Annotated in this window: 54 protein-coding genes (1 of these 54 cut by a window edge); 23 read left to right on the top strand and 31 right to left on the bottom strand. The window is 70.7% G+C overall.

Annotation, left to right across the window (positions count from 1 at the left end; genetic code table 11):
• The 3 genes from ACIQ7M_RS22075 to ACIQ7M_RS22065 form a co-directional block, all read left to right on the top strand.
• Positions 1-1,623, top strand: partial view of a sodium:solute symporter family protein gene (locus tag ACIQ7M_RS22075; RefSeq protein WP_403646809.1) — the 3' portion only. It extends 78 nt beyond the left edge of the window; only the last 1,623 of its 1,701 coding nucleotides appear in the window; its start codon lies beyond the left edge, outside the window; the stop codon is at positions 1,621-1,623.
• A 51-nt stretch (positions 1,624-1,674) separates the two neighbouring features.
• The gene (locus ACIQ7M_RS22070; protein ID WP_403646806.1) at positions 1,675-1,992 is read left to right on the top strand and encodes a hypothetical protein; all 318 of its coding nucleotides are present in this window, start codon (positions 1,675-1,677) and stop codon (positions 1,990-1,992) included.
• Between the two features lie 188 nt (positions 1,993-2,180).
• Positions 2,181-3,476 (top strand): M48 family metallopeptidase, encoded by a 1,296-nt coding sequence (locus ACIQ7M_RS22065; RefSeq protein WP_403646803.1) that lies wholly within the window; start codon positions 2,181-2,183, stop codon positions 3,474-3,476.
• Here ACIQ7M_RS22065 and ACIQ7M_RS22060 read toward each other — a convergent pair.
• Positions 3,457-3,882, bottom strand: a complete 426-nt coding sequence (locus tag ACIQ7M_RS22060) for an ATP-binding protein (protein ID WP_403646800.1) — start codon at positions 3,880-3,882, stop codon at positions 3,457-3,459. The genes ACIQ7M_RS22065 and ACIQ7M_RS22060 overlap by 20 nt on opposite strands.
• Before the next feature lie 247 nt (positions 3,883-4,129).
• Here ACIQ7M_RS22060 and ACIQ7M_RS22055 point away from each other — a divergent pair, with 247 nt between their 5' ends.
• Genes ACIQ7M_RS22055 through ACIQ7M_RS22045 form a run of 3 tightly spaced genes read left to right on the top strand, consistent with a single transcriptional unit; the run spans position 4,130 to position 6,089 of the window.
• On the top strand, positions 4,130-4,981 hold the full coding sequence (locus tag ACIQ7M_RS22055; RefSeq protein ID WP_403646797.1) for a helix-turn-helix domain-containing protein: 852 nt from the start codon (positions 4,130-4,132) through the stop codon (positions 4,979-4,981).
• A gap of 9 nt (positions 4,982-4,990) precedes the next feature.
• Positions 4,991-5,188: a DUF397 domain-containing protein gene (locus ACIQ7M_RS22050; RefSeq protein ID WP_403646794.1), complete on the top strand. Its 198-nt coding sequence runs from the start codon at positions 4,991-4,993 to the stop codon at positions 5,186-5,188.
• 4 nt (positions 5,189-5,192) lie between these two features.
• On the top strand, positions 5,193-6,089 hold the full coding sequence (locus ACIQ7M_RS22045; protein WP_355761119.1) for an NAD(P)-dependent oxidoreductase: 897 nt from the start codon (positions 5,193-5,195) through the stop codon (positions 6,087-6,089).
• A gap of 36 nt (positions 6,090-6,125) precedes the next feature.
• On the opposite strand, the gene ACIQ7M_RS22040 is transcribed toward ACIQ7M_RS22045, so the two are convergent.
• From ACIQ7M_RS22040 to rsmI, 10 genes are all read right to left on the bottom strand, one after another.
• Positions 6,126-6,833, bottom strand: coding sequence for a response regulator transcription factor (locus ACIQ7M_RS22040; protein WP_355761122.1), 708 nt, complete (start codon positions 6,831-6,833; stop codon positions 6,126-6,128).
• Positions 6,834-7,133: 300 nt separating this feature from the next.
• Positions 7,134-9,044: a PQQ-binding-like beta-propeller repeat protein gene (locus tag ACIQ7M_RS22035; RefSeq protein ID WP_403646789.1), complete on the bottom strand. Its 1,911-nt coding sequence runs from the start codon at positions 9,042-9,044 to the stop codon at positions 7,134-7,136.
• 79 nt (positions 9,045-9,123) lie between these two features.
• A complete protein-coding gene (locus tag ACIQ7M_RS22030) occupies positions 9,124-10,974 on the bottom strand; it encodes a PQQ-binding-like beta-propeller repeat protein (RefSeq protein WP_403646786.1) in 1,851 nt (616 codons plus the stop codon).
• Positions 10,975-11,403: 429 nt separating this feature from the next.
• Positions 11,404-13,209 (bottom strand): ABC-F family ATP-binding cassette domain-containing protein, encoded by a 1,806-nt coding sequence (locus tag ACIQ7M_RS22025; RefSeq protein ID WP_386981888.1) that lies wholly within the window; start codon positions 13,207-13,209, stop codon positions 11,404-11,406.
• Positions 13,210-13,303: 94 nt separating this feature from the next.
• Positions 13,304-14,206: a 4-(cytidine 5'-diphospho)-2-C-methyl-D-erythritol kinase gene (locus tag ACIQ7M_RS22020; protein ID WP_403646782.1), complete on the bottom strand. Its 903-nt coding sequence runs from the start codon at positions 14,204-14,206 to the stop codon at positions 13,304-13,306.
• Positions 14,203-15,156 (bottom strand): 16S rRNA (adenine(1518)-N(6)/adenine(1519)-N(6))-dimethyltransferase RsmA, encoded by a 954-nt coding sequence (gene rsmA, locus ACIQ7M_RS22015; RefSeq protein ID WP_403646779.1) that lies wholly within the window; start codon positions 15,154-15,156, stop codon positions 14,203-14,205. Before rsmA ends, ACIQ7M_RS22020 begins: the two co-directional genes overlap by 4 nt.
• A 60-nt stretch (positions 15,157-15,216) precedes the next feature.
• Positions 15,217-16,500, bottom strand: coding sequence for a ubiquitin-like domain-containing protein (locus tag ACIQ7M_RS22010; RefSeq protein ID WP_403646984.1), 1,284 nt, complete (start codon positions 16,498-16,500; stop codon positions 15,217-15,219).
• Positions 16,501-17,364: 864 nt separating this feature from the next.
• On the bottom strand, positions 17,365-18,252 hold the full coding sequence (locus ACIQ7M_RS22005; RefSeq protein WP_403646776.1) for a TatD family hydrolase: 888 nt from the start codon (positions 18,250-18,252) through the stop codon (positions 17,365-17,367).
• Between the two features lie 117 nt (positions 18,253-18,369).
• Positions 18,370-18,849, bottom strand: a complete 480-nt coding sequence (locus tag ACIQ7M_RS22000) for a hypothetical protein (RefSeq protein WP_386981879.1) — start codon at positions 18,847-18,849, stop codon at positions 18,370-18,372.
• A 230-nt stretch (positions 18,850-19,079) separates the two neighbouring features.
• A complete protein-coding gene (gene rsmI, locus ACIQ7M_RS21995; RefSeq protein ID WP_355761145.1) occupies positions 19,080-19,937 on the bottom strand; it encodes a 16S rRNA (cytidine(1402)-2'-O)-methyltransferase in 858 nt (285 codons plus the stop codon).
• A 96-nt stretch (positions 19,938-20,033) separates the two neighbouring features.
• On the opposite strand from rsmI, the gene ACIQ7M_RS21990 reads away from it, so the two are divergent.
• Positions 20,034-21,782: a dolichyl-phosphate-mannose--protein mannosyltransferase gene (locus ACIQ7M_RS21990; protein ID WP_403646772.1), complete on the top strand. Its 1,749-nt coding sequence runs from the start codon at positions 20,034-20,036 to the stop codon at positions 21,780-21,782.
• Between the two features lie 216 nt (positions 21,783-21,998).
• Here the strand turns inward: ACIQ7M_RS21990 and ACIQ7M_RS21985 are convergent, their stop codons facing one another.
• Positions 21,999-22,196: a hypothetical protein gene (locus tag ACIQ7M_RS21985; protein WP_403646769.1), complete on the bottom strand. Its 198-nt coding sequence runs from the start codon at positions 22,194-22,196 to the stop codon at positions 21,999-22,001.
• Positions 22,197-22,257: 61 nt separating this feature from the next.
• On the opposite strand from ACIQ7M_RS21985, the gene ACIQ7M_RS21980 reads away from it, so the two are divergent.
• From ACIQ7M_RS21980 to ACIQ7M_RS21945, 8 genes are all read left to right on the top strand, one after another.
• Positions 22,258-22,617: a hypothetical protein gene (locus ACIQ7M_RS21980; protein ID WP_403646766.1), complete on the top strand. Its 360-nt coding sequence runs from the start codon at positions 22,258-22,260 to the stop codon at positions 22,615-22,617.
• The gene (locus tag ACIQ7M_RS21975) at positions 22,614-23,228 is read left to right on the top strand and encodes a hypothetical protein (RefSeq protein ID WP_403646763.1); all 615 of its coding nucleotides are present in this window, start codon (positions 22,614-22,616) and stop codon (positions 23,226-23,228) included. The genes ACIQ7M_RS21980 and ACIQ7M_RS21975 overlap by 4 nt, the downstream gene beginning before the upstream one ends.
• Before the next feature lie 232 nt (positions 23,229-23,460).
• On the top strand, positions 23,461-24,102 hold the full coding sequence (locus ACIQ7M_RS21970; protein ID WP_403646760.1) for a hypothetical protein: 642 nt from the start codon (positions 23,461-23,463) through the stop codon (positions 24,100-24,102).
• Positions 24,103-24,360: 258 nt separating this feature from the next.
• On the top strand, positions 24,361-25,992 hold the full coding sequence (locus tag ACIQ7M_RS21965) for a penicillin-binding transpeptidase domain-containing protein (RefSeq protein WP_403646757.1): 1,632 nt from the start codon (positions 24,361-24,363) through the stop codon (positions 25,990-25,992).
• 114 nt (positions 25,993-26,106) lie between these two features.
• Complete coding sequence (locus ACIQ7M_RS21960; RefSeq protein ID WP_403646755.1) at positions 26,107-27,783, top strand: penicillin-binding transpeptidase domain-containing protein; 1,677 nt, start codon at positions 26,107-26,109, stop codon at positions 27,781-27,783.
• 56 nt (positions 27,784-27,839) lie between these two features.
• The gene (locus ACIQ7M_RS21955) at positions 27,840-28,364 is read left to right on the top strand and encodes a YbaK/EbsC family protein (protein ID WP_403646752.1); all 525 of its coding nucleotides are present in this window, start codon (positions 27,840-27,842) and stop codon (positions 28,362-28,364) included.
• 248 nt (positions 28,365-28,612) lie between these two features.
• Positions 28,613-28,858, top strand: coding sequence for a hypothetical protein (locus ACIQ7M_RS21950; protein ID WP_355761162.1), 246 nt, complete (start codon positions 28,613-28,615; stop codon positions 28,856-28,858).
• Between the two features lie 260 nt (positions 28,859-29,118).
• Entirely contained in the window at positions 29,119-29,433 is a 315-nt protein-coding gene (locus tag ACIQ7M_RS21945) for a hypothetical protein (protein ID WP_355761165.1), read from the top strand.
• Between the two features lie 188 nt (positions 29,434-29,621).
• Here the strand turns inward: ACIQ7M_RS21945 and ACIQ7M_RS21940 are convergent, their stop codons facing one another.
• Positions 29,622-30,251 carry a hypothetical protein gene (locus ACIQ7M_RS21940; protein ID WP_403646749.1) on the bottom strand — a complete coding sequence of 210 codons (630 nt, stop codon included), beginning with the start codon at positions 30,249-30,251 and terminating at the stop codon, positions 29,622-29,624.
• Between the two features lie 344 nt (positions 30,252-30,595).
• Between ACIQ7M_RS21940 and ACIQ7M_RS21935 the strand changes: the two genes are divergently transcribed.
• Positions 30,596-30,808: a hypothetical protein gene (locus ACIQ7M_RS21935; RefSeq protein WP_403646746.1), complete on the top strand. Its 213-nt coding sequence runs from the start codon at positions 30,596-30,598 to the stop codon at positions 30,806-30,808.
• A gap of 247 nt (positions 30,809-31,055) precedes the next feature.
• Here ACIQ7M_RS21935 and ACIQ7M_RS21930 read toward each other — a convergent pair whose 3' ends face one another.
• From ACIQ7M_RS21930 to ACIQ7M_RS21920, 3 genes are all read right to left on the bottom strand, one after another.
• Positions 31,056-31,340, bottom strand: coding sequence for a hypothetical protein (locus tag ACIQ7M_RS21930; protein WP_355761174.1), 285 nt, complete (start codon positions 31,338-31,340; stop codon positions 31,056-31,058).
• Between the two features lie 220 nt (positions 31,341-31,560).
• On the bottom strand, positions 31,561-31,839 hold the full coding sequence (locus tag ACIQ7M_RS21925; protein ID WP_355761177.1) for a hypothetical protein: 279 nt from the start codon (positions 31,837-31,839) through the stop codon (positions 31,561-31,563).
• Positions 31,840-32,037: 198 nt separating this feature from the next.
• The gene (locus ACIQ7M_RS21920) at positions 32,038-32,514 is read right to left on the bottom strand and encodes a hypothetical protein (RefSeq protein ID WP_403646742.1); all 477 of its coding nucleotides are present in this window, start codon (positions 32,512-32,514) and stop codon (positions 32,038-32,040) included.
• Between the two features lie 455 nt (positions 32,515-32,969).
• On the opposite strand from ACIQ7M_RS21920, the gene ACIQ7M_RS21915 reads away from it, so the two are divergent.
• Positions 32,970-33,569, top strand: coding sequence for a hypothetical protein (locus tag ACIQ7M_RS21915; RefSeq protein ID WP_389844233.1), 600 nt, complete (start codon positions 32,970-32,972; stop codon positions 33,567-33,569).
• Positions 33,570-33,639: 70 nt separating this feature from the next.
• Positions 33,640-33,924, top strand: coding sequence for a hypothetical protein (locus ACIQ7M_RS21910; protein ID WP_355761185.1), 285 nt, complete (start codon positions 33,640-33,642; stop codon positions 33,922-33,924).
• 153 nt (positions 33,925-34,077) lie between these two features.
• Here the strand turns inward: ACIQ7M_RS21910 and ACIQ7M_RS21905 are convergent, their stop codons facing one another.
• A complete protein-coding gene (locus ACIQ7M_RS21905) occupies positions 34,078-34,779 on the bottom strand; it encodes a chaplin (protein WP_403646737.1) in 702 nt (233 codons plus the stop codon).
• A gap of 238 nt (positions 34,780-35,017) precedes the next feature.
• Here ACIQ7M_RS21905 and ACIQ7M_RS21900 point away from each other — a divergent pair, with 238 nt between their 5' ends.
• Positions 35,018-36,427 (top strand): condensation domain-containing protein, encoded by a 1,410-nt coding sequence (locus ACIQ7M_RS21900; protein ID WP_403646734.1) that lies wholly within the window; start codon positions 35,018-35,020, stop codon positions 36,425-36,427.
• Here ACIQ7M_RS21900 and ACIQ7M_RS21895 read toward each other — a convergent pair.
• The 6 genes from ACIQ7M_RS21895 to ACIQ7M_RS21870 form a co-directional block, all read right to left on the bottom strand.
• The gene (locus tag ACIQ7M_RS21895; RefSeq protein ID WP_403646731.1) at positions 36,417-37,577 is read right to left on the bottom strand and encodes a serine hydrolase domain-containing protein; all 1,161 of its coding nucleotides are present in this window, start codon (positions 37,575-37,577) and stop codon (positions 36,417-36,419) included. The genes ACIQ7M_RS21900 and ACIQ7M_RS21895 overlap by 11 nt on opposite strands.
• Positions 37,578-37,644: 67 nt before the next feature.
• Positions 37,645-38,049, bottom strand: coding sequence for an organic hydroperoxide resistance protein (locus ACIQ7M_RS21890; protein WP_355761262.1), 405 nt, complete (start codon positions 38,047-38,049; stop codon positions 37,645-37,647).
• 161 nt (positions 38,050-38,210) lie between these two features.
• Positions 38,211-38,684 (bottom strand): MarR family transcriptional regulator, encoded by a 474-nt coding sequence (locus ACIQ7M_RS21885; protein ID WP_355761196.1) that lies wholly within the window; start codon positions 38,682-38,684, stop codon positions 38,211-38,213.
• Entirely contained in the window at positions 38,681-39,448 is a 768-nt protein-coding gene (locus ACIQ7M_RS21880; protein ID WP_355761199.1) for an ABC transporter ATP-binding protein, read from the bottom strand. The genes ACIQ7M_RS21885 and ACIQ7M_RS21880 overlap by 4 nt, the downstream gene beginning before the upstream one ends.
• Complete coding sequence (gene cbiQ / locus ACIQ7M_RS21875; protein ID WP_403646727.1) at positions 39,436-40,197, bottom strand: cobalt ECF transporter T component CbiQ; 762 nt, start codon at positions 40,195-40,197, stop codon at positions 39,436-39,438. Before cbiQ ends, ACIQ7M_RS21880 begins: the two co-directional genes overlap by 13 nt.
• Position 40,198: 1 nt before the next feature.
• A complete protein-coding gene (locus tag ACIQ7M_RS21870) occupies positions 40,199-41,245 on the bottom strand; it encodes an energy-coupling factor ABC transporter permease (protein WP_403646724.1) in 1,047 nt (348 codons plus the stop codon).
• Positions 41,246-41,556: 311 nt separating this feature from the next.
• On the opposite strand from ACIQ7M_RS21870, the gene ACIQ7M_RS21865 reads away from it, so the two are divergent.
• The gene (locus ACIQ7M_RS21865; protein WP_355761208.1) at positions 41,557-41,913 is read left to right on the top strand and encodes an SsgA family sporulation/cell division regulator; all 357 of its coding nucleotides are present in this window, start codon (positions 41,557-41,559) and stop codon (positions 41,911-41,913) included.
• A 104-nt stretch (positions 41,914-42,017) separates the two neighbouring features.
• Here ACIQ7M_RS21865 and ACIQ7M_RS21860 read toward each other — a convergent pair whose 3' ends face one another.
• Both ACIQ7M_RS21860 and ACIQ7M_RS21855 read right to left on the bottom strand, forming a co-directional pair.
• Positions 42,018-44,234 carry an MMPL family transporter gene (locus tag ACIQ7M_RS21860; protein ID WP_403646720.1) on the bottom strand — a complete coding sequence of 739 codons (2,217 nt, stop codon included), beginning with the start codon at positions 44,232-44,234 and terminating at the stop codon, positions 42,018-42,020.
• 154 nt (positions 44,235-44,388) lie between these two features.
• Positions 44,389-44,979 (bottom strand): TetR/AcrR family transcriptional regulator, encoded by a 591-nt coding sequence (locus ACIQ7M_RS21855; protein ID WP_386978129.1) that lies wholly within the window; start codon positions 44,977-44,979, stop codon positions 44,389-44,391.
• 235 nt (positions 44,980-45,214) lie between these two features.
• Here ACIQ7M_RS21855 and ACIQ7M_RS21850 point away from each other — a divergent pair, with 235 nt between their 5' ends.
• Positions 45,215-48,871, top strand: a complete 3,657-nt coding sequence (locus tag ACIQ7M_RS21850) for a S41 family peptidase (RefSeq protein WP_403646716.1) — start codon at positions 45,215-45,217, stop codon at positions 48,869-48,871.
• A gap of 284 nt (positions 48,872-49,155) precedes the next feature.
• On the opposite strand, the gene ACIQ7M_RS21845 is transcribed toward ACIQ7M_RS21850, so the two are convergent.
• The 4 genes from ACIQ7M_RS21845 to ACIQ7M_RS21830 all read right to left on the bottom strand — a co-directional run bounded on the left by ACIQ7M_RS21845 (position 49,156) and on the right by ACIQ7M_RS21830 (position 53,013).
• Positions 49,156-49,371, bottom strand: a complete 216-nt coding sequence (locus ACIQ7M_RS21845; protein WP_355761220.1) for a hypothetical protein — start codon at positions 49,369-49,371, stop codon at positions 49,156-49,158.
• 224 nt (positions 49,372-49,595) lie between these two features.
• Complete coding sequence (locus tag ACIQ7M_RS21840; RefSeq protein ID WP_386978123.1) at positions 49,596-50,480, bottom strand: SDR family oxidoreductase; 885 nt, start codon at positions 50,478-50,480, stop codon at positions 49,596-49,598.
• Positions 50,477-51,460: an alpha/beta fold hydrolase gene (locus ACIQ7M_RS21835; protein ID WP_403646712.1), complete on the bottom strand. Its 984-nt coding sequence runs from the start codon at positions 51,458-51,460 to the stop codon at positions 50,477-50,479. The genes ACIQ7M_RS21840 and ACIQ7M_RS21835 overlap by 4 nt, the downstream gene beginning before the upstream one ends.
• Complete coding sequence (locus tag ACIQ7M_RS21830; protein WP_403646709.1) at positions 51,457-53,013, bottom strand: flavin-containing monooxygenase; 1,557 nt, start codon at positions 53,011-53,013, stop codon at positions 51,457-51,459. Before ACIQ7M_RS21830 ends, ACIQ7M_RS21835 begins: the two co-directional genes overlap by 4 nt.
• A 356-nt stretch (positions 53,014-53,369) precedes the next feature.
• Here ACIQ7M_RS21830 and ACIQ7M_RS21825 point away from each other — a divergent pair, with 356 nt between their 5' ends.
• Positions 53,370-54,047 carry a MerR family transcriptional regulator gene (locus ACIQ7M_RS21825; protein WP_386978165.1) on the top strand — a complete coding sequence of 226 codons (678 nt, stop codon included), beginning with the start codon at positions 53,370-53,372 and terminating at the stop codon, positions 54,045-54,047.
• Here the strand turns inward: ACIQ7M_RS21825 and ACIQ7M_RS21820 are convergent.
• Positions 54,035-54,838 carry an exodeoxyribonuclease III gene (locus ACIQ7M_RS21820; RefSeq protein ID WP_403646706.1) on the bottom strand — a complete coding sequence of 268 codons (804 nt, stop codon included), beginning with the start codon at positions 54,836-54,838 and terminating at the stop codon, positions 54,035-54,037. The genes ACIQ7M_RS21825 and ACIQ7M_RS21820 overlap by 13 nt on opposite strands.
• Before the next feature lie 116 nt (positions 54,839-54,954).
• Between ACIQ7M_RS21820 and ACIQ7M_RS21815 the strand changes: the two genes are divergently transcribed.
• The gene (locus ACIQ7M_RS21815; RefSeq protein ID WP_389844272.1) at positions 54,955-55,431 is read left to right on the top strand and encodes a GNAT family N-acetyltransferase; all 477 of its coding nucleotides are present in this window, start codon (positions 54,955-54,957) and stop codon (positions 55,429-55,431) included.
• A gap of 377 nt (positions 55,432-55,808) precedes the next feature.
• Here ACIQ7M_RS21815 and ACIQ7M_RS21810 read toward each other — a convergent pair.
• Positions 55,809-56,014: hypothetical protein (locus ACIQ7M_RS21810; RefSeq protein ID WP_403646701.1), on the bottom strand; the 206-nt coding region annotated here is incomplete at its 5' end.

The raw sequence follows: 56,014 nt of genomic DNA, 5'->3' as shown, positions 1-56,014 counted from the left end.
TACACAATCCTCGGCATCTACTTCGTGGTCGTCCTGGGCATCGGCTTCGCGGCCCGCCGCTCGGTGCGGACGAGCCTCGACTTCTTCCTGTCCGGGCGCTCACTGCCGGCCTGGATCACCGGCCTGGCGTTCATCTCGGCCAACCTGGGCGCCACCGAGATCCTCGGCATGGCCGCCAACAGCGCGCAGTACGGCGTCTACACCGTGCACTGGTACTGGATCGGCGCCATCCCGGCGATGGTGTTCCTGGGCCTGGTGATGATGCCGTTCTACTACGGCTCCAAGGTCCGCTCGGTCCCCGAGTTCCTGCTCCTGCGCTTCGACAAATGGGCGCACCTGCTGAGTTCGGTCCTGTTCGCCTTCGCCGCCGTCCTCATCGCCGGCGTCAACCTCTACTCGCTCGCGATCGTGGTCGAGGCGCTGCTCGGCTGGCCGCAGTGGGTGGCCATCGTGGTCGCCGGGTTCTTCGTCCTGGCGTACATCACGCTCGGCGGTCTGTCCTCCGCGATCTACAACGAGGTGCTCCAGTTCTTCGTGATCCTGGCGGCCCTGATCCCGATCGCCGTGCTCGGACTGCACCGGGTGGGCGGCTGGGGCGGTCTGACCGACTCCCTCGACAAGACCCACGGCGCCGACTTCACGACGGCCTGGGGCGGTACGGGGATCGGCAGCGACAACCCGCTGGGCGCCAACTGGCTGACCATCGTGCTCGGCCTCGGCTTCGTGCTGTCCTTCGGCTACTGGACGACGAACTTCGCCGAGGTGCAGCGCGCGCTGTCGGCCAAGAACCTCTCGGCGGCCCGGCGCACCCCGCTGATCGCGGCCTACCCGAAGATCTTCATCGTGTTCCTGGTGATGATCCCGGGCCTGGTGGCGGCCGTCCTGGTCCCGAAGATCGGCACGCCCGGCTCGGATCTCCAGTACAACGACGCGATCCCGTATCTGATGCAGGAGTTGCTGCCGAACGGTGTCCTCGGCATCGCGGTGACCGGTCTCCTGGCCGCGTTCATGGCGGGCATGGCGGCCAACGTCTCGTCCTTCAACACGGTCTTCACGACCGACATCTGGGCGAAGTACGTGATCAAGGACCGTGAGGACTCCTACTACGTCCGCTTCGGCCGGCTGATCACGGTGATCGGTGTCCTGGCGTCGATCGGCACGGCCTTCCTGGCCTCGTCCTTCTCCAACATCATGAGCTACCTCCAGACGCTCTTCTCCTTCTTCAACGTGCCGATGTTCGCGGTCTTCATCATCGGCATGTTCTGGAAGCGGGCGTCGGTGAAGTCGGGCTTCTGGGGCCTGCTGGCCGGCACGACGGCCGCGATGGTGAACTACTTCGTCCTCTACAAGCGGGGCGTCATCGGCTTCCCCTCCGACCAGGGCGCCAACTTCGTCTCCGCGATCGTCGCCTTCGTGGCCGGTGGCGTGGTGATGGTCGGGGTCTCGCTCTTCACCGCCCCCAAGCCCGCGCGGGAGTTGGAGGGCCTGGTCTACGGCACGGTGTCCCCCGGCATGGCCGAGCCGCCCGCCGCCGGTGACGACGCCTGGTATCGCAAGCCCGCCCTGCTGGGCTGGGGCGCGATGATCCTGGCCGCCGCCTGCTACATCCCGTTCTCGTTCTGACCTCGTTCCGACGAGTCCAGGCCCGTCCCGACGAGGGAGAAGAGACAAACCATGTCCGACTATTCGGAAAGCGACGCGCAGCGCCAGGTATCGGACCTTGAGAAGAAGTCCGCGACCGCCGCCCGTCTGTTCGACATCCGCCGCATCATCGGCGGCCTGTTCGTGATCTACGGGATCATCGTCACCATCGCCGGCATCACGGCCTCCGACGCCGACCTCGCCAAGGCCGGCGACATCAACATCAACCTCTGGACAGGCCTCGGCATGCTCGCCCTGGGCCTGTTCTTCCTGGCGTGGCTGTGGCTGCGCCCCTTGCCACCCACGGCGTCGGAGAGTCCGACCGAGGATCAGGCTCCGCCGGAGGTCTGACACCCGACGCCTGACCCCCGACGCCTGACCCCCGGCGTCCGGGGCCGGGGTTCCCAGGGAGCCCCGGCCCCGGCCCATGGCGCGCACCTTCACCAGGCTCTTTACCTCGTCTTCACTCTGTGATCAACTTCGCTGACGTGTACAAGACGGCCTCTGGGGAGGGGCCGTGGGGCAGGGGAGAGTCAGCGATGCACACCGCCGCAGCGGAAACGGTTCAACCATGCCCCGAGTGCGGGACCGAGATCCGAACGGACGCCCGGTTCACCACGTGGTGCGCCGCCTGCGACTGGAACGTCGATCCGGAGCGGGCGGAGGAGAAGCGGGGACGGCTCGCCAGAGCCCGGCGCGCCCAGGCGCGGCGGCACGGTGAGCGGCTGCTGGCGGAGCTGAGCGCCGGCGGGAACCTGAGTGCCCACCGCGACACCTCCTCGCTCCTCGCCGTGGCGCTCTCGCTGGTCGTCCACGCCCTGACCTTGGCCGTGACCGCCGGTGGCGTCTGGTTCCTCGTCACGGGATGGGGCGGCTGGGGCATGATCCCGGGCATCTTCCTCCTCGCACTGGCGTGGTCGCTGCGGCCCCGGTTCGACGGGCTGCCGAAGGACACACCCGTCCTGCGCCGCGCCGACGCGCCCGAACTCTTCGCGCTCGTCGACGAGATCGCCCGCGTGGCCGGCACCCGCGGGGTCGACGCGATCGCCGTCGACAACCGCATCAACGCGAGTGTCGCGAGCTACGGCGTGCGGGGCCGCCGGCTCCTCACGCTGGGGCTGCCCCTGTGGGAAGCCCTCACACCGCAGCAGCGGATCGCGCTCCTGGGCCACGAAATGGGCCACTACGTCAACGGGGACACCCGTCACGGTCGGGTCGTCGCAGCCGCCTTCCGTTCGCTGATCACCTGGCACTACTACTTCGAACCGGTCGACCACGAGCCGCTCGACGACACCGGCGCGCTCACGCTCCTGCTCAACGTGCTCTACGTCCTGCCCCGGCTGCTCGTCCGCGGCATCCTGACGCTCCTCGACCAACTGACCCTGCGCGCCACTCAGCGGGCCGAATACCTCGCCGACCGTGTCGCCGCCCGCACCGGTTCCACCGAGGCCGCGCTGGAACTCATGGACCATCTGCTGATCGCGGACTCGGCCGCCGTGACGCTGCGCCGCGAGGTCAACCTCGCGGCCCTGAGCGGCCCGCGCCGCACAGGGGCGTCCGCCGACCTGACGGACGGGCTGTGGGAGCGTCTCGCCGCGGACCTGGCGTCCGTGCCGGACCACGAGCGCGACCGTCAGCGCCGGGCCGGTGTCCTGAGAGGTCACAGCGTCGACGACTCCCACCCGCCGACCCATCTGCGCCACGCCTGCCTGCTGATCGGCGAACCCGTGCCCCCGGCCGTCACGACCGACACCGAAAGGGAGCACCGGATCACCGGTGAACTGGCCGTCGCGCGCGCAAGGGTGGCCCGCCAGATCATCCGGGACGGCTACTGACGAGCTGGGCCGCCGCCAGCTCGCACCACACGTACTTGCCGGTGTCGCCGCCCTGGCGCAGTGGATGCCAGCCCCAGTCGTCGGCGCAGGCGCGGACCAGGACCAGGCCCCGGCCCGCTTCGGCGTCGGAGGCGACCGGCAGGTCGTACGGCGGCGGCAGCGGGCTCGCGTCCCAGGCTCCGATCCGCAGCACCCCGCCCCGCCAGGCCAGCCGCAGGGCCGCCGGGCCCTTCGTATGCCGTACGGCGTTGGAGACCAGCTCCGCCGCCAGCAGCTCGGCGACGTCCGCGAGACGGATCAGGCCGTGCAGGGTCAGGACCAGGCGCACGGTACGACGGCAGACGGTGACGGCGCGGGTGTCGTGGGGGATGTGCAGCGCGTAGGTCCAGGGTTCGGTTGCGGACATGCGTGAACTCCGGTTCAGGTGTGGGGAGTCGAGAGGTCGCTTCGGGCGCGGGCGGTGGCAGTGTCACGGCCGTCGTGGCAGGACGGCGTGGTGCGCTTCCGGGTACCCCGAGGTTCCGCAGCGTGTGCGTCGCGTCACTGACGGTAGGGTAGGAATTCCTACCCCTGCAACCCTCACGCGTAATCTGACACTCGAACGGGGAAGGCAACCTTGCCCGCTTTCAGGGTCATTGAGGAGGCGGCACGGGATGACGATGCGGAATCAGCCCACGGCACGGCAGGTACGCCTGGGCACCGAACTGCGCCGACTGCGGGAAGCCGCAGGCAAGTCCGCGCGGGAAGTTGCAGGGCTGCTCGGCTCCAGCTCGACCCACATGAGCCAGATCGAAGCAGGCAGCTCAGGTATCAACGAGGAACGTCTGCGCAGGCTGGCGGCTCACTGCGCTTGCGCGGACGAGGAGTTGATCGACGCCCTCGCCGGGATGGCGGCGGACCGTACGAGGGGCTGGTGGGAGGAGTATCGAGGCGTACTGCCCACCTCGTTTCTCGACTTGTCCGAGCTCGACCACCACGCGGCGTTCCGCCACGACGTGGCCGTCATTCACGTTCCGGGACTTCTACAGACGGAGGACTACGCGCGCGCCCTCTTCTCGTACATGGCGCCCGAACTCCCTCGGAACGAGGTCGACGCCCGGGTGAGCCACCGGATGAAGCGCCGCGTGGTCATCGACCGACCCGACCCGATCCGCTACGAAGCCGTGATCCATGAGGCCGCGCTACGGATCCGTGTGGGCGACCGTGCGATCGCGCGAGCCCAGTTGGAACACGTCCTGGAGCACTCCGAATCGGAGCACGTCACCGTTCGAGTCATCCCCTTCGAAGTGGACGGCTTCGCCGGCGCCGGCAGTGCGATGGGCCATCTCGGAGGTCCTGTGCCCCGTTTGGACACCGTCGTACGCGACGCGCCACACGGCACCGGGTTCATCGATTCCGAGGCCCAACTGGCCCACTTCCGAACACTCTTCCTTAGGGTTGAGGAATCGTCACTGAACCCCGGGCGCTCGCGCGACTTCATCCGCAAGCTGGCGAAGGAACTGTGAGGCAACGTCATGGCCAACCCCGCCAACTGGCAGAAGTCCTCCTTCTCCGGTGGCGGTGAGGGCAACGACTGCCTCGAACTCGCCGCCACCCCCAGCCTCGTCCACCTCCGTGAGAGCGACACCCCGGACACCCGTCTCTCGACCGCCCCGGGCGCCCTTGTCCATCTCCTGAACCACATAAAGAACGGGATCCACGGGGAAGGCTGACCCCATGACCGACAAACTCACTGTCAGTGTTCTCGGCACCGGCATCATGGGGGCCGCCATGGCCCGGAATCTCGTGCGGGCCGGGCACGGTGTGCGGGTCTGGAACCGTACGCGGGACAAGGCCGAGCCGCTGGCCGCCGACGGCGCGCACGTCGCGGACACCCCTGAGGAGGCCGTGCGGGGCGCCGACGTCGTCCTGACCATCCTCCACGACGGCCCGGCCGCCCTCGACGTCATGCGCCGGGCCGCACCCGGGCTGCGCGCGGGAGCCGTCTGGGTGCAGTCCACGACCGCCGGGACCGAAGCCCTGGGCGACCTCGCCGAGTTCGCCGGCGCGCACGAGCTCCCCTTCTTCGACGCACCCGTCCTCGGGACGCGCGCACCCGCCGAGGCCGGGCAGCTCACCGTGCTCGCCGCCGGCCCGAGCGCGGCCCGCGACACCGTGACGCCGGTCTTCGACGCCGTCGGCGCCCGGACGGTGTGGACCGGCGAGGACGGCGCGGCGGGCAGCGCCACCCGGCTCAAGCTCGTCGCCAACAGCTGGGTCCTCGCCGCGACGGCCGCGACCGGCGAGGTGCTCGCCCTGGCCAAGGGCCTCGGGGTGGACCCGGAGGACTTCTTCGGCCTCATCGCGGGCGGGCCGCTCGACATGGGCTACCTGCGGGCCAAGGCCGACCTCGTCCTGGAGGACCGGCTGTCCCCGGCCAGCTTCGCCGTCACCACCGCCGAGAAGGACGCCCGTCTGATCGTGCGGGCGGGGCAGCGACACGGCGTACGGCTCGACGTGGCCGAGGCAGCCGCCGAACGCTTCGGCCGCGCCGGCGCCCTCGGTCACGGGGACGAGGACATGGCCGCCGCGTACTTCGCGAGCTTCGAGGAGGGCAGGCCCCCCTCCTCGTAGCACCGTCGGCTCATGGACCCGTGGAGCCCGTACGCCTCAGTGGACGGTGTCCGCGGGACCGTGGGGACTCTGGGCCGGGATCGGGCCCGCCCGGTCCAGCAGCCCGGTGCGGGCCGCGAGTGCCGCCGCTTCCAGGCGGGAGCCCACACCCAGTTTCATCAGGACCCGCTGGACGTGGGTGCGGGCCGTGGACGGGGCGATGCCCATTCCGGCCGCGATGAGCCGGGTGTCCTCGCCGTCGGCGACCCGCACCAGGACCTCCACCTCGCGGGGTGTGAGCATCTGGAGCAGCCGCTGGCCCTCGTCGTCGGGCTGGGCGGCGGGATTGAGCAGTTCGCTGAAGGCGCCCTGGAGCAGTTGCGGGGCCACGGCCGCCTCGCCCGCCCTCGCCTTCATGATCGCGCGTTCGACACCCTCGATGCGCTCGTCATGGCGTACGTACCCGGAGGCGCCGGCGGCGAACGCGGCGGCGATCCCGCGCGGGTTCGGCACCGGTCCGAGCACCAGGACCGCCACCTGCGGACGCTCCCGCTTGATCCGCACCACCGGATCGAAGATCCCCGGCTCGGCGGGTGTCGCCGTGCCGATCAGGCACACCTCGGGTGCCCGTGTGATCACCAGCTCCGCCGCCCCCGCGGCGGGCGCCGCCGCGGCGAGCACCCGGTGCCCGCGCAGCTTCAGAGCCGAGGCCAACGCCTCGGCGAGCAGTCGGTGGTCGTCGACCACCATGAGCCGGACTCCCATCAGGCAACCCCCCAGTCCCCCCGAGCATCCCCACTGGTTCCCCGTGGCTTAGGAGCCCCCCGGCTCTCCATCCCCCGGAAGCTACACGCTTGTTCGACGTTGCGCTTCCCCTACTGGAGAGAAGTGCCCCGGAATATCGAAATCCCAACCAATAGGAAGTGATGCGGGGTACGCGTGCGGCCCCGTCCCTGACCAGGGACGGGGCCGCACGCGGTGTTTCGGCCCGGACAAATCAATCCGGGGAAACGATCACCGCGTTCTTTCGAAGATGATCACTTTGCTTCACTCGAAAGGTGACGGTTACTTCGTTCCGAAGGCGATCGCCAGGTACGCCTTGTCCGTCGCGGAGGTCGGCTTGTCCGCGTAGACCTGGGACATGTACAGCCGGCCGTCGGCGTAGAGGATCTCGGCGTAGTCCGGGAGCATGCTCGACTCCGCGTCACGCGTCGACTGGGTAGCCGGGTTCTCCATCAGCGTCGTCTCCTTGAAGGAGGTTCCGTCGATGCTGACGATCTGCCCGCCCTTGTCGTACGGCGGCCGCTTGTACGCGAGGAGGCTGGTGCCGTCCATGCGCAGCGGGGTGATGCTGTAGCCGTCGCCCGCGTCCGCGCGCTGACCCGTCTGCTTCCCGGTGGCCAGGTCGAAGGCGACGATCTCGTTGGTCCGGCTGTATTCACCGGAGCCGTCGTGCTCCTCGGTCGGGATGTACAGCTTGTCGTTGCCGACGGCGAGCGACTTGCAGAACTCGATCTTGGTGATGCCGTCGCACTTGGCCGCGTACGTCTTGCCCGGGGCCGAGATCTTCGCCCGCAGCTTGCCGGTCTTGTTGTCGATGGAGAAGAAGTCCGAGATGCCGCTGCCGTCACCGGCGGAGTCGCCGACGTCGGCCGCGACGACCAGCGGGTCGGTCGAAACGACGCTGGCGTACTCGATGCCGGGCGACATCTTGTACTCGGAGATCACCTTCCCGGACTTCGGGTCGATGGTCTGGATGTGGAGCTGGCGCGTGCTGCCGTACTCGCCGCACTTACGGACCGCGACCAGCTTCGCGCCGCCGCCGTAACCGGAGTCGTAGCAGCTGTCGCCCGTCTTGGGCGCCCACAGCGCCTTGCCGGTGGAGATGTCGAACGCTCCGCCGCCACCCGTGCTGCCCGCGGCGACCGTACTCCCGCTGATCGTCACGTTGTCGAGGTTGATCTCCTGGTCACCGGACTTGATCGTCCGGGTCCAGAGCTTGGCGCCCGCGTCGAGATCGATCGCGGCGAGCTGGGTGCATCCGTGCGAGGGCTGCGTCTTGGTGGGCATGGCCGGCTCGTAGATGATCGCCGAGCGGTTGGCGTCCGTGCTGTGCAGGCTGGCCTGGCACACCGGGCCGGGGAGCTTGATCGTCCAGGTCTTGGCACCGGTCTTCGGGTCGTAACCGTTGATCTCGGCGTTGCCGGTCTTGGCGTACACCTTGTCGGTGAGCCAGGAGCCGGACGTGGCCACGCTGGTGATGCCCTTCGGCACGGCCGGAGCGGGGATCTGGAAGAGCAGGTTGGAGTTGGTGTTCGCCGGCGCCTTCTCCCCGCCGCCGGTGCCCTTCTTGTCACCGCCCTTGTCGTCCCCGTCGCCGCCGGTGACGCCGCCCGACTTCCCGACGTCGTGCTTGTTGCCCCCGTCGGAGCGCTGCGAGTACAGGAAGCCGCCGCCGACGATCAGGGCGACGACCACGACGGCCGCCACGATGATGAGGAGCTGGGCGTTGATCTTCCCGCCGCCGCTCGCCTGCGGGGCCTGCGGCTGCATCGGCATGGTCTGCGGCTGCGGGTAGCCGTACGGGCTGGGCTGTCCGGCGGCGCCGTACGGAGCCTGCGGCTGGCCGGGAGCGCCGTACGGAGCCTGCGGCTGGCCCGGGTAGCCGTAGCCCGGCTGGCCCGGGGGCGGCGTCTGCGGGTAGCCGTACGGCTGCTGCGGGGACGCCGGCGGGGGCGTCTGGGGATAGCCGTAGCCGGGGCCCGCGGCGGCGGGCGGAGGAGTCGGCGGGCCGAAACCGCCGGCGGGCGGGTCCTGCGGAGCGCCGAAGCCCTGCGCGGGCGGGTCCTGCGGGGCGCCGAAACCGCCGGGCTCGGGGTCTGCCCCGCCCGGATTCTGCTGAGAGCCCGGGGAGGGTTCCTGCGGTGCGCCGAAGCCCTTCGGGGGCTCGTTGGGCGGCGGGGGCGGCTGACTCATGACGTGAATACCTCGGGATAAGAAGGGACGGCGGGCCTGTGCGCGTGCGGGACGCGACGGAACGGGGCGGAGGCGTCGGTCACTTGCCGTAGGCCAGCATCAGCTTCTCCTTCGCCTCGTCGTTGCCCGTCAGCCGGGTCGTGGAGATGTAGAAGCGTCCGTCCACGAAGTCGACGGCCTTGGAGTAGAAGCCGGCCTCGATGGCCGCGGTGCCCTGCGGGTTCTGGAGGAGGTTCGTGGGCGTGTGACTCGTCCCGCCCGTCGGGATCGACACGACGCGGCCGCCCCCGTCGTACGACGCCTCGACGTAGGCGACGAGCGCGCCGCCGTCCGTCTTCATCGGCATCATCGTCGCGTCCGTCGGGGACTTGACGCGCCACTTCTCCTTGCCGGTCGCGAGGTTGAACGCGACGATCTCGTTGGGGCCGGTCTTCGCCTCGGTCGGCAGATAGAGCGTGTCCGCGTCGGCGACGGCGCCGAAGCAGCCCGCCAGGTCGCGGTCGAGGATCGCGAAGCCGCACTCGGGCGCGAAGCCGTCGTCGCTGCTGAGCTCGGAGCGCGGGTCGCCGTTGTCCTTCAGGACGGTGATGTTGAACTTCTTCTTCGCGTCGTTCGTCAGGTAGAGCACGACCGGGTCCACGGAGTAGGCACGCCCGACCCGCCAGCCCTTGGGGAACTTCTTCGTCCAACGGGCCTTGCCGGTGGCCGGGTCCAGTTCCTGCACCTCGTCGTGCTCGGTGCTGCTGCCGGCCCCGCAGGACGAGACGGCCAGCAGCTTGGCGCCGCCCGCGAATCCCGCCGGATAGCAGCCGGCGCCGTACTTCTTCTTGTCCCACAGCTTCTTGCCGCCGGTGACGTCGTACGCCGTTCCCGACATCGAACGGCCGACCGTCAGCGTCTTCCCGGTGATCGACAGTTCGAGCGAGAGCGTGCTGTCGAACAGGTCGCCCTCCGCGACCTGCGCGGTCCAGCCCTTGGCTCCGGTGTTCAGGTCGACCTGCTGGAGCTGGTTGCACTTCGCGCTGCTGGCGGAACCGCTCATGTAGGCGATGACGACCTTGTCGTCGGCCGTCTTCTGCGGGGTGACCGCGCAGATCTTCTGCGGGAAGGTCAGCGCGGGCCAGGCGGGCTTGCCGCCGTCCACGTCGAACGCGAAGAGCTGCTTGTACGCCGCCTTCACCGCCGCCTTGCCGGTGATCCACATCCCGGGGGCGTCCGCGCCCGAACCGGGCGCGTCCGGCGCCGACTTGTACCAGAGGACCTTCGCCTCGCCCGCCTTGCGGCCGGCGTTCAGGTCGTCGTTCTCCTCGCCGCCGTCACCGCTGCCGTCGCCGGGGTTGACCGGATCGTCCGAGGCGGGCGCGGACGCGGACGGGCTGTGGCTCGGGCTCTCCTCGGCGACGGGCTTCTTGCCGTCACCACCGCCGGTGACGGCCCACACGGTGCCGCCGACGACGAGCAGGCCCGCCACCGCCGCGGCGACGACGAGCGCGGGCTTCCCCTTGAACGGGTTCTTCGAGCCGCCGGGACCGCCGGGCTGCGGAGTGCCGGGTCCGCCGGGGTAGGGCGCCTGGGGCGGATAGCCGTACCCCTGCTGCTGCCCGTATCCGTACGGCCCGGGCTGTCCGTAGGGGCCCTGCTGCTGCGGCTGTCCGTACGGGCCCGGCTGGGTGTAGGGACCGGGCTGCTGCGGGTATCCGTAGCCGGGCTGCGGGGGTCCGGCGGGCGGGGTGTTCTGGGGCGCGGGCGGCTGCGCGGGAGGAGGGGGCGTGCCCTGCGGCGCGGGAGGCGTGTTCGGGGGCGTGCTCTGCGGTGCGCCGAAACCCCCCTGCGACCGCGGGTCGGGCGATGCGCCGGCACCACCCGTCGGCGGCTGGTCCTGCGGTGCTCCGAAACCGCCCTGCGGCGGCTGACTCGGCGGCTGACTCATCAGCGCGTCCCCCTCTTCACTGATGTGACCCCTCCACCGGCGGCGCCCGATTCGCGCCTCGTCCGGTGGATCTCAGACTGTTCTCAGACGGCTCTTTCTATCACTCCGGGGGGCGCGGGCAGGGGGTCGGTGCGCGCCCTGTTCCCAAGGGAGGACCGGGCTGTGATGCCGCCGTTACGCGTCTTCACGTGCCCTTCACGCCGGGCACGCCGGGCGAGTTCACCGGCCAGGCGGGGGCGCCGCGAGGGGCACTTTCGACAACTCGGGGGCGCCTGGCGGCACTTGCGCGCCCTTTGTGCGGGCCTTGCACGCCGGACGCGCGCGCCGGCTGTGCGGTGCCTCCGCGCCGGGGAGCCACCGCACGTCGCACGAGGGGCGGTCACCCCTGGGCCGGACACGACCCAGGGGCTGCCAGACAGGCCCCAGGCCTCACGCGTCTTCCGCCAGCTCCAGCCAGCGCATTTCCAGTTCCTCCCGCTCGCCCGCCAACTCGCGCAGTTCGGCGTCGAGTTGGGCGACCTTGCCGAAGTCGGTGGCGTTGTCGGCGATCTGGGCGTGCAGCTTCGTCTCCTTCTCGGAGATCTTGTCGAGCTGCCGCTCGATCTTCTGGAGCTCCTTCTTCGCGGCGCGGGCGTCGGCGGCCGACGCGGCCTTCGCCGGGGCGGGAGCGGCGGCGAGCACGGTGGCCGCGGCCGCCTCCTCCATCTTCTTGCGCCGCTCCAGGTACTCGTCGATACCGCGCGGAAGCATCCGCAGGGTGGCGTCGCCGAGGAGCGCGAACACGTTGTCCGTGGTGCGCTCGATGAAGAAGCGGTCGTGGGAGATCACGATCATGGAGCCGGGCCAGCCGTCGAGGAGGTCCTCGAGCTGGGTGAGGGTCTCGATGTCGAGGTCGTTCGTCGGCTCGTCGAGGAAGAGGACGTTGGGCTCGTCCATCAGCAGGCGCAGGATCTGCAGCCGACGGCGCTCACCACCGCTGAGGTCCCCGACCGGCGTCCACTGCTTCTCCTTGTTGAAGCCGAACGTCTCGCAGAGCTGCCCCGCGGTCATCTCGCGGCCCTTGCCGAGGTCGACGCGGTCGCGGACGGCCTGGACCGCCTGGAGGACCCGCCAGGTGGGGTCGAGTTCGCCGACCTCCTGGGAGAGGTAGGCGAGCTTGACGGTCTTGCCGGTGACGATACGGCCGGCGGCGGGCTGCTTCTCGCCCTCGGTGCGGGCGGCCTCGGCGAGGGCCCGCAGCAGGGAGGTCTTGCCCGCGCCGTTCACGCCCACCAGGCCGACACGGTCGCCGGGGCCGAGCTGCCAGGTCAGGTGCTTGAGCAGCACCTTGGGCCCGGCCTGCACGGTCACGTCCTCCAGCTCGAAGACGGTCTTGCCGAGCCGGGAGTTGGCGAACCGCATCAGCTCGCTCTTGTCGCGGGGCGGCGGCACGTCGGCGATCAGCTCGTTGGCGGCCTCGACGCGGAAGCGCGGCTTGGAGGTACGGGCCGGGGCGCCGCGGCGCAGCCAGGCCAGCTCCTTGCGGACCAGGTTCTGCCGCTTGACCTCCTCGGTCGCGGCGATGCGCTCACGCTCGGCGCGGGCGAACACGTAGTCGGAGTAGCCGCCCTCGTACTCGTAGACCGCACCCTTCTGCACGTCCCACATCCGGGTGCAGACCTGGTCGAGGAACCACCGGTCGTGGGTCACGCAGACCAGGGCGGAGCGGCGCTCGCGCAGGTGCCCGGCGAGCCAGGCGATGCCCTCGACGTCCAGGTGGTTCGTGGGCTCGTCGAGGACGATCAGGTCCTGCTCGTCGATGAGCAGCTTCGCGAGTGCGATACGGCGGCGCTCGCCACCGGAGAGCGGGCCGATCACGGTGTCGAGACCCTGCGGGAAGCCGGGCAGGTCGAGACCGCCGAAGAGGCCCGTCAGTACGTCCCTGATCTTGGCGTTGCCCGCCCACTCGTGGTCGGCCATGTCCCGGATGACCTCGTGGCGCACGGTGGCCGCGGGGTCGAGCGAGTCGTGCTGGGTGAGCACGCCGACGTTCAGGCCGCCGGAGTGCGTGACACGGCCGGTGTCGGGCTCCTCCAGCCGGGCGAGCATGCGGATCAGGGTGGTCTTGCCGTCACCGTTCCGGCCGACCACGCCGATGCGGTCGCCCTCGCTGACGCCGAGCGAGACTCCGTCGAGCAGCGCACGCGTGCCGTACACCTTGCTGACGGACTCGACATTGACCAGGTTGACGGCCATTTCTCTCCTGAACAACGGGGACGATCGACCGGACGATCGACCCTCAAGGGTAGTCCGCGCGGCGGGCGTCCCCCGCCGCGCGTTCCGCGCCCCCTCAGTCGAGCACGGTCGCTCCGGGCGCCGGGGACCGCGTGACGCGCACCGCGCGGCAGGTGCCCGAGGCGTGGAGGGCCTCGCCGATGGCCCGCGCGGACTCCGCGTCCGGCGCGAGGAACGCCGTGGTCGGGCCCGACCCGGAGACGAGCGCGGCGAGCGCGCCGGCCGCGCGGCCCGCCGCGAGGGTGTCGGCGAGGGCCGGGAAGAGGGAGAGCGCGGCGGGCTGGAGGTCATTGGAGACGGTGCGCGCGAGGGCTCCGGCGTCGCCCTTCGCCAGCGCGTCCAGCAGGTCCTGCGAGGCGACCGGCTCCGGTACGCGGACGCCCTCGTTCATCCGGTCGAACTCCCGGAAGACAGCCGGGGTGGACAGCCCGCGCTCGGCCATCGCGAACACCCAGTGGAAGGTCCCGCCGACGTCCAGGAGGCGCAGCTTCTCGCCGCGGCCGGTACCGAGCGCCGCCCCGCCCACCAGGGAGAACGGCACATCGCTGCCCAACTCGGCGCAGATGTCGAGGAGTTCCTCGCGCGAGCTGTTCGTGCCCCACAGGGTGTCGCAGGCGAGCAGCGCGCCCGCCCCGTCAGCGCTGCCTCCGGCCATGCCGCCGGCGACGGGGATGTCCTTGGCGATGTGGATGTGGACGGCGGGGTCGATGCCGTGGCGGCGGGCGAGTTCCAGGGCGGCGCGGGCCGCGAGGTTGGTGCGGTCGAGGGGCACTTGGCCGGCGTCCGGGCCCGCGCAGGTGACGCGCAGCTCGTCCGCCGGGGTGACCGTCACCTCGTCGTACAGGCCGACCGCGAGAAAGACGTTGGCCAGGTCGTGGAAGCCGTCGGGGCGTGCGCCGCCGACCGCGAGCTGGACGTTGACCTTGGCAGGGACGCGTACCGTCACCGTCTCCGTCACGGCTGGTTCGACTCCTCGTTCTCGGCGCCGTTGTCGCCGGCGTTCTCGGCGGGGTACTGGCGGGCGCCCTTGGTGTCCCCGCCGTTCGCCCTGCCGCGGTTCTCCGCGATGCGGACGAACTCCTCGACCGTCAGCGACTCCCCGCGTGCCTGCGGCGAGATCCCGGCGGCGACGAGCGCGGCCTCGGCGGCGGGCGCGGAACCGGCCCACCCGGCGAGGGCGGCGCGCAGCGTCTTGCGGCGCTGGGCGAAGGCGGCGTCCACCGCGGCGAACACCTCGCGCTTCGTGGCGGTCGTGCTGATCGGCTCGGCGCGCCGGGTGAGGGCCACGAGACCGCTGTCGACGTTGGGCGCCGGCCAGAAGACGTTGCGCCCGATGGAGCCGGCCCGCTTCACGTCCGCGTACCAGTTCGCCTTCACCGACGGCACGCCGTACACCTTCGAGCCGGGCGGGGCGGCGAGCCGGTCGGCGACCTCCGCCTGGACCATCACGAGGGTGCGCTCGATGGTCGGGAAGGTGTCGAGCATGTGCAGCAGCACGGGTACGGCGACGTTGTACGGGAGGTTCGCGACCAGCGCGGTGGGCGGCGGGCCCGGCAGTTCCTGGACCTGCATGGCGTCGGAGTGCACCAGCGCGAACCGGTCGGCGCGCTGCGGCATACGAGCCTGGACCGTCGCCGGGAGCGCGCTCGCGAGGACGTCGTCGATCTCGACGGCGACGACCCGGTCGGCCGTCTCCAGCAGGCCGAGCGTCAGCGAGCCGAGGCCGGGGCCCACCTCCACGACGACGTCGTCGGGCCGCACCTCAGCGGTCCGCACGATGCGGCGCACGGTGTTCGCGTCGATCACAAAGTTCTGGCCGCGCTGCTTGGTGGGCCGTACGCCGAGGACGGCCGCGAGTTCGCGGATCTCGGCGGGGCCCAGGAGGGCGTCGGAGGTGGGGCTGGTCACGAGCCAAGGGTACGGGGGGCCGGACCCGGGCCGCGCGGCCCCGGCCCGGCGCCACGGGTGTCAGCGGTGCAGGCGCGGTCCGCAGTGCGGCCAGGGGGTCGCCCCGCGGCGCATGTACAGCTTCTTGGCCCTGCGTGTCTGTTCCTCGGCCGAGGCGTCCTGGGGGCGGCCGCTGCCGCCGAGGGTGTGCCAGGTTCGGGTGTCGAACTGGTAGAGGCCGCCGTAGGTGCCGGACGGATCCACGGCGCCGGGCCGGCCGCCGGACTCGCAGGCGGCGAGGCTCGCCCAGTTCAGGTGGTCGGCGCCGCCGCGGGACTGAGGATGCGGCTTCGTGCCGACCCTGACCATCCGGGGCTGCGGCTCCCGCACCACCTCGGAGTCATCGAGCCGGGGCCGTTGCCTGACGCCGTTGACGGTGCGCAGCGTGTAGGTGAGGCGCCGCGCCCCGTATCTGCCGGGGTGGTCGACGACCTCGACGCCCTTGAACAGCGAGTCGTCGTCCGCCCGCCGCACCTCGAACGGAATCCGTTCCTCGCGGACCTCCCTGGCCCCGGTGACGCGCAGGACGGTGACCGTCTGCCCGTCCCGCGGGAAGCTCCCGGCCGGTACGGAGGTCATGTCCTGTCCGTGCAGGGTGATCCCGGCCTCCCGCACGGCCTCCGCGACGCTCGCCGCGTTGGTGCGGATCGTCCGTGCCCGGCCGTCGGCCATGACCGTGACCGCGCGTTCGGTCCGTACGGCGAGCTCCAGCCCTTCGCGCCCGATGCGCCGGGAGCGCGAGGCCGACAGATGGGCGCCCTCGGCACGCACCCCCAGTTGGCCGAGCGCTCCGTCCACGGTGTGCGCCGTCGTCCACACCCTGCGCCGTTCCCCGTCGATGGTGAGGTGCACCGGACGCCCGTAGCGCACGGCGACCTCGTCCCCGCCGGCGAGGGCGGTGCCGGGGGGCGGCGCGACCATGTCGTGCGGGCCCACCGTGACTCCCTCGTCGGCGAGCAGTTCCGTCACGTCGTCCGCGAAGGTGTGCAGGGTGCGCGGTCTGCCGTCGACGCTGAGCTCGATCGCCTTGTCGTTGGCGACGAACGCCGAGGTGCCGCCGGCCAGGAAGGCCACGACCAGGGCCTGCGGGAGCAGCCGGCGCAGGGCCTGGGCCTCGGGGCGCCCGGGACCCCGCCTGCGCCGGGCCGCACGCCGTGCCTCGGCCCGGCCGCCCGTACCGCGCCCGCCTTCCCGCCCGCCGTCGGTGCCGGCGACCGGGGTGTCCGCCAGAGTGCGCGGCAGGCGGGGCTCGGTCGGCGCGTCGGGCGCGACCGGCACGCTGCGTCCACCCCGTGCGCCGGGCACGTCCTGTACGGCGTACAGGACGGCGGGGGGCGCCTCCGGCACCGCGGGCCCGGCGGCACGCGGCGCGTAGGCGGGACCCCAGGACTCCGGGGAGACGGTGCCGTACGGCTGGTGGGTCCCCCGGTACGCCGGGGAGCCGGGGTACCGGTCGTACGCGACGGAGGGGGCCTCGTGGCCGGGGTGGCCGGGGTGGCCCTCATGACCGGGGCGGTCGAGGTGGCCCTCGTGGCTGAAGTGGCCGGGGTGGCCCTGATGGCCGGAGTGGCCTTCGCGGCTGGGGTGGCCCTCGTAGCCGAGGTGGCCAGCACGGGCGAGGTGGCCGGAGTGGTCGTAGCCCTCATGGCCGGGGTGAGACCCATGGCCGGTGCAGCCGGGGTAGGGCTGGCCGGGAGGGCCGGGGTACGCCTCATGGCCGGTGTACGCCTGGTGGCCGGTGTCCGTCCCCGCCTCGTACCCCCGGTACTCCGCGTGACCGCTACACCCCTCCCGGTCGGCCCGCGTCGCACCGGCCGCCCCGGGTCCGGCGGACGCGTCGGCCGTGCCGAACGCTCCGGGCGGCCCGAACACTCCGGGCCCGCCGGGTGGGCCGGCCATGCCGAGCGGGGCCGCCACGGTGGGCGCACCGGCCACGGCGGCGGCACCGGTGACGACAGTGGTGGCCTCGGGGCCACCGTTCGGTCCGTACGTCTTGTACGACTCGTACCGCGAGCTGCTCACGACGACACGCTCCTGGGTCCGGATCGGGCGACCAGAACCTAGCGGAGCGATCGTCACTCTCCCAAGCGACGCGGCTACGCTGTGTCGCGACACTTCTCCGCCGAGGACCCCGGCGCGGCCGGGAAGAACCCCCGAAACCGTTATGGATCAGTAATCGAACGCGCGCGCGGTGTTGGCGGAGATCGAGGTCGCCAGCGCGTCCTCGTCGATCCCCCGCACCGCGGCCATGGCGCGCACCGTGACCGGAATGAGATACGGGGCGTTGGGCCGTCCGCGGTACGGCGCGGGGGTCAGGAAGGGCGCGTCCGTCTCGACGAGGACGAGTTCGAGCGGGGCCACGGCCAGCGCGTCGCGCAGCGGCTGGGCGTTCTTGAAGGTCATGTTGCCGGCGAAGGACATGAAGTATCCGGCGCGGGCGCAGACCTCGGCCATCTCGGCGTCGCCGGAGTAGCAGTGGAAGACGGTCCGCTCGGGGGCGCCCTCCTCCGCGAGGACGCGCAGGACGTCGGCGTGGGCGTCGCGGTCGTGGATGACCAGGGCCTTGCCGTGCCGCTTGGCGATCTCGATGTGGGCGCGGAAGGAGCGCTCCTGCGCCTCCTTGCCCTCGGGCCCGGTGCGGAAGTGGTCGAGGCCCGTCTCGCCGACGCCCTTCACGTGCGGCAGCGCGGCGAGCCGGTCGATCTCGGCGAGCGCCTCGTCCAGGGCCGCGTCACCGCCGGGTACCCGCGCGCCCTGCCTCGACCAGCCGTCCGGGTCGCCCAGCACGATGCGGGGTGCCTCGTTCGGGTGCAGGGCGACGGTGGCGTGGACGGCGTCGTGCGTGGCCGCCGTCTCGGCCGCCCAGCGGGAGCCCTTCACGTCGCAGCCGACCTGGACGACCGTCGTCACACCGACGGAGGCGGCCTTGGCGAGGGCGTCCTCGACCGTGCCGGACTGCATGTCGAGGTGGGTGTGCGAGTCGGCCACGGGAACGCTCAGGGGCTCGGGGAGCGGCGGTGCGGCGTTCTTGTCGGAGGCGGAGGAGGCGGAAGGCATGCCCCGATCCTACGAAGGGGGCATGCCCGGCCCCACCTCGCGGGGAGCGGGCAGGCCGTCCTGGGTCTCCGCCCGGGAGCGGGCCGGCCGTTCCCGGAGGTCCCGCCCGCCGGGGGGTCAGCCCGCCCGGCGGTGCTGGAACGGGTGCAGCAGGTCCGACAGGTGCCAGTGGCGCGGCTCCTGCGGGGTGTCGGAGGAGGTCGTCGCGGGCTGGGTCTCCCCCTCCGCGCCGTCCTCGGACCGTCGCGGCGGCACGGGCTTGCGCGCGCGGTGTGTCGCGGAGCGCATCGAGTCGAGGGCGAAGGACACCTGACCGGCGCGCATGATGCGCACCACGTGGCTGTCGCAGTTCAGGCAGGTGGGCCGGCTGAGCGGCGAGGGCACGACCTCGCCGTCCGCCACGTACACGACGTACTCGGAGCCTTCCGTGTCGCGGTGGTGCTCGATCTCGTACGACTGCTCCCAGCCGTGCCCGCAGCGCATGCAGGCGAAGGAATACGATTCGTGGACGACGGCCGTCGCCGTGCCGCGATGCCTGGTCTGTTCGGTGACCTGACCGGCGGTGCCGCCGCCGGTCCGTCCTGTGGTCTCACTCATGCCAGCCGCTCCTCTTGTCCGCTGGACAAGCACCCCCGTCGGCGAATTCCCCCGGAATTCCACCGGTTCGCCGGAGGCGAGGGACGGGTACGTCCCTCCGTCCAGTGGACGCCTCTCCCGGCCCGAACGCATCCGGCCTGCCGAGTGTTGGAGCCGTCTTGGCCTTTCCTTGTCGGAAGGCTCCTGTCACACGGCCTGATCTTTGCTTTTCACGATAGTCCTTTGCCCTTCTATGGGCCGCTTCGTTCGGCGTTCTTTGCCGCCACGACCGCATCGAAGACGTCCCGCTTGGGAATGCCCGCTTCGGCGGCGACGGCGGCGATGGCCTCCTTGCGCCGCTCCCCCGCCTCCTCGCGCACCCGCACCCTGCGCACCAGCTCGGCGGCGTCCAGTTCCTCGGCGCCCTTCTCGGGGGCGCCCTCGACGACGACGGTGATCTCGCCGCGGACCCCCTCGGCGGCCCAGGCGGCCAGCTCGCCCAGCGGGCCGCGCTTGATCTCCTCGTACGTCTTGGTCAGTTCGCGGCAGACGGCGGCGCGCCGCTGGGTGCCGAAGACCTCCGCCATGGCGGCCAGGGTGTCGTCGAGCCGGTGGGGCGCCTCGAAGTAGACGAGCGTGCGGCGCTCCTCGGCGACCTCCCGCAGCCGGGACAGCCGCTCGCCGGCCTTCCTCGGCAGGAAGCCCTCGAAGCAGAAGCGGTCGACGGGCAGGCCGGACAGCGCGAGCGCGGTGAGCACGGCGGAGGGGCCGGGGACGGCGGTGACCTTGATGTCCTTCTCGACCGCGGCCGCGACCAGCCGGTAGCCGGGGTCCGACACGGACGGCATCCCGGCGTCGGTCACGAGCAGGACCCGCGCCCCGCCGACGAGCGCCTCGACGAGTTCCGGGGTCCGGGCGGCCTCGTTCCCCTCGAAGTACGACACGATCCGCCCGGTCGGCTGGACGCCGAGGGCCTGGGTGAGCCGGCGCAGCCTGCGGGTGTCCTCGGCGGCGACGACATCGGCCCCGGTCAGTTCCGCGGCGAGCCGTGGCGGCGCGTCCGAGATGTCGCCGATGGGAGTGCCTGCCAACACAAGGATTCCTGTCACGGTCCCATCCTCGCAGGGGCGCGGCCCGACAAGCTCATCCGACCGGAAGGGGCCCATGCACGGGACTCCCACAGACCTGTTCCCTACGATGGCGCGGTGACCAGTACCGCGTCCTCCACGGACACCCGGCAGGGGCAGGGCCAGGCCGCCGACGCTCGGCGGCCGTCGTGGCAGCAGCGGCTGCGCCGATTCGGCTACACGGCGCCGCCCCGAAGTGATGTGCGCGACCGGCTCGTACCGCCGTATGCCCAGCCAGGCCCGGGGATCTGGGCCGCGCTCGGGCTGCGCCAGGGGGCCGCCGACCGTTTCAACCGCTGGTCGGGCTGGGTGGGCCCGCTCCTGGTGACCCTGCTCGCCGGGTTGCTGCGGTTCTGGAACCTGGGCAGCCCGAAGGCGGTGATATTCGACGAGACGTACTACGCGAAGGACGCCTGGGCGCTCTTCCACCGCGGCTACGAGGTCAACTGGACGAAGGACGCCAATGACCTGATCCTCCAGAGCAACGGGCATGTGAGGGTCCCGGCCGACGCCGCCTATGTCGTGCACCCGCCGATCGGCAAGTACGTCATCGGGCTCGGCGAGTGGATGTTCGGCTTCAATCCCTTCGGCTGGCGCTTCATGACGGCGCTGCTCGGCACGCTGTCGGTGCTGCTGCTGTGCCGGATCGGCCGTCGGCTGTTCCGTTCGACGTTCCTCGGCTGCCTCGCGGGTCTGCTGATGGCGGTGGACGGTCTGCACTTCGTGATGAGCCGCACCTCGCTGCTCGACGGTGTGCTGATGTTCTTCGTGCTGGCGGCCTTCGGGTGCCTGGTCGTCGACCGCGACAAGGCACGCGCCCGGCTGGCGGCGGCACTGCCCGTCGACGAGTACGGCCGCGCCCGCCCCGACGCCCACATCGCCGAGACGACCCGTCTCGGTTGGCGGCCCTGGCGCTGGACGGCGGGCCTGATGCTGGGCCTGGCGATCGGCACCAAGTGGAACGGGCTGTACATCCTGGCCGCGTTCTTTGTGATGTCGGTCCTGTGGGACGCGGCCTCGCGCCGGGTCGCGGGCGCCCGGCGGCGGCATACGGGTGCCGCTGGAGTGCGCGACACCAGCCTCCTTTTCCTGGCGACGGTCCCGGTCGCCCTGGCGGTGTACCTGGTCTCCTGGACCGGCTGGATCCTCTCGCCGGACAACGGCAAGGGCGGCTACTTCCGCAACTGGGCCGTGACCGACGGCAAGGGCGGCAACTGGACGTTCCTGCCGGACTGGCTGCGCAGCCTGTGGCACTACGAGCACGAGGTCTACAAGTTCCACGTCGGGCTGTCGTCGCCGCACACCTACCAGTCCAACCCGTGGAGCTGGATCGTCGCGGGCCGCCCGGTCTCGTACTTCTACGAGTCCCCGCTGCCCGGCAAGGACGGCTGCCCCGCGGACGCGGGCGACAAGTGCGCCCGCGAGGTGCTGGCGCTCGGCACGCCCCTGCTGTGGTGGGCCGCCTGTTTCGCGGTCCTGTACGTGCTGTGGCGCTGGGCGTTCCGCCGCGACTGGCGGGCGGGCGCCATCGCCTGCGGCATCGCGGCCGGCTATCTCCCCTGGTTCATGTACCAGGAGCGCACGATCTTCTTCTTCTACGCCGTCGTCTTCGTCCCGTTCCTGTGCCTCGCCGTGACGATGATGATCGGCGCGATCCTCGGCCCACCCGGCTCCGGAGAACGCCGCCGGGTGATCGGCGCGGCCGGAGCCGGCGTCCTGGTCCTCCTGATCCTCTGGAACTTCATCTACTTCTGGCCCCTGTACACGGGCACGGCGATCCCGATCGAACAGTGGCGGTCCCGGATGTGGCTGGATACGTGGGTCTAGCTGCACAGACGTACCAATGGGGCACGGCACTCTGCCGGGCCCCATTGGTCGTTGCTGGCCCTCCTCGCACGGCCCGAGGAGGGCCCGGCTCTGGGGCCCGGCAGATTTACAGTCTGATCAGGACCGGTAGGCCGCCCAGCCTCCGACCTGCGGTAATGACCGCGACCTGCGGTCGATGGCGCCTCCCTGTCCACACCTCGTCCGCAGCCGAAGCATTCACTCGGTCATGAAGCGATGCGCTGCGAGACCGAGACTTGCCACGCCCATGAACGCGGCGCCGCTGGCCCCCATCACCGCCGGCAGTGCAACTCCCGCCACGTGGAAGAGCACGCCCACCACAGCGCCTCCCACCAGACTGGCCAGAAGGATGATCGCCAGCCAGATGCCCCTCTGAGAGGGGTTGTTCCCGTTCACCTGATCTCCATCCGCGCAGGCCCGACCGGGCCCGGTCGTACCGCACCCTTGGGACAGCCGGGTGCACTGCAACACGACCGACCCCGACGGCCGTCACATCGTCACCCGATTCGGCAATTCCAGCTTCGGCTGGAACCACTTCACTCACCGTCACAACATCAAAAAGTGCTCTACGCTGGCCACGGCCCTTCACTGCAATGTCGACCGGGATAACCATCACGGCCGCCTGGAGTACGACGGAGTTGCCTTCGAAACCGGTGTTCCGAGGCCGAGGCAGGTCAAGTTCACCGTGATCGTCCAGTACACGCGAAAGACGACGGACGGGTTGTACGACGCCGGCAGGGGGCAGAAGATCGGCGTCATCAACGCTTTCTGCCGCAATCAGCCGAACAACAAGTGCCCCGCATGGATGCATCCGTGACAGACCCTGAAGACCGGGAGCAGCAGGCGGATATCACCCGCCGCCTGCTGTACTTCCTGAACGCTCCGCTTGCCGAGTACTGCCGCCTGCTCGGCGTCCTTCCCTCACCCGGCGCTGTGCGCATCGCCATCCGCGCCGGGGACGACGAGAACGGCCGGGACTTCCTGTACGAGATCCCCAACGACACGGTGACCCCGTACTACATTCCCGGCCTGCTGCGAGCGGTCCTGGCCGGACCTCAGCTCTACAGCAATGACGACGTAGGGGAAGCCATAGGGATGACCCTCATCCGCCTCCGACCGGAGGAGATCACCCCGGACCCGGAGCCCGAGCAGGGCAGGGCACTCACCGTCGTGAATGCCCTGGCGGGCCCCGGCGACAACGAGGACCCCTTCCTGATCGGCTTCCTGATGCACGGCGACCGGCTGTTGCGGCTCTACGTGCAGCGTTCCGATCGGCCCGGCATCATCGGCGTCGACATCCGCCTGACCGAGACTCCGGCCACCGGGCTCATCGGTTCACTGCCATCCCTCGTCGAGGAGAAGCAACACCGCCGACCGGCGCCGGACGACCCACACTGTGATCTGCTCGTCGACCTGACCGACTTGTAGAACCGTCACGCGGCCCGCCCCTCCGATGCCGCACGAGGGCTTCACCGCCAACCAATCAGCGTTCGGTTCTCACGATCACGGCCCAGGGACGGCCCAGAAGGCTCGCAGCGCCACGGGAGGAGCCAAAACGCCCTGCTCGGGGCCCCAAGGCGCCCCATCGCGCCAACTTCATCTACTTCTGGCCCCTGTACACGGGCACGGCGATCCCGATCGAACAGTGGCGGTCCCGGATGTGGCTGGATACGTGGGTCTAGCCGACCGGGCAGCCGCTGAAGACCGCGTACAGCAGGCGGACGTCACCCGCCGCCTGCTGTACTACCTGAACGCCCCGGTCGCCGCGCACTGCCGCCTGCGCGGCGTCCTGCCCGCGCCCGGCGCCGTACGGATCGCCATCCGTGCCGGAGAGGGCGAGCACGTCATGGACCTGCTCTACGAGATCCCCGACGACACGGTGACCCCCTACCGGATTCCCGGCCTGCTGCGTACGGTCCTGACCGGACCCCAGATCTACAGCAGCAGTGATGTCGACGAGGTCATGGGGATGACGCTCATCCGCCTGCGCCCGGAGGAGATCACCCCGGACCCGGAACCCGAACAGGGCCGGGCACTCGCCGTCGTGCGCGCGCTGTCCGACCCCGGCGACGACGAGGACCCCTTCCTGATCGGCTTCCTGATGCACGGCGAGCACCTGTTGCGCCTGTACGTGCGGCGTCCCGACCTGCCCGGCATCGTCGGCGCCGACATCCGCCTGACCGAGACACCGCACACCGCGCTGATCGCCTCCGTGCCCTCCCTCCTCGGGGAGGAGCAGTACCAACGGCCGGCCGCGGACGACCCGCACTGCGATCTGCTGGTCGACCTGACCGACCGGTAGGGCCGCACCGGCCCCGGGCGTCCGATCGGCGTGGTCACGGATGTGGCTGGATACGTGGGGTCGGGGCGAGCCGACTGGCCGAAAAGAAGCAGCGAGCCGCATCCGTGAACGCCGTTCACGGATGCGTCCGTTTTTGTCGCTAACGATTCGGCGAAGGTCTGCACCACCAGCCCCACCCGCGCCTAGAGTGCAAGGTGCACCGACTTTTCTGAACGCGTTCAGAAGTTCGGAGGAGGGGTCACGGGGAGGGGTCGCACGATGCGCAAGGGGGCCAGGGCAGCCGTCATAGGCGGCGTGTTCGCGGTGATGGTGGGCGGCGCCGGGTACGGCGCCTACAACGTGGTGACGGCGATCAGCGGGGACGGCGGTACGGGAGCCGACGGGCCCGCGGCGGTGAAGACCGGGCCGCCGAGCGGCGCCGAGGTCAAGGAGACCAGCCGCGCGTTCTTCGCGGCCTGGGAGAAGGGCGACGCGAGCAAGGCGGCCGCGTTGACGAACTACGCGTCGAACGCCGAGGGACTGCTCGCCGGTTACCACGACGACGCGCATCTGACCGACGTGAAGATCACCCCGCACGCGGCCTCCGGGGCCCGGGTCCCGTTCTCCGTCAAGGCGACGGTGTCGTACGACGGGAAGAGCAAGCCGTTCGCGTACGACTCCGAACTGACCGTCGTACGCGGCGAGACCACCGGGAAGGCCCTGGTCGGCTGGAAGCCCTCCGTCCTCCACCCGGAGCTGAAGGACGGCGACACCCTGGTCACGGGCGAGTCGGCGAGCCCGGCGATCGAGGCCGTGGACCGGAACAACGTTGTCCTGACCAAGGAGAAGTACCCGTCCCTGGGGCCGATCCTGGACGCGCTCCGGGAGAAGTACGGCGACAAGGCGGGCGGCACCCCCGGCATCGAGCTGTCGATCCGGCACGGCGCCGAGGGAACCGGCGGCGACACGACCCTGGTCACGCTCGCCGAGGGACGGGCCGGCAAGGTCCGTACGACACTCAGCGCGAGCGCGCAGGCCGCCGCCGAGAAGGCGGTCACCCAGTACGCCGAGTCGTCCGTGGTGGCGGTGAAGCCCAGCACCGGAGAGGTGCTCGCCGTCGCCAACCACCGCGCGGACGGCTTCAACGCGGCCTTCCTCGGCAAGCTCGCGCCCGGCTCCACGATGAAGATCATCAGCGCGGCGACCCTCATCGACAACGGCATCACGACAGCGAACGGCCCCGCGCCCTGCACGCCCGAAGCGGTCTGGCAGAGCCAGACCTTCCACAACCTCAAGGACATGCAGCCCAACGAGAAGGCCACGCTCTCCGAGAGCTTCGCGCGCTCGTGCAACACGGCCTTCGTGAAGTACGCCGACGAGGTGAAGGTCGACTCCCTCACCAACGAGGCCCAGCAGCGGTTCGGACTGGGACAGAACAACTGGAAGACCGGCATCGAGTCCTTCGACGGCTCGGTGCCCGCCTCCGGCGGCCCGGACACGGCGGCCAACATGATCGGCCAGGGCCAGGTCCAGATGAGCCCGCTGAACATGGCGTCGGTGACCGCCACCGCGATGACGGGCGTCTTCCGCCAGCCGGTCATCGTGCCGCGCTCCCTGGACGACCGTGAACTGGCCACCGCGAAGGGCCTGTCCGCCAGTACGGTCGCCCAGCTCCGCGCGATGATGAACCGCACGGCCGTCAGCGGCACCGCGGCCCAGGTGATGGCGGGCCTCGGCGGCAGCATCGGGGCCAAGACGGGCTCCGCCGAGGTCGACGGCCAGGCCAAGTCCAACAGCTGGTTCACCGGGTACCGCAACGACATCGCGGTCGCCGCCATGACCCAGGAGGGCGGTCACGGCGGACAGGCGGCCGGCCCGATCGTCGCAGCTGTGCTACGAACGGGCGGCTGAAGTCGCCGTGCACAGGGCGGGACCCTAGGGTGGTGCCTCTCGTTGAGGAGCGAGAGGCACGGGGGTATCACCGGGCACCACGGGGCACCAGGGGACGGCGGAGGACACAGGGCAGTGGGCAAGAGAAGGCGCGTCGCCGAGAGACCGAAGACGAAGCAGCCCGCCGTGCTCGGCGGGGTGATCGCCGTCGCCGTCGTCGGCGTGTCCCTGGGTGCCTACAGCCTCTACGGCAGCGGGGCGTCGGCCGACGAGGGGACCACGGCCACCACCCGCAAGGCCGTCAAGACGGGCCCGCTGTCGGCCGCCGAGATCAGCATGGCGTCCACCACCTTCCTGAAGGCCTGGCAGAGCGGCGATGTCACCCGGGCGGCCGCGGCGACCGACGACTCGGCCGCCGCCACCACCACGCTGACCGGCTTCGGCAAGGACGCCCACATCAGCGGCGTGACCCTGACCGCCGGCAAGCGCTCGGGCGCCGAGATCCCCTTCACCGTCAAGGCCACCGTCACCTACAAGGGCATGACCAAGCCGCTGTCGTACACCTCGAAGCTGACGGTCGTACGGCGGGCGAAGGACGGCGTGGCAATGGTCGGCTGGAAGCCGTCCGTGGTCCACCCGGACCTCCAGGACGGCGACCGGCTGGTGACCGGCGACGCCGGCACGCCGCCGGTCACCGCCATCGACCGGCACGGCGGGGAGCTGACCGCCGCCAAGTACCCGTCCCTGGGCACGGTCCTCGACGGACTGCGCGAGAAGTACGGCAAGACGGCCGGCGGCAAGGCCGGCATCGAGCTGCGCGTGGTCCGCAAGGCCGCGGCCAAGGGCGCCCAGAAGACCCCTGACAAGACCCTGCTGGCGCTCAGCGCGGGCACGCCGGGCAAGGTCCAGACGACGCTCAGCCCGACCCTCCAGGCGGAGGCCGAACGTCTGGTGGCCGCCAAGCCGAAGGCGTCGGTGGTCCTGATGCGCCCCTCGACGGGCGAGATCCTCGCCGTCGCGAACAGCGGCCACGGCTTCAACACCGCCTTCCAGGGCTCCCTCGCGCCCGGCTCCACGATGAAGGTCATCACGGCGTCGATGCTGTTCGAGAAGGGTCTCGCCTCCCCCGACAAGCCGCACCCCTGCCCCAAGACGGCGACGTACGGCGGCTGGAAGTTCCACAACGACGACGATTTCGAGATCAAGAACGGCACGTTCAAGGCGAGCTTCGCGCGGTCCTGCAACACGGCCTTCATCACCCAGGCCAAGAAGCTGAAGGACGACGACCTCACCAAGCAGGCCCAGCAGGTCTTCGGTCTGGGCCTGAACAACTGGGCCATCGGGGTGCCCTCGGCGGACGGCTCGGTGCCGGTGCAGAGCGCCGCGCAGATGGCCGCCGAGCTGATGGGCCAGGGCGGGGTCCGCATGAACCCGCTGAACATGGCGTCGGTCGCCTCCACGGTCCAGTCCGGCACCTTCCACCAGCCCTACCTGGTCGCCCCGTCGGTCGACCACCGCACGCTGGCCAAGGCGTCCCGCACGATGTCCGCGACCACGCTGGCCCAGCTCCGCGAGGTCATGCAGTACACGGCCGCCGCCGGCACCGCCGCCGAGGCCATGGCCGGACTCGGCCCCGACTACGGCGCCAAGACCGGCTCCGCCGAGGTCGACAACCAGAAGCAGCCCAACGGCTGGTTCACCGCCTGGAAGGGCGACCTGGCGGGAGCCGGCGTCGTCCAGCAGGGCGGCCACGGCGGCAGCACGGCGGGCCCGATCGTGGCAGCCCTCCTGAAGGCGGGCAGCGGCGGCTGACACCCCTCTCGGGGCCAGGTCGCGTGGGGTGTACACCGACCGCTAGCGTGCCGTACATGAACGTCCCAGACGAGAACGCCGGCGAGGGTCAGCCCTCCGTCGTGAGCGACGCCGACCCCCGTTTCGCCGAGGCCCTGCGCGAGCTGGGCCTCGACGAGGTGATCGGGCGGGTCCGGCGCTTCCCGGACACGGCCCGCACCACCGCCGAGGCCGCCGCGGCGATCGGCTGCGAGCCGAGCCAGATCTGCAAGTCCCTGTTCTTCGCGGCGGACGGGGCTCCGGTGCTGGTCCTGCTGGACGGCTCGGCGCACGTCGGCATGGAGCTCGTACGGCGCGAGCTGGGCGCCGCGAAGCTCACCCGGGCCGGGGCCCTCCTCGTACGGGAGTCGACCGGGTACGGTCCCGGCGCCGTTCCGCCCTTCGGGCACCGCACGAAGATCCGCGTCCTGGTGGACCGTTCACTGTTCGGGCACGACACGGTGTGGACCTCGGCGGGCACTCCGTTGACCGTCTTCCCGATGGACCCGGAGAGCCTGACCGCGCACGCGGGCGGCACGCTGGTGGATGTGCGCGAGCCCTAACTCCCGCTCCGAGCAACTGAGTTGATGCGACGGCGTGCGATGCCGAGCCCTCGTCAGCGGTGCGCCCATACCGTATGCCGAACAGCAAAGCGTCTTTCTGTAGGGCCAGTTGGCGTCAACACCGGGCCCCTCCCTCCATCGAACACGTAGAACCTTCGCGCGGACCATCCCGACGCTACTGCTAGTGTTCGTGCCGTCACGCTAGGCGACTAGCCATCACGTGTAAGCGATGGAGAGCAGAGGGTTCCATGCGTAAGTTTCAGCAGGTCGTGTTCGCAGCAGCCGTGGCGGCCGGTGGCCTGACCGCCGTCGGCGCCGGAACGGCCGTCGCCGACACCCACGACAACGGACCGCGGGTGTTGGACCTCTACCGCCCGTACCAGGAGTGCAGCCCGCAGACGGTGCTGGACAACAACATCCCGATCGGAGTGCTCGGCCTCGGTCAGACCCGGGACACCACCTGCGGCCAGTTCAACCACGCGTTCACCCGCTGAGGTCAGCGACGTCGTCATCGCGACGGTCGGTACGGGATCCCTTCGGGTCGACCCGAAGGGATCGAATGCGGGCAGTCGGCCCCCCTGATCTCGGTCGTACCCCGCACGCGCACCATCACCGGCGGCTTCATCCGTCCGTCGGGCCAACTGTCCAGCCGACGCGGAAAGTTGGCGAAGGCTCAGTTACGCAGACCACTCCTGCGGCGCGGCCGATCGTGGGGGGCGGCGTCCGCGGCGCCCGTACTAAGGACACGCACCATATGTTCAGCAGGAAAACGATCGCGGCCCTCTCGGGGCTCATCGGCGGCCTCGCCGTGGCGTCCACCGGCTTCACGTACGCACACGCCGCGGGAGACCCGGCAGCTTGCACTCGGAACCCCCAGGGGGACGTCATCTGCGTGCAGCACATCGAAGGCCGGAGCGACGGGCGCGGGACCCCTCCCCACCAGGAGACCTGCATGCCGGTGCAGCCCGTGACGCTGCCCGCCGCCATGGGCAACGGCACGACACAGATCGGCCCCGAGGTGACCTGTTCGCCGGTCACGTCCGGAGCGCCTCGGCAGATCGACAAGTAACGCGAACCGCCCGACCTGCCCCTGAAGCGCACGCCGGCCGAACCCCGCCCTACCGGCGCCATCTGGCCCTATACCTCGTACGGGGCTCCGGCGCGACATGGGGTGCAAATCCCCGATCGACTACACGCGGCGTGCAAACGTTTACGCAACGTGGTCATTCCAGGCGGTATGCCTGGATCAGGAAAGGGTCATCTATGCGTAAGTTTCAGCGCGCCATGGTCGTAGCGGCAGCCGTCGCGGGGCTGTCCGCCCTCGGTGCCGGCATCAGCTTCGCGGACGCGAACGACGCCGTGCCTGTACCGGTCCCGGCAGTCGCCAACGCGTCCGCCAGCTCCGTGGCCATCGGGGGCGGCTACTACTTCCTGCCGCAGGAGCAGGGCCAGCCGCAGGACCAGGCGCTGAAGCAGGCGCAGGAGCAGGCTCAGCCCCAGGCGCAGGTCCAGCCGCAGGAGCAGACTCAGCCCCAGGAGCAGGCTCAGCCCCAGGAGCAGGTCCAGCCGCAGGAGCAGGTCCAGCCCCAGGAGCAGGTCCAGCCCCAGGAGCAGGCTCAGCCCCAGGAGCAGGCTCAGCCGCAGGAGCAGGTCCAGCCCCAGGAACAGGCTCAGCCGCAGGACCAGGGTCAGCCCCAGGACCAGGGTCAGCCCCAGGAGCAGGCTCAGCCGCAGGACCAGGGTCAGCCCCAGGACCAGGGTCAGCCGCAAGACCAGGGTCAGCCCCAGGAGCAGGCTCAGCCGCAGGAGCAGGGTCAGCCCCAGGAGCAGGGTGACGCCGACCAGGACCAGGGTGACAACGACTGAGAGCCAGAGGCTCCGAGTCAAGGGCCGCCGCGGCCTCACTCTGCGTCGGGGATACGGACCGAGCGGTGCGCTGAGTGACACCCCGTGGTGCAAGTAGCCCGGACGCCGAGTTTCGCGTCCGGGCTACAACCATCCCGTCGGCGGACGAATACTTAATTCCTTGACTTTCTCGGCGCAGAAATCGCCGATCAATAAAGGACTATCCGATTCTTCACCACAAAGGAATGCAACACATGCTCTTTTCGCAGAAGTCCGCGGCCGTCGCGGCATTCGCCGGAAGCCTCGCCGCCATTTGCCTCGGCGCCACACACGCACACGCCTTGGGAAACTCAGGCGCCTGCCCCACGGCCGAGCAGAAAGACGTCGTGTGCGTTCAGAAGAATGAGACGTACACCGACAAGGACGGCACGCACGTCATCAAGCAGGACCAGCAGTGCTCGACGACGGACCGGCCGCACGTACTCACACAGGAGGACCAACTCCAGGGAAGCGAACCCGTCAAAGTGGGGCCGGTCGTGGACTGCTCCAACACGGCCAAGCTGCCTGAGGGGTTCAAGGCACCGCACTTCAGCCGCTGAGCGCTCACAGAAAATGCTGGTCCGGGGAACGTCCCCGGACCAGCATTTCGTTTGCCTGTCGTCCTCGACGCCGACCACGACGTGACCTGCCCGGTCCTCCCGCTCGCGGACCTGCCCCCGGAGTCACTGGGACGGCTCGGCCGCCGCGGTGCGCCGGCCGCACGACAACGGCCTTCGCCTCGACCCCATGCCTCCGTGGCGGAGCGCGGGATCAGACGAAGGCCGTCGCCAAGTCCGGAACGAGGACTCAGCCGCCAAACGTGTTGTTGCAGCCCTGGGTCGAGCCCAGCGACGTCTTCTGGGCCCCCGGGTTGCCCTCGCCGCCCAGCAGGTTGCCGCCCAGCCCGTTGCCGATGCCGACCTGACCGAGGACATCGAGGTTCAGGTCGTGCGACTGGCAGGCGCTGTGCTGCGAGACCTTGAGGCTGTCGCCCCTGTCCCAGCCCTGATCCGCGTGGGCGACGCTGGCGCCCAGAAGTCCGACGTTTCCGAGGACGGCCAGCAGGACGGCGGCCGTACGGAGCTTGCGCATGTCATCTCCAGAAGAAGTGAGGCGAACGCGATCCGTGAGGGATCGCCTCTAGGTGACGCGAAGGACTCAACGGCGCCAAGAAGCAATGCCCGGAAGGGTCCAGCACCACGCTGTGCCGCCTCGGAAGTGTTTTGGCGCACGTGAAAGGTCCCGGCACTTTGCCTGAGGCCCAGTGCCGGGACCGTTCATGGGTCAGGCGTCTTCAACGCCTGAGGGGACTTCAGAAGGCGCTGTTGTTACAACCCTGCGAGGAGCCGAGGGAGGTGGACTGGGCGCCCGGGTTGCCTTCGCCGTTGAGGGCGTTGCCCAGCAGGCCGTTCAGCACGCCGACCTGGCCGAGGACGTCGAGGTTCAGGTCGTGCGACTTGCAGTTGGAGCTCTGCGTGACGCTGAACTGGTCGCCGCCGCCGCCGTGACCGCCGGCGTAGGCCGTACCGCCTACGAGCCCGATGCTGCCGATGGCAGCGACCAGGACCGCAACGTTGCGAAGCTTGCGCATTTCATCTCCGTGTGGGGGTGAGTTTTTGCGATCTGCGGGCAGATCGCGGTTACAGAGCAGAACAATAGCGGCAAAAGCCTCGGAATGGACAACAACACGCTGGCTTCATTCGTGTCGCCAAGAAAGCACCGAAAGCCGAAAGCCGTATCGCGGGGCGCGTCGATCCCGATCCGTACCCGGAATCGACATGGCCGCCCGTCAGTGCTGGGCGTTGGCGAGGGAATTCATCTGGCTGTTGGCCTGGGTGCACTCGACCCCACGCGTCTGGGCCGCGCCGAGCAGGGCGACCGGGACGTTCGCGTCGAGCAGCGTCTGGGGGCTGCACTCCTGGACCGGACGGAACAGGTTGGCCTGCGTCGCCGAAAGGCTCTGCTGCCTCTGCGGCGCGTCGGACGAGAGCCGGGGGCTGAGCTGCGGATTCAGCTGCGGGTTGAGCTGCGGGGCGACCTGGGTGCCACGCGACGCGACCGGCTGCTGCGGAGCCGGCGAGCCATAGCCCTGCGTGGTCGCCTGAGCGGAGGACGCCGAGGTCGCCTGGGCGTCGGACTGCGAAACCGCGTGCGGGGCAACGCCGTTGGGGGCGGCCGGGGTGACGGCGAAGCTGGCGCCGGCGCCGACGCCGGACAGGCCGCCGGCAGTTGCGGCGACGAGCGCGATCTTGTGAAGCATACGCATGAGATTCCTCGGCTCTTCAATTGACCTGTACACGGAAGCTGATGTGCCGATGGGCAGCGCAGTCTTCGCTGTCCCTCTGCTCCATTCGGCCGCGATGGACCATCCCTATCGCCCCGTGGGGAACGAAATGAGCATGGCCTCGCAACGGGTGCGGGGGTGCGGTCACCCGTTTGATGCGGCGTGCGGGCCGTGACGCCCGGGTCTGCTGACGGCAAATGGGTGACGCCCCGTCGCGTGCCGTGTCCACGGCGCCCGAACCTCGTTCCCCGGAGGTGTGGGCAGCGGCCGCAAACCGTGGACAGGTGGAGGATCCGCTGCCGGCTCCGATACGAAGTCCGCGTGCTCCTCGAGATATCCGTAGCCTCCGGCGCGATGCGAGTGACGCACCAACTGCACGCGTGACCGCATTGAATGCAATGGACGCACATCTCAGGTAACGAAGGGCCGAGGGTTTCATGCGGAAGCTTCACAAGGCCGCGCTCGTCGTGGCAGCGGCCAGCGGTTTGGCCGGCATCGGCGCCGGCGGCAGCTTTGCCGACTCACCGGAGGGGCGCATCGGTACCACCCCGGCGTCGGTTCCGGATCAGCAGGCCGCACCGATCGCGGCTCCCCAACCAGCCCCACAGGCCGCCCCGTCAGGACAGCAGCAGACCGGGTTCGCCTCGGCCTCGGCCTCGTCACAGGGAACGGCGCAGGCCTCCAGCTCGCAGAACCCGCAGCAGTTCGCGCAGTCCGCACCCGGACAGCCGGTGCAGGCCGCACCCGCGCAGTTCACCCAGGCCGCGCCCGCGCAGGCCGCACCGGCACAGGTCGTGCCGCAGGTGATGCCCCAGGTCATGCCCCAGGTGGCCCCACAGGTAGCGGTACCCCCGGTACTCGGCGCGGAGAACCCGATGATGGTCGCCCCCCAGGTGAACCCGCAGCTCAATCCTCAGGTGAACCCGCTCGTCAACCCGACGATCACCCCCACGAGCGCACCGGAGCTGGCTCCGGTCGCCCTCGGGCAGATCGCGGCCCCTCCCGTCGGACAGCTGGGACTTCCCCGACTCGGCTGACAGCCCGCCCCGCACATCCGCAGTACTGACTCATGGGTCAGATACCCGCACTTCCTCCAAGGAGCTTCACATGCGCACGCTGCACAAGGTCGTTCTTCTGAGCGCCATCCTCGGAAGTATCGGCTCCTTGGGTGCCACCAGCGCTTCCGCGTACGGCGATTCGGGCCACGACGGCGACAGCATCGACATCACGCAGGGCGTCGAGTGCCGCTCGCACGACATGAACATCGAGGTGCTCGGCAGCGTCGGCGCCCTCACCGGCGTGGCCGGCAACCTGCTGAACGGGGAAGGGGCCGCGGGCGCGCAGAAGAGCCACCTCGGTTCCGAGATGGGCTGCAACAGCAGGGCGCTCTGACCGACAGGCCCGGCGGCACCTCTGCATGGGACGGTACGGAGGCGGTGTGGACGCGTGAAGCGTTCGCGCCGCCTCCGTGCGTTCGGGCCGCCGCCGACAGCTCGCCCGGCCCCACCGAACACGTCGTTCGATGGGGCCGCACGGGCAGGCAGGTCAGCGAGTCGGACGGAAGCGCCGGTACAGGACCGCACCCGCGAGGACGGACACGGCGCCGCCGGCGAGGGCCGGGCCGGCCAGATCCGCTCCTGTGCGGGCCAGCGTGGACGTCGCCGCGTCCGGGGTGTCCGGAACGGCCTGATGCCGGGGGGCCTGGGGTCGCGACGCCGGGGGCGTCGCGACCGAGGGCTCGGGGGCCGGAGTTGTCCGGTCGACGTGCGGGTGAGCGTGCTCACCGCCGTTGACCGAGTGGTTGCCGATCGCCGGGTTGCCCACGCCGACCGCGTTGACGCTGTTCCCGGAGACGTTCACCGGCAGATCGATCGGGAGCTGCACACCGTTGCCCGAGATCAGCCCGGGCGAGTCCGTGACGCGGCTGTCCGCCGAGGCTCCGCCCGACGTGTCCGATCCGCCGTCGGACTCCGCACGGCCGGCCTCGGCCGTGTCCTTGTTCTCGCACACGTTGCCCACGGCCGGGTTGAGCAGCCCCACGACGTCCACCGTGTTGCCGCACAGGTTCACCGCCGCGGACAACGGAACCTGGAGGGTGTTCCCGGAGAGCACGCCGGGCGAACCGGCCGCCGTGGCATCGGCGTCGGCACCGCCGGCCGCGAAGACGGCGGACGTGGGAAGGGCCACGGCCATCGCGCCGGACGCGGTGGCAACGGCGAGCACACGGTTTCGGGTGGCGCGTCTCATGGATCCATACCTCCTGGGCATCACCGCGGGCACTCACCCGCACATCTGCAAACGCCGAAACGGCAACCGGGTTATGGCGTACCGCCCTTCCAGGTTTCCGCACTGGCCCAAAAGGGATGGGTCGCTTCACCGTTCGACGTGCCACACCTTCTGCTGATTTGCAGGCGAAACGGCAGACGGCGCTCGCACGCGACTCCACGGTGATCAGGCCTGAGTTTTCCGACGAGGAGACGCCACCGTGCGAATTTCTGACATTCAGCGCTGCGAGGTCCGGCCTGGGCGGCTTGTGGAGTGGGGGTTCAGCCCCGCGACCATCGCGGCCGCGACGGTGCTGCCGACGGATCCGCGGCCGCCGGCGTACATCCAGGAGTCCCACATCAGAACGGCGCGGTCGGTGCGCGAGGGGGGCCTGTTCGTGCCGACCTGGCTCGGTGCGGCTTTCGACCTGCCCGGCCAGGTGGACCTCGACATGCTGGAACAGGCCTTGCGCGGCTGGACCCTGCGCCACGAGACGCTGCGCAGCGGGTTCAGGTGGGTGGGCGACGAGATGCACCGGTTCACTCTCGACCCGGACGATGTCACGCTCCATCGCGAAGTGGTGGGCGACTTCACCGACGCGGACCTGCTGGCCGGGCATCTGCAAGACCGTTTCGACGAAGCGGCGGACGCTCTCGACTGGCCCAATCTCCTCTACGCGGCGGTCGTCCGCGAGGACTCCACCAGCGTGTACCTGGCGTTCGACCACACCAACGTCGACGCCTACTCGCTGCAGCGCATCCCGTACGAGGTGCGGGAGTTGTACTCGGCGCAGGTGGCGGGGCAGCCCCTCACCGCCACACCGGTCGCGAGCTATGTGGACTTCTGCGAGCAGGAACGGGCGAACGCGAACGCCATCGACGACACACACGCGATCGTCGCGCGCTGGCGGGAGTTCATCGGCCGGTGCGACGGAAGGCTTCCGGAGTTCCCCGTCGATCTGGGCCTGCGGCCCGGCGACGCGCTGCCCGTCCAGAAGCTCATGCGTGAGCCGCTCGTCGACGCGGACGCGGCCGCGGCGTTCGAGGCGTACTGCCGGCCCTACGGCGGCAGCCTGGTGGGCGTCCTGGCCGCGACCAGTCTGATCGTCCACGAACTGGGTGGGCGACCGGTCTACCGCACGGTCGTGCCGTTCCACACCCGGCTGAAGTCCGCGTGGTCGGACTCCGTGGGCTGGTACGTCGGCGGCGCGCCGATCGAAGTGCCCGCGGCACGGGACTTCGACGCAGCGCTCGCCTCGGTCCGGGCCCAGTTGCACGCCAATCGGTCACTGGCGCGCATTCCTCTGGCCCGGGTGCTGCGCCTCCTGGGCGAGGACTTCCGCCCCACGTCACCCGACTTGTACTCGATCGTCTCGTACGTGGACGCCCGTCTCATTCCCGGTTCGGCGGGCTGGAGCGAACAGAAGGCGTACGGACTGCTCCGTGTGTCGTACGGCGATCAGGTGTGCGCCTGGGTCAACCGGCTGCCCGAGGGGCTGTGGATCGCGTGCCGCCACCCGGACACCGACATCGCCTCCAAGAACGTACGCCTCTATACCGAGAAGCTCCGAGAGCTGATCGTCTCGGTTCGTCCCGCGGCCCTTGCGACCGCCGGGGCGGTCACGCGGTGATGGCCGTGCGTACCGCCCGTATCAGGGACTGGGCCCGTGGGTCCGCCGTCACGCTCTTGCGGAAGCCGTTGGTGACGTAGCCGAAGGCGATGCCGGACTCGGGGTCGGCGAAGCCGAGGGCGCCGCCGCGGCCGGGGTGGCCGAAGGAGCCCGGGGAGAGCAGCGGCGACGCTCCGCCGTGAAGCATGTAGCCGAGGCCGAAGCGGGTGGTGACGACGAGGACCCGGTCGGGTCCCGCGGACTGTTCCGAGCGCGCGGCCGACAGCGTCTGCGGGGTGAACAGCCGGACGCCGTCCACCTCCCCGATCAGCGCGGCGTAGAAGCGGGCGAGGCCGTCCGCGGTGGCGATGCCGTTCGAGGCGGGCAGGGCGGCGGCGCGGTAGGCGGGATCGTTCTCGTCGGGCATCGGGGTGATCGCGGCGAAGGCGCGGCGGGTGAGACTGCCCGGGTCGGCGTAGGCCTCGGAGACGGCCCGCTTGGGGCGCGTCCTGAGGCCGCCCGGCGTGGCCGGCGCCTCGGTCTGCGCGACCCGGCCCACCCGTCCGGCCACCGCCTCCGGAAGCCCGACCCACAGGTCGAGGTCCAGGGGCCGGGCCAGTTCCTCCGCGATCCAGCGCCCGATCGTGCGCCCGGTGACGCGCCGGACCAGCTCGCCGGTCAGCCAGCCGAAGGTCTGCGCGTGGTACCCGTGCTCGGCCCCGGGATCCCAGGCGGGCGTCTGGGCGGCCACGGCCGCGGCCGTGAGGTCGGGGTCGGCGGCCTCGGCGGGAGTGAGCGGGCGGTCGACGGCGGGGACCCCGGCCCGGTGCGCGAGCAGATGCCGTACGCGCGTGTGCTCCTTGCCCTGTGCCTTGTACTCGGGCCAGTGGGCGGCGACCGGGGCGTCCAGGTCGAGCTGTCCCCGCTGGGCGAGCAGCAGGAGTACGGCGGCGGCGACGCCCTTGGTCGCGGAGCGCACGATCTGCGCGGTGTCCCGCTCCCAGGGCTCGGTGCCGTCGACGTCACGGGTGCCGCCCCACAGGTCGACGACCTTGCGTCCGTCGCGGTACACGGTGACGGCGGCACCCCGGTCCCCCAGCGTCGCGAAGTTGGCCGCGAACGCCTCCCTGACCGGTTCGAAGCCCTCCGCCACTGTGCCGTTCACGTCCACGCCCGCGCTCCCTGTCGCCTCACCTCTGCCGGTAATGAGTGCAACACGCGTCCGCGGCCTTCGATTCCTAGCCCAGCACGATCGTGACCTCGATGTTGCCGCGGGTGGCGTTCGAGTAGGGGCAGACCTCGTGGGCCGCGTCCACGAGCTTCGCCGCCACGTCCTCGTCGAGGACGGGGAGCGAGACGCTCAGGGCGACGGCGAGTCCGTAGCCGCGCTGTTTGTTGGGGCCGATGCCGACCTTGGCCGCGACGGTGGAGCCGGAGAGGTCGAGGCCGGCGCGGCGGCCGACCATGACCAGCGCGTTGTGGAAGCAGGCGCTGAATCCGGCCGCGAAGAGCTGCTCGGGGTTCGTGCCGTTGCCGTCGCCGCCCAGTGCCGGCGGCATCGCCACCTTCAGTTCGAGGTGCCCGTCCTGACTGGTCACATGGCCGTTGCGGCCGCCGTGCGCGGTCGCCTCGGCGACATACATGATCTTCGTCGGACGGGTGTCGACAACGGCGCCGTCGATCACGGCAGGACCTCCCCCGGAGTGGGCAACACAGGCTCACACAGGCGCATCGCGCACAAATGCATCGTGCACAAGGTACCGGTCGGTATGGAGCTCGGGAAGCCTCGGGTGGCAACGAACTGTCAGCGCCCGCGCGCCGCCGCGCCCTCCGCGCGTTCGGCCAGTCGCCGCAGCTCGTCGCGCAGGCGCGCGACGTCGCCCTCGCTCAGCCCGGTCGCCGTGAGCAGCGCCTGCGGCACGTCCTCCGCGCGCTCCCTGAGCAGTTCGCCGCGCCCGGTGAGGGCGACACGCACCGAGCGTTCGTCGTGCGCCGAGCGTTCACGGCGTACGAACCCCGCCGACTCCAGCCGCTTGAGCAGCGGCGACATCGTGCCGTAGTCGAGGTGCAGGGCGGCGCCCAGCTCCTTGACCGTGGTCTCGCCGCGCTCCCACAGGACCAGCAGGACGAGGTACTGCGGGTAGGTGAGGCCGAGCTCGTCCAGCAGCGGGCGGTACGCCGCTGTCACGGCCCGCTGGGCGGCGTACAGGGCGAAGCACAACTGGTCGTCGAGCAGCAGCGACCCGGCCGGCGGCCCGACGTCCTCTTGTTTCGTCACGCCCCCATTGTCACGGAGCGCGGGTCGAACCCGAAGGGAAGCTCCAGACGATGGGTGCGCATGAGCTCGTCGTCGGACAGGACCTCACCGGTCGCGCCGTCGGCGACGATCACGCCGTCGCTGAGGACGAGGGAGCGGGGGCACAGTTCGAGGGCGTACGGCAGGTCGTGGGTGACCATGAGAACCGTGACGTCCAACGAGCGCAGGATGTCGGCGAGTTCACGCCGGGAGGCGGGATCGAGGTTGGAGGAGGGCTCGTCGAGGACGAGGATCTCCGGCTCCATCGCCAGCACCGTCGCGACGGCGACCCGGCGCCGCTGCCCGAAGGACAGGTGGTGCGGCGGGCGGTCGGCGAAGGCCTCCATGCCGACGCTCTCCAGCGCCGTGCGGACGCGTTCCTCCAGCTCGGCGCCCTTCATGCCCGCGGCGGCCGGTCCGAAGGCGACGTCCTCGCGCACGGTCGGCATGAAGAGCTGGTCGTCCGGGTCCTGGAAGACGATGCCGACCCTGCGCCGGATCTCCGCCATGTTCCGCTTGCCGACCGGGAGTCCGGCGACCGTCACCGTTCCGGCGCCGCCGGTCAGGATGCCGTTGAGGTGCAGGACGAGGGTGGTCTTGCCGGCGCCGTTGGGGCCGAGCAGGGCGACGCGCTCGCCGCGTCCGATCCGGAAGTCCACGCCGAACAGGGCCTGGTGCCCGTCCGGGTAGGCGAAGGCGAGGCCGGAGACCTCCAGGGAAGTTGCGGCAGGCGTCACAGGGTCCATCCCAACAGGCATACGACGAGGGCGGCGGACGGAAGGGCGAGGGCGTACGACCACTGCGCCCGGGACGCGGTCACCTCGTCGATGACGGGCATGGAACCGGCGTACCCCCGGCTCACCATGGCCAGGTGCACGCGTTCCCCGCGTTCGTAGGAGCGGATGAACAGCGCGCCCGCCGATTTCGCGAGCACTCCCCAGTGCCGCACTCCGCTCGCCTCGAAGCCGCGCGACTCCCGCGCGATCCGCATGCGCCGCATCTCGTCGGTGATGACGTCGCCGTAGCGGATCATGAAGGAGGCGATCTGCACGAGGAGCGGCGGGAGCTTCAGCCGTTGCAGGCCGAGGAGCAGTTCGCGCAGTCCGGTCGTGGAGGCCAGCAGGACGGAGGCGGCGACGCCGAGGGTGCCCTTGGCGAGGACGTTCCAGGCGCCCCACAGGCCGTTGACGCTCAGGGACAGGCCCAGTACGTCCACCCGGTCGCCCTCCGCAACGAACGGCATGAGCACCGCGAACGCGACGAACGGGATCTCGATCAGCAGCCGCCGCAGCAGGACCCCCGCCGGTACGCGGGCCCGGTGGGCGACGATCGCGAGCAGCACGGCGTACAGCGCGAACGCCCACATCGCCTCGCGCGGGGTGGAGACGACCACGACCACGAAGGCGAGGGTGGCGGCGAGCTTGGTGTGCGGCGGCAGGGCGTGCACGGGCGAGTCCGCGTGCCGGTACAGCTTGTGCGCGTGTCCTGCCCCCACCTCAGACGCCTTCCGGGACGGAGGCGGGCGAGGTGTCGGCCGGGCGCCGCCTGCGGGCCGCCCAGAAGACACCGCTGCCCGCGACGACGGTGACGCCGACGCCGATCACCCCGGCGAGACCGCCGGAGAGGCGGGCGTCGGAGACGTCCTTGACGCCGTATCCGGCGAGCGGCGAGCCGTCCGAGGCATGGGCCTCGGCCTTCGCGTCGATGCCCTTGTCCTTGGCGACCTTCTCCAGGCCGTCGGGGCTCGCGGAGGCGTAGAAGCTGACGAACCCGGCGAGGACGAGGGAGGTGACCAGGCCGGTGATCCACACCTTCCGGTGCGAGGAGCCGGCCGCGACGGGGGCGGTCGAGGGCGTGTCGACGAGTTCCCCGTTCACCCGCAGCTTGAGGCGCCGCTGGAGGCCGCGGGCGCCGTACACGAGGTCGGGCCGCACGGCGATGACGGCGCCGACGGTGAGCGCCGTGATCACCGCCTCGCCGATGCCGATGAGGACGTGGACGCCGACCATGGCCGTGGCGACCTTGGAGAGCGCGATGTCGGTGGTGCCGCCGATCGCGTAGATGAGGGTGAAGGCGACGGCGGCGGCCGGGACGGAGAGCAGCGCGGCGACGAAGGAGGCGACGGTGACCGAGCGCCGCGTGCGGGGCAGCACCTTCACCAGGCCGCGGAAGACGGCGTACGCGACGACCGTGGTGACGATCGCCATGTCGGTGATGTTCACGCCGAGCGCGGTGAGCCCGCCGTCGGCGAAGAGGATGCCCTGCATGAGCAGGACCACGGAGACGCACAGGACGCCCGTGAAGGGTCCGACGAGGATCGCGGCCAGGGCGCCGCCGAGCAGATGTCCGCTGGTCCCGGCGGCGACCGGGAAGTTCAGCATCTGCACGGCGAAGATGAACGCGGCGACGAGGCCGGCGAGCGGCGCGGTCCGTTCGTCGAGTTCACGGCGGGCACCCCGCAGGCTCACGGCGACGGCGCCTGCGGCGACCACGCCGGTGACCGCGGAGACCGGGGCATTGATGAATCCGTCAGGTACGTGCACCGTCCGATGATAGTGCCTTGTTGCGAATGACTTGCAAGAGCGCGGACACGCGAACAACATGCGACAGGCAGGCGTACGGGAGCAGTTCGCCGGCAGGGGGCGGGCGCGCGGGAACGGTTCACCGGCACCGAAAGCCCGGCCGCCCGGGGCGGATGTGGCCCGCGCACACATGTAAGCGCGACGAGTGGGCAGGCGTCCCCTGAGGGAGGGTCACGGACAGCCGGAGAGCGGTTTCCGCGAGATGTGCGACATTGGAAGGGTGACGGAATTCACATCTTCCACATAGGTGACGCAGCGTAAGGAGTCGGTTCATGCACGCCGTCGAACAGTACGCCCGTGCTCATATCGTGACGGACACCGCCGACTCCCTCGATGACGAACACCGGGCCGTCCCGGTGGCCCTGCGGTACGACCCGGAGGCGGATCCCGGCCGGGTGTGCGTCACACTGCCCGGCCCGCACGAGTGGACGTTCGAACGCGACCTCCTGGAGCGGGGTCTGCGTGTCCCCGTCGACAGCGGCGAGGTCCGCATCTGGCCGTGCGGCCGCGTCCAGGCCGTCCTGGAGTTCCACTCGGAGCACGGGGTGGCGGTCGTCCAGCTCGACACGAAGGCGCTCATGCGGTTCCTCCGCCGTACGTACATGGCCGCCACGCCCGTGGCGCACTAGAGGAACGGCCCGTACGGGAGAGACCTCGCCGAGGCGTCGGCGAGGTCTCTCCCGTGAACGGTCCGGCCGCGGGGGCCCCGGGGTCGGACCGCGGGAGCCGAGGGTCAGACGCCGACCAGCTTGCGGTCGTGGTCCCCGTCGCGCGGCTTCTCCTCGAGCGCCCGCAGGCCCTCGCCCTCGACATCGACGTTCGGCAGCACGCGGTCCAGCCACTTCGGCAGCCACCAGGCCCGCTTGCCGAGCAGCGCGAGCACCGCGGGGACGAGTGCCATCCGGACGATGAACGCGTCGAAGAAGACGGCGATGGCGAGACCGAAGCCGATCATCTTGATCATCGACTCGCTGGAGCCGATGAACCCGGAGAACACGGCGATCATGATGACGGCGGCGGCCGTGACGACCCGCGCGCCGTGCTTGAACCCGGTGACGATCGCCTGGCCGGGCTTCTCACCGTGGACGAAGGCCTCCCGCATGCGCGTCACGAGGAACACCTCGTAGTCCATGGCGAGACCGAAGACCACGCCCACCATGAAGATCGGCATCATCGACATGATCGGGCCGGTCTCCTCGACGCCCATCAGGCTGGACAGCCACCCCCACTGGAACACCGCGACGACCGCGCCGAGGGCCGCCATCACGCTGAGCAGGAAGCCGAGGGCCGCCTTCAGCGGAACGAGGATCGAGCGGAACACCACGATCAGCAGCAGGAAGGCGAGACCGACCACGAGCGCGAGATACGGGATCAGCGCGTCGTTCAGCTTCTGCGAGAAGTCGATGTTCATGGCCGTGGAGCCGGTGACGAGCACGGTCGCGTCCGTCTCGGCCTTGATGTCGGCACCCGTGCCGCGAATCTTGTGGACCAGGTCCTCGGTCGTGACGGAGGACGGCTTCGAGTCGGCGATCACCGTGATCATCGCGGTGTCCCCGGCCTTGTTGGGGGCCGCCGGGCTCACGCTCACGACACCCTTGAGGTCCTTGATCTCGTCGTGCACGGTGCTGAACACCGTCTTGGGCGCGTCGCTCGCCTTCGCGTCGACGACGACCATCAGCGGACCGTTGAAGCCGGGCCCGAAGCCCTCGGAGAGCAGGTCGTAGGCGCGGCGCTGGGTGGTGGACACCGGCTGCGAGCCGTCGTCGGGCAGGCCGAGCTGGAGCGAGGCAGCCGGAACCGCGGCGGCGCCGAGGCCGACCACGCCGAGCAGCAGCACCGCGAGCGGGCGGCGGACGACGAAGCTCGCCCAGCGCGTGCCCATGTTGGGCTTGCCCTGCTTCTTGGCGGCACGGCCGCCGCCCAGCAGCTTGCTCTTCTGGCCGGCCGGCTGGACCCTGCGGCCCGCGTAGCCGAGCAGCGCGGGGATCATGGTCAGGGCGATGAGGACGGCGACGGCGACCGTGCCCGCCGCGGCGACACCCATCTTCGTGAGCATCGGGATGTTGACGACCGACAGTCCGACCAGCGCGATCACGACGGTCAGTCCGGCGAAGACCACGGCCGAACCCGCCGTGCCGACGGCCCGTCCGGCCGCTTCCTCGCGTTCGCGGCCCTCGGCCAGTTCGGCCCGGTAGCGGGAGACGATGAAGAGGGCGTAGTCGATGCCGACCGCGAGGCCGATCATCATCGCGAGGGTGGAGGTGGTGGAGCCGAGGTCGAGCGCGCTGGCGAGCGCGGTGATCGTCGAGACGCCGATGCCGACGCCGATCAGCGCGGTCAGCAGCGGCAGTCCTGCGGCGATCAGGGAACCGAAGGTGATGACGAGGACGACCGCGGCGATCGCGATGCCGATGATCTCGCTGGAACCGGTCTCGGGCGTCGCCTGGAGCGCGTCACCGCCCACCTCGACGGTCAGTCCGGAGTGCCGCGCGTCCTCGGCGGCCGCCTTCAGGGCGTCCTTCGAGGCGTCCTTCAGCTCCATGCCGGAGACCTCGTACTTCACCGAGGCGTAGGCGACCGAGCCGTCCTTGCTCACGGCGCTGGTCTTGAACGGGTCGCTGACGGAGGTGACCTCGGAACCGGTGCCGAGCACCTTGACGGCATTCTCGACCGCCGCCTTGTTGTCCTTGTCCGCCATCTTCTCGCCGGCGGGCGCCTTGAAGACGACCCGCGCGGTCGCTCCGTCGGCGCTCATCCCGGGGAAGCGGCTCTCCAGCAGGTCGAAGGCCTTCTGCGCCTCGGTGCCCGGGATCGAGAAGGAGGACGATCCCGCGACGGGCGCGGAGGCGGCGCCGACACCCGCGAGGGTCAGCAGGGCCACCCATATCAGGGCGGCGAAATGCCGACGCCGGAAGGCGAGTCGGCCGAGTTTGTAGAGGAACGTGGCCACGAGGGCGTACTCCCGGTCAGGTCGTGGAAGGGCAGGGGCTGGTGTGATCACCCGTGTGGGGGCAGGGGGGATCAGCCCGACGACGTGAGCGGCGCGTCAGGTGCGACTGCAGTGATCTGCAGAAAGGGGGTGGTGCGGGGTCGGGTGCGGGACGTCAGGCGCCGAGAGCGGGGAGGACTACGGCGTCGACATACGAATGCAGGAAGGCCTGCGTCGGTGGGAGCTCGTCGATCATGGTGCGGGCGGCGAAGGCGCCGATGAGCATGTGCATCACGTACTCGATCGCCGGGTTGTCCGCACGGATCTCACCTCGGTCGACACCGCGCTGGAGGACCAGGCGCAGCTCTTCCATCTCCGGCTCGATCAGCCATTCCCGGAACGCCTTCAGCAGATCCGGATTCGAGTGCGCCGCCATGGCCAGGCCCCGCATCAGCGCGGAGTCCTGCTCCATCTGGCAGTCGTCCTGCCGGAGGGTCAGCGCGTGGAAGTCGCCCCGCAGGCTCCCGGTGTCCAGGTCGGAGAACTTCAGCGGCTTCTGGTGCCGCAGGGCTTTCACGACGAGTTCGGCCTTGCCGCCCCACTGGCGGTAGAGGGTGGCCTTGCTGGAACGGGTGCGGGCCGCGACGGCGTCCATCGTGAGGGCGTCGTAGCCGACCTCCCGAAGCAGGTCGAGCACGGCCCTGTACAGCTCGGCCTCACGCTCGGGCGTGATCCGACTGCGACGCGCCGTTGCGGCTTCAGCCATCCCACTCACCTCTCCCGCTTCGAACGACACGGATTCGTATGTCCCTGAAGATACCCCCCGACACCAGCGAAACGAAACCGTTTCGTACGTGTGCTGGGTCACGCCGGGGCGGGGCGCGTTCGTTCCTGAACGCGCCCCACGCACACCTCCCGTATCCCCGCCCGCGCCCACGTCCCACAACGCGCCCCCGGCGCCACGAGTTGCCGGGGCCACTCCAGCGGAAAAGCATGGGGAGGTGAGCGACGAGTACGAGAACGCGACCACGGACGAGAACTCCTCCGGCTACCTGCGCTTCCCGCACCTGAGCGGCGACCGGCTGTGCTTCGTCACCGAGGACGACCTGTGGCTGGCCCCGCTCGACGGCCGCGGACGCGCCTGGCGGCTCACCGTCGACCGGACGAAGGTCGGCCACCCCCGCTTCTCCCCCGACGGCCGGCGGATCGCGTACACGAGCTGGCGGAGCCTCGTCCCGGAGATCCACCTGGCGGCGGTGGACGGCGGACCCGGCCGCCGGCTCACCTACTGGGGCAGCGCCGACACCCAGGTGTGCGGCTGGTCCCCCGAGGGCGACATCCTCGCCGTCGCCTCGCACGGCCAGCCCTTCTCCTACTTCACCTGGGCCTACTCCGTGCCCACCGACGGCGACCCCGGCCGCAAACAGCCCTGGGGCCCGGTCTCGGACATCGGCGTCGCCGACATCGCGGGTGAGCGGAAGACCCTGCTGCTCACGGGCACCCCGCCGCACGAACCGGCCGCCTGGAAGCGCTACCGGGGCGGGGCCATGGGCCGTATCTGGCTGCACGGCAGACAGCTCGTCGCCGAACTCGGCGGCCATCTCGCCTGCCCGATGTTCGTCGACGGACGGATCGCGTTCCTCTCCGACCACGAGGGCGTCGGCAACCTCTACTCGTGCACGTACGAGGGCTCCGACCTGCGCCGCCACACCGATCACGACGCCTTCTACGCCCGCCACGCCTCCTCGGACGGCACCCGGATCGTCTACCAGTGCGCGGGCGATCTGTGGATCGTCGACAACCTCTCCCCCGAGTCGATGCCCCGCCGCCTCGACGTCCTGCTGGGCGGTCCGCGCGCCGGACGGCGTACGTACCCGGTGCCGGCCGCGCAGCACGTGGACAGCATCTCCGTGGACGAGACGGGCCGGGCCAGCGCCGTCGTCGTACGCGGCAGCCTGTACTGGCTCACCCATCGCGACGGGCCCGCGCGCACCATCACGGACACCCCGGGCGTACGGGTCCGGCTGCCGGAGATGCTCGGCTCGGGCGGCCAGGTCGCCTACGTCACCGACGCGGAGGGCGAGGACGCCGTCGAGATCGCCTACCTGCCGCGCGCGACCGGCGCCCGCGAGCCGCGCCGCCTCGCCTCCGGCCGGCTGGGGCGCGTACAGGAACTGGTGTCGGACCCGCAGGGCGAACGCCTCGCCATCGCCTCGAACGACGGTCGCCTGCTGCTGCTCGACGCCACGGAGGAACCGGGGGAGGGTGCCGAGCTGGGCGGGCTGGGGGAGCTCGACGAGGTCGATGGGACTGAAGGGGCCGAGGGGGTCGAGGAATCCGGGGAGGCTGATGAGGCCAAGGAAGGTGGGGAGGCTGAGGCGGCTGAAGGGTCGGTTGGGTCGAGCGGGGCTGCCGGGTCTGGCAGGTCCAGTGGGTCCGGCGAGTCCGGCGAGTCCGGCGAGTCCGGCGAGTCCGGCGAGTCCGGCGATGGCTCGCGGGCCGAGTCCGAGGACGCGACGGAAGCCGGGGACGGGACCGGGGCCGGAGCAGAGACAGGGGTCGGGGCAGGGGAAGCGACGGAAGCCGGGGACACGGACGGGAACGGGGCCCGGGTGGAATCCGGGGGTGCCCCGGCGAGCGGGGCGGGTGAGGTCACCGAGCTCATCCGGTCCATCAACGGGCCGGTGACGGACCTCGCCTTCTCACCGGACGGCGCCTGGCTGACCTGGTCGCATCCCGGGATCGGACGTTCCCTGCGACAGATCAAGATGGCCCGCATAAAGGACCGGCTCGTCGTCGACGTCACCAACGGCCGCTTCGAGGACGAGAATCCGGTGTTCACGCGCGACGGCCGCTACCTCGCCTTCCTGTCCTGGCGCGGCTTCGACCCTGTGTACGACGTGCACACCGGCGACCTGTCCTTCCCCCTCGGCTGCCGCCCCTACCTCGTCCCCCTGTCCTCCGCCACCCCTTCCCCGTTCGCGCTGAACCCCGACGGGCGGCCCGTCGCCGGGGGGCTCGACCCGGTCGAGGACGGGTCCGGCGACGGCACCGCGACGACCGTCGAGCTCGAAGGCCTGGAGAGCCGGGTGACGCCCTTCCCGGTCACCGCCTCCAAGTACTCGGCGCTGCACCCGGTCGCGGGCGGCGGCCTGGTCTGGCTGCGCTGGCCGATCTCCGGCGCGCTGGGCGAGACGTTCGCCAACCCCGACGACACGACCGGCCGGCCGACCCTGGAGTTCTTCAACATCACCAAGGCGAAGAAGTCCGAACTCGTCGACCACCTGGACTGGTTCGCCGTGAGCGGCGACGGCTCCCGGCTGGTCGTCGTCGACGAGGGAGACCTGCGCGCCGTCCCGTCCACCGAGTCCGGCGACAGCGACTCCACCGTCTGGATCGATCTGCGCCGCATCCTGCACGAGGTGAACCCGTGCGCCGAGTGGCGCCAGGCGTACGCGGAGGCGGGCCGCATCATCCGGGCCTACTACTGGGACCCGGACATGTGCGGCATCGACTGGGCCGCGATCCTGGAGCAGTACCGTCCCCTGGTCGAACGGGTCTCCTCCCCGGACGAGTTCGCGGACCTGCTGCGCGAGGTGCTCGGCGAACTGGGCACCTCACACGCGTACGTGAGTCCGGCGCGCCGCAACGAGGGCCCGCCCCACTACCAGCGCTGGCAGGGCCTGCTGGGCGCCAACTTCGTCTGCCGTGAAGGGAAATGGATGCTCAAGCGCATCCTGCCCGGCGACTCCTCCGACTCCAAGGCGCGTTCACCGCTGGCCGGTGCCGGCATCCGCGAGGGCGCGGTCCTCACCCACGTCGACGGACGCCCGGTGAACCCGGTCACCGGACCGTATCCGCTGCTCGCGGGCGCGGGCGGCACGACGGTGGAGCTGACCTTCACCCCGGCGGAGGGCGAGGGCCGCTCCCGCCGGGTGGCCGTGGTCCCGCTGATCGACGAACGCCCCCTGCGCTACCAGGACTGGGTGGCCAAACGACGCCAGGTGGTACGGGAGTTGAGCGGCGGCCACTGCGGCTATCTGCACATCCCGGACATGGGCGGCTCCGGCTGGGCCCAGTTCAACCGTGACCTGCGGATGGAGGTCTCGCGCCCGGCCCTCATCGTCGACGTGCGGGGCAACGCGGGCGGCCACATCAGCGAACTCGTCGTCGAGAAGCTGACCCGCACGATTCTCGGCTGGGACCTCACCCGTGACGCCCAGCCGGTGTCGTACGCCTCCAACGCCCCGCGCGGCCCGGTGGTGGCGCTGGCCGACGAGGCGACGTCGTCCGACGGCGACATGATCACCGCCGCCTTCAAACTGCTGAAGCTGGGCCCGGTCGTGGGGCAGCGCACCTGGGGCGGCGTCGTCGGCATGACCGGCCGCCACCGCCTCGGCGACGGCACGGTCATCACGGTGCCGATGAACGCCGCCTGGTTCGACGCGTACGGCTGGTCCGTCGAGAACCACGGCGTGGCACCGGACTTGGAGATCCTGCGCACCCCGCTCGACTGGGCGGAGGGCCGTCACGCCCAGTTGGACGACGCCATCCAGCTCTCCCTCGACCTGTTGCGCACCCACCCCGCGGCCTCGCCGCCGGACCACTCGGACGTGCCCGACCGGCGCCGGCCGAAGCTCCCCCCTAGACCGGACTGACCCGACACCGACCCGACACCGACCCGCCCGGGGCGGCGAACCGGCCCCCGGGTCAACCGAGTTGAATCGGTCCAACCCGGTGCAACCCGGTCCAGCCCGGTCCAACCCAGCCCAGCCCGGCCCAACCCGGCCCGTCCGGACACGAAAACCGGACACGAAGACCGGACACGGAATCCGGACCGGGCATGAAAACCGAACATGAAAGCCGGGCACGCGAACAGGGCGCCCTCCAAGAGGAGGGCGCCCCGTTCATTCAGGCCGAGCAGGCCTGGCAGGTGCTTCGATCAGACGTCGTAGTCCTGGTCGAAGCGGTCCTGGGCCTCCCGCTGAGCACGCTCCGGCTCCGGCTTCGCGCCTTCACGGCCGGCCGGGGCACGGCGGCTCGCCTCGTCCTGGCGGCCTTCGGGGTGGCGGCCTTCGGGGCGCGTCTTCGTCTTGGCCTGCTTGCCCTGCTGCTTCATCCGCTCGGCCTTGTCCTTGAACTGGTCCTGCATGCTCATGAGATTCACTCCTGTTGCGGGTGAGGGGTTCGGCCCTCGATCTCCCCCTGGGAGTGGGGGAGGTCCGGGCCTCGACCAGACTGACACGCAGGAACACAGCACGCATTTCGGTCAGTCACTCACCGTGAGACACGCCGGTGGGACGTGTTCCGGAGGCATCCCGGAAGCGCCGTGCGAGCCCTCGGCGGGCCGCCGGAACATCTCCGGAACGCCTCCGGGATGCCTCAGGGAGCCGTCGACTTCCGCTCCTGCTCGTCGGCCGCCCCGCCGGCCCCGACCAGCCCGGTCCGCACCGCGCCGAGGCGCGGTTCGAACCGCCGCATCTCGCGCTGTCCGACCGACCCGATGACACCGGGCAGGTACCCCCGGACGCCCTGCATCCCGCGCAGCCACCACTGCGCGTACACATGGCTGGAGCGGCGCTCGATGCCCGCCACGATCCGGTCGACGGCCGGCCCCAGCGGATAGGTCTTGTTGGACGGCCACGGCAGCCTTTGCCGCAACTCCCGCATCACGTCGTCCTGATCGGCTCCGCGCACCATGTCGGTGTCCGTCCAGGACAGATACCCGACACCGACACGGACGCCCTTGTGGCCGACCTCGGCGCGCAGACTGTGCGCGTACGCCTCCACACCGGACTTGGAGGCGCAGTAGGCCGACATCATGGGGGCTGGGGTCATCGCGGCCAGCGACGCGATCTGGAGCAGATAGCCACGGCTCGCCATCAGCGCCGGCAGGAACGCCCGCGCGGTGACGGCCGATCCGATCAGGTTCACCTCGATCACCCGCCGCCAGGCGACGGGGTCGGAGTCCACGAAGGGCCCGCCGCTCGCGACACCGGCGTTCGCGACGACGATGTCCACCTTCCCGAACCGCTGCTCGACCTCCCGGGCCACCCGCGCCATCGCCTCGTGGTCGGTGACGTCGGCGTACCAGTGGTCGCTCTCGCCGCGCAGCCGCTCGGAGACCGCCTTCAGCTCGTCGGCCTCCAGTCCGACCAGCGCGACCTTCGCCCCGCGCGCGGAGAGTTTGCGGGCGAGGAGTTCGCCGACACCGCGTGCGGCCCCCGTGACGACGGCGACCTGCCCTTCCAGGCTCACCTTGCTCATGCGCCCTCCTTGATCTCTACGGTCTCCGCGATTCCCGTGGTCTCCGCGATTCGCTCGGTCTGTTCGGCTCGCACGGTCTCCACGGCGTACGTGGCGACGAGTTCCCTGATCCGGGCGGTCACCAGTTCCGGCGCCTCCACCGGCGTCATGTGCCCGAGGCCCGGCAGTTCGGTGCTGCCGACACAGTTGGGCAGCGCCGCCACGAGGGCGCGGGCGTGCACGACCGGTGTCATCCGGTCCACGCTGCCCGCGATCACCGCGGTCGGCACCCTCAACTCCCGCACTCCCGCGTCGAGATCGAGGGTGGAGAGCACAGCCGACCAGGCGTGGCGCACACCCCGCGGACAGGCGTGCACGATCCGCGCGCAGGCCTCCACCATCGCGGGCGACGAACCGGGGCCCATGGTCGCGTACTTGAGGATCCGCCGGGCGACGGGCGTGACGGGCCCGAGTGGTGCGCGCGAGCCGAGCACGGCCCCGGTGAGACGCGTCCGGAGCCGCCCGGCGCGCCACGGCAGCACCCGCGACTCCTCCACGAGGCGCGTGCTCCCCGTGCTGCACAGCAGCGCCGCCGCCGCGTGCTCCTGGAACCGCGGCCGCGCCGAGGCCGCCATCAGCGTCATCCCGCCCATGGAGTGGCCCGCGAGCACGGCCTTCTCGCCCGGCGCGAGAGTGGCCGCGAGCACCGCCTCCAGGTCGTCGGCGAGCGCCTCGGTGCTGCACGCGTCACTCGCGGGACTGCGTCCGTGCCCGCGCTGGTCGTACGCGATGACGCGGTGGTCGGCGGCGAGGTCCCGGATCTGGGCCGCCCAGAAGGCGGTCGAGCAGGTCCAGCCGTGCGCGAGGACGACGGCGGGCGCGTCCTCGGGTCCGTGCACCTCGACGTGCAGCCGGGCGCCGTCCGCGGAGTGCGCGATCAGTTCCCGCGCCGGTACGGGGGGCGCGTACGCCCCTTGTGCCTCATGCGTCAGTCGGCTCACGCGCCTGCCTCCACCTTCTTGGTGCGGGTGCTCTTCCCGAGCGGCTCGGGCGTGGCCGCGGGCGTCTCCCCGGGTGCGGGTTCCGCCGCGCGCAGCACGTCGTACTCCCCCAGGTCGACGCGGCGCGTGGCGCCCCGGAACTCGGTCGTCGTGCCGGGCCACACGGTCGTGTTGACGCCATTGGCGTCCAGGTACCAACTCGTGCAGCCGCCCGTGTTCCACACCGTGCGCTTCATGCGTTCCTGGACCCGGTGGTTCCATGCGTCCACGGCGCCGGGGCGGGCGTCGAGCGCCACGCGGCCCCCGAGGACGCCCAGTTGCCGTACGAAGTCCGCCATGTAGTTGAGCTGGGACTCGATCATCAGGATCATCGAGGAGTTCCCGAGCCCGGTGTTCGGTCCGATGATCGTCATCCAGTTGGGGAAGCCGGCCGCGGTGGCGCCGCGCAGCGACTTCATGCCGTCCTTCCACGCCTCGGCCAGCGTCCTTCCGTCCGCCCCGACGACCCGGTCGGCGATCGGCATGTCGGTGACGTGGAAGCCGGTCCCGAACACGATCGCGTCGACGTCCGCCCTGGTGCCGTCGGCGGCGACCAGCGTGGAGCCGTCGATCTCGGCGAGCCCGGACGCCACCACGTCCACGTTGGGCCGGGTGAGCGCCGGATAGTAGGCGTTCGAGAGCAGGATCCGCTTGCAGCCGATCCGGTAGTCGGGCGTCAGCTTCGCGCGCAGCTCCGGGTCCTTGACGGCGCGTGAGATGTTCCGCTTGGCGAGCCGTTCGACCAGGCCGAGTTCGTCGGGCCGCTTGGTGAACGCCTGCACCTGGAGTTCCCGAATGCCCCACAGCAGTCCGCGACGGGCCTGCGCGGTGAAGGGAAGCCGCCGGTGCAGCCACCGCTCGGGGCCGCTGATGGCCCGGTCGACCCGGGGCATCACCCACGGCGGGGTGCGCTGGAACAGCGTCAGCCGGGCGACGTCCGGCTGGATCGCCGGCACGATCTGGATGGCGGAGGCGCCGGTGCCGATCATGGCCACGCGCTTGCCGCGCAGGTCGTAGTCGTGGTCCCAGCGGGCCGAGTGGAACACCTTGCCGGTGAAGGTGTCGATCCCCGGGACCGAGGGGATCTTGGGGTCGGAGAGTGGCCCGGTCGCGGACACCACGACGTCCGCGGTCAGGGTTCCGCTGCTGGTCTCGATGCGCCAGTGGAGCTTGTCCGTGTCCCAGGTCATCATCGTGACCTCGGAGTTGAACCGCAGGTGCGGCCGGAGCCCGAAGACGTCCGCCACGTGCTCCAGGTACGCGCGGATGTGCTCCTGCCCGGAGAAGGTGCGCGGCCATTCGGGGTTGGGCGCGAACGAGAACGAGTACAGGTGCGAGGGGACGTCGCAGGCGCACCCGGGATAGCTGTTGTCGCGCCAGGTGCCGCCGACGCCGCCGGCCCGTTCCAGGACCACGAAGTCGGTGATCCCTTCGCGTCGCAGCCGTACGGCGGCGCCCAGCCCCCCGAACCCGGACCCGATCACCGCCACCCGTACATGCTCGTGCTCGGTCATCCCGACGCCTCCCTGGCCCACGCGACCCTGCCAGTGAACACTGGCACAATCGGGAGGGTAGAGCAGCTTCGTACTCATGGGTAGGGGTCGCGACCGGGAAAGTTACCGGGGGTACGACGTAGGGTGCGGACGTGGCCGAGGGATCAGGAAAGCGCGGCGCGGAGACGCGGACAGGGGGCGCGGCGACGCGGAAGCCCGGCGAACGCCGGCCGGACGCGACGCCCGAAGCCCCGAAACCCGACCCGGGGCAGCCCACCGGCACCGCCCACCCCGCACGGGAACCCGGCACCGCCCGCCCCACACCTTCCGACGGCACCGCCCACCCCGCACCGGAACCCGGCCGCCGCGAGTACCGCATGGAGGAACTGGCCGAGAAGGCCGGCATCACCGTGCGCACGCTGCGCTTCTACCGGGAGCGCAAGCTCATACCGCCGCCCCGGCGCGAGGGCCGCATCGCCTGGTACGACGACACCCACCTGGCCCGGCTGCGCACCATCTCGGCGCTGCTGGAACGCGGTCACACCCTGAACGGCATCGCGGAACTGGCCGAGGCCTTCGACCACGGCCGTGACGTCGGCGAACTGCTCGGGCTCGGCGAGCCCAGCGAGGAGACCCCGGTCCGCCTCTCCCCCGAGGAACTGGCCGACGTGTTCGTGGGCCAGGCGACGGGCGAGAACCTCGCCGCGGCGCTCGACCTCGGCTATCTCGGCACGGACGGCGGCGAGATCGTGCACATCAGCCGCCGCCTCCTCGACGTCTCGGCCGCCCTGGTCCGCGAGGGCATACCGCTCGCGGACGTCCTGACGGCGGCCCGCCGTGTACGCGAGCACACCGAGGCCCTGGCCGAACTGTTCACCACCCTGGTCCTCACCGAGGACCGCACCCCCGACGACCTCCAACGCCTGCGCCCCCTGGCCAAGAGCGTGGTGGAAGCGGAACTGTCGATGGCCATGGACCGCCGGCTACGGAACCCCCGGGGCACGCGGGACCCCCGGCCCGAGGGCCGTGACGACGAGGCCGCTCAGAGGTCGTAGACCGCCGTGACCGGCGCGTGGTCGGACCAGCGCTCCCCGTGTGTCGCCGCGCGCTCCACGAACCCCTTGACCGCCTTGCCCGCGAGCCCCGGCGTGGCGACCTGAAGGTCGATCCTCCAACCTGAATCGTTGTCGAAGGCCCGCCCCCGGTAGGACCACCAGGTGTACGGACCCTCCGTGTCCGGGTGCAGGGCGCGTACGACGTCGACGTAGCCGCCGTCCTCCGCGTCGAGGACCCGGCCGAGCCACTCGCGCTCCTCCGGCAGGAAGCCGGAGTTCTTCCGGTTGGCGCGCCAGTTCTTGAGGTCGGCCTCCTGGTGGGCGATGTTCCAGTCGCCGCAGACGACGACCTCGCGCCCGTCGGCGGCGGCCCGCGCCCGAAGCTCCTTCAGGTGGGCCAGGAACTCGCCCATGAACCGGACCTTCTCGTCCTGCCGGTCGGTCCCGACCTCGCCCGAGGGCAGGTAGAGGCTCGCGACGGTGACACCGGGCAGGTCCGCCTCGACGTAGCGCCCGGTGGAGTCGAACTCCTCGGACCCGAAGCCGATCCGGACGCGGTCGGGCTCCCGGCGTGTGTAGAGGGACACACCCGCCCGGCCCTTGGCGGCGGCGGGGGCGTGCACGACGTGCCAGCCCTCGGGCGCGCGCACCTCCTCGGGAAGCTGCCCGGGCTCCGCCCGTACCTCCTGGAGGCACAGCACGTCCGCGGAGGTCCCCGCGAGCCACTCCACGAAACCCTTCTTCGCGGCGGCCCGGAGCCCGTTCACATTCACAGAGGTCACAGTCAGCACCCCGGCACGATACTTAATCCGTGCGGCCGTCCGGAACTCGATCTTTATCGGCGCGGCCGGCCTCGGGCATCACCCGCCCACCCCTTCACCTATCGCATAGATGTACGGTATTACGCATGAATTTCCGTCCGGTTCCTTTCGACCACCCCGACGCCATGAAGCTCAACGACCAGGTCCAGGCCGAATACGCCGTCCGCTACGGCGACGGCGGCGACGCCACGCATCTGGACCCGCGGATGTTCTCCCCGCCGGCCGGTCTGTATCTGATCGCGTACGACGAGAGGGACCGTCCGGTGGCCACGGGCGGCTGGCGCACCCAGGACGCGAACGACGAGGGCTACGCGGACGGGGACGCCGAGCTCAAGCGCATGTACGTGATCCCCGAGGCCCGCGGTCTCGGCCTCGCCCGGCGCATGCTGGCCGCCCTGGAGGAGGACGCCCGCACGGCGGGCCGCACCCGCATGGTCCTGGAGACCGGATCCAAGCAGCCCGAGGCGGTCGCCCTCTACGCGTCGAGCGGCTACGAGCCGTGCGCCAAGTTCGGCTACTACCGCTTCCACGAACTGAGCCTCTGCTACGCCAAGGCCCTCTAGACACCAGGGCGGTGTCCGTCCGGCGATACCCGGACCGGCCGCCGCCCTGGCATCCGCCCGCCCGCGGGGGCGCCGTCCGAAGGACCGCCAGCCCCGGGGCCACCGGCGGGAGTTGCCGCCGGTTTCCGGGCATGGCAAGAGGCCCGCTCCCACGGATGGGAACGGGCCTCTTTGCTGCGGTGGACCTGTGGGGATTTGAACCCCAGACCCCCTCGATGCGAACTATGGGCACGGCGGTCACTGAGGTCTGCTCGGCCGGTCAGACGGTCATGCGGGACTGCTGGCGGTTGGATCCGGTCGGGATGGTTGCTGTACCTCGCTGCTGTACAGCAACCATTTCGGCGGGGTTCCGACACTCCGCCGTTAGACCGCCGCGTTCAGTCGTCGTTGGCCTTCTCGATCGCGGACCGGAAGTCGTAGTTCGGCCTCGCCGCCTCGGCCATGAGGGACCGCACGTTGTTCCTCGACCGCACGGCCTCCGCCATGACGGACCGGAAGTCGTAGTTCGGCCTCGCCGCCTCGGCCATGAGGGACCGCACGTTGTTCCTCGACCGCACGGCCTCCGCCATGACGGACCGGAAGT

This window comes from Streptomyces sp. NPDC096324 (assembly GCF_044763015.1).
Lineage (GTDB): Bacteria > Actinomycetota > Actinomycetes > Streptomycetales > Streptomycetaceae > Streptomyces.
The sequence above is the reverse complement of the archived record's forward strand: the minus strand, read 5'-3'. Positions and strand labels throughout refer to the sequence as shown.

What these genes read in the sequence shown, in the direction of transcription:
- ACIQ7M_RS22070 (WP_403646806.1), top strand. Translation starts at nt 1,675, where the DNA reads ATGTCCGACTATTCGGAAAGCGACGCGCAGCGCCAGGTATCGGACCTT.
- ACIQ7M_RS22065 (WP_403646803.1), top strand. Translation starts at nt 2,181, where the DNA reads ATGCACACCGCCGCAGCGGAAACGGTTCAACCATGCCCCGAGTGCGGG.
- ACIQ7M_RS22060 (WP_403646800.1), bottom strand. Translation starts at nt 3,882, where the DNA reads ATGTCCGCAACCGAACCCTGGACCTACGCGCTGCACATCCCCCACGAC.
- ACIQ7M_RS22055 (WP_403646797.1), top strand. Translation starts at nt 4,130, where the DNA reads ATGACGATGCGGAATCAGCCCACGGCACGGCAGGTACGCCTGGGCACC.
- ACIQ7M_RS22050 (WP_403646794.1), top strand. Translation starts at nt 4,991, where the DNA reads ATGGCCAACCCCGCCAACTGGCAGAAGTCCTCCTTCTCCGGTGGCGGT.
- ACIQ7M_RS22045 (WP_355761119.1), top strand. Translation starts at nt 5,193, where the DNA reads ATGACCGACAAACTCACTGTCAGTGTTCTCGGCACCGGCATCATGGGG.
- ACIQ7M_RS22040 (WP_355761122.1), bottom strand. Translation starts at nt 6,833, where the DNA reads ATGGGAGTCCGGCTCATGGTGGTCGACGACCACCGACTGCTCGCCGAG.
- ACIQ7M_RS22035 (WP_403646789.1), bottom strand. Translation starts at nt 9,044, where the DNA reads ATGAGTCAGCCGCCCCCGCCGCCCAACGAGCCCCCGAAGGGCTTCGGC.
- ACIQ7M_RS22030 (WP_403646786.1), bottom strand. Translation starts at nt 10,974, where the DNA reads ATGAGTCAGCCGCCGAGTCAGCCGCCGCAGGGCGGTTTCGGAGCACCG.
- ACIQ7M_RS22025 (WP_386981888.1), bottom strand. Translation starts at nt 13,209, where the DNA reads ATGGCCGTCAACCTGGTCAATGTCGAGTCCGTCAGCAAGGTGTACGGC.
- ACIQ7M_RS22005 (WP_403646776.1), bottom strand. Translation starts at nt 18,252, where the DNA reads ATGCCTTCCGCCTCCTCCGCCTCCGACAAGAACGCCGCACCGCCGCTC.
- ACIQ7M_RS22000 (WP_386981879.1), bottom strand. Translation starts at nt 18,849, where the DNA reads ATGAGTGAGACCACAGGACGGACCGGCGGCGGCACCGCCGGTCAGGTC.
- ACIQ7M_RS21965 (WP_403646757.1), top strand. Translation starts at nt 24,361, where the DNA reads ATGCGCAAGGGGGCCAGGGCAGCCGTCATAGGCGGCGTGTTCGCGGTG.
- ACIQ7M_RS21955 (WP_403646752.1), top strand. Translation starts at nt 27,840, where the DNA reads ATGAACGTCCCAGACGAGAACGCCGGCGAGGGTCAGCCCTCCGTCGTG.
- ACIQ7M_RS21950 (WP_355761162.1), top strand. Translation starts at nt 28,613, where the DNA reads ATGCGTAAGTTTCAGCAGGTCGTGTTCGCAGCAGCCGTGGCGGCCGGT.
- ACIQ7M_RS21945 (WP_355761165.1), top strand. Translation starts at nt 29,119, where the DNA reads ATGTTCAGCAGGAAAACGATCGCGGCCCTCTCGGGGCTCATCGGCGGC.
- ACIQ7M_RS21930 (WP_355761174.1), bottom strand. Translation starts at nt 31,340, where the DNA reads ATGCGCAAGCTCCGTACGGCCGCCGTCCTGCTGGCCGTCCTCGGAAAC.
- ACIQ7M_RS21925 (WP_355761177.1), bottom strand. Translation starts at nt 31,839, where the DNA reads ATGCGCAAGCTTCGCAACGTTGCGGTCCTGGTCGCTGCCATCGGCAGC.
- ACIQ7M_RS21920 (WP_403646742.1), bottom strand. Translation starts at nt 32,514, where the DNA reads ATGCGTATGCTTCACAAGATCGCGCTCGTCGCCGCAACTGCCGGCGGC.
- ACIQ7M_RS21915 (WP_389844233.1), top strand. Translation starts at nt 32,970, where the DNA reads ATGCGGAAGCTTCACAAGGCCGCGCTCGTCGTGGCAGCGGCCAGCGGT.
- ACIQ7M_RS21910 (WP_355761185.1), top strand. Translation starts at nt 33,640, where the DNA reads ATGCGCACGCTGCACAAGGTCGTTCTTCTGAGCGCCATCCTCGGAAGT.
- ACIQ7M_RS21905 (WP_403646737.1), bottom strand. Translation starts at nt 34,779, where the DNA reads ATGAGACGCGCCACCCGAAACCGTGTGCTCGCCGTTGCCACCGCGTCC.
- ACIQ7M_RS21890 (WP_355761262.1), bottom strand. Translation starts at nt 38,049, where the DNA reads ATGTATGTCGCCGAGGCGACCGCGCACGGCGGCCGCAACGGCCATGTG.
- ACIQ7M_RS21880 (WP_355761199.1), bottom strand. Translation starts at nt 39,448, where the DNA reads ATGGACCCTGTGACGCCTGCCGCAACTTCCCTGGAGGTCTCCGGCCTC.
- ACIQ7M_RS21865 (WP_355761208.1), top strand. Translation starts at nt 41,557, where the DNA reads ATGCACGCCGTCGAACAGTACGCCCGTGCTCATATCGTGACGGACACC.
- ACIQ7M_RS21855 (WP_386978129.1), bottom strand. Translation starts at nt 44,979, where the DNA reads ATGGCTGAAGCCGCAACGGCGCGTCGCAGTCGGATCACGCCCGAGCGT.
- ACIQ7M_RS21845 (WP_355761220.1), bottom strand. Translation starts at nt 49,371, where the DNA reads ATGAGCATGCAGGACCAGTTCAAGGACAAGGCCGAGCGGATGAAGCAG.
- ACIQ7M_RS21840 (WP_386978123.1), bottom strand. Translation starts at nt 50,480, where the DNA reads ATGAGCAAGGTGAGCCTGGAAGGGCAGGTCGCCGTCGTCACGGGGGCC.
- ACIQ7M_RS21830 (WP_403646709.1), bottom strand. Translation starts at nt 53,013, where the DNA reads ATGACCGAGCACGAGCATGTACGGGTGGCGGTGATCGGGTCCGGGTTC.
- ACIQ7M_RS21825 (WP_386978165.1), top strand. Translation starts at nt 53,370, where the DNA reads ATGGAGGAACTGGCCGAGAAGGCCGGCATCACCGTGCGCACGCTGCGC.
- ACIQ7M_RS21815 (WP_389844272.1), top strand. Translation starts at nt 54,955, where the DNA reads ATGAATTTCCGTCCGGTTCCTTTCGACCACCCCGACGCCATGAAGCTC.